Source organism: Paenibacillus xylanilyticus (genome assembly GCF_013359935.1).
GTDB classification, from domain to species: Bacteria; Bacillota; Bacilli; order Paenibacillales; family Paenibacillaceae; genus Paenibacillus; species Paenibacillus xylanilyticus.
This window is the reverse complement of sequence record NZ_JABMCB010000164.1, coordinates 1-44,115: the sequence shown is the minus strand read 5'-3', so window position 1 is coordinate 44,115 and position 44,115 is coordinate 1. Positions and strand designations below refer to the sequence as shown.

40 protein-coding genes, 2 pseudogenes and 1 riboswitch are annotated in these 44,115 nt (G+C 48.5%); of the genes and pseudogenes, 33 read left to right on the top strand and 9 right to left on the bottom strand.

Annotation, left to right across the window (positions count from 1 at the left end; genetic code table 11):
• Nucleotides 1-317: 317 nt before the first annotated feature.
• From HP552_RS07325 to HP552_RS07310, 4 genes are all read left to right on the top strand, one after another.
• The gene (locus tag HP552_RS07325; protein ID WP_175394909.1) at nt 318-1,616 is read left to right on the top strand and encodes an ABC transporter substrate-binding protein; all 1,299 of its coding nucleotides are present in this window, start codon (nt 318-320) and stop codon (nt 1,614-1,616) included.
• 412 nt (nt 1,617-2,028) lie between these two features.
• A complete protein-coding gene (locus HP552_RS07320) occupies nt 2,029-2,649 on the top strand; it encodes a TetR/AcrR family transcriptional regulator (RefSeq protein WP_175394908.1) in 621 nt (206 codons plus the stop codon).
• Nucleotides 2,650-2,710: 61 nt separating this feature from the next.
• On the top strand, nt 2,711-4,675 hold the full coding sequence (locus HP552_RS07315; RefSeq protein WP_175394907.1) for an alpha/beta fold hydrolase: 1,965 nt from the start codon (nt 2,711-2,713) through the stop codon (nt 4,673-4,675).
• 116 nt (nt 4,676-4,791) lie between these two features.
• Complete coding sequence (locus tag HP552_RS07310; protein ID WP_175394906.1) at nt 4,792-5,739, top strand: aminopeptidase; 948 nt, start codon at nt 4,792-4,794, stop codon at nt 5,737-5,739.
• A gap of 345 nt (nt 5,740-6,084) precedes the next feature.
• On the opposite strand, the gene HP552_RS07305 is transcribed toward HP552_RS07310, so the two are convergent.
• Nucleotides 6,085-8,064, bottom strand: a complete 1,980-nt coding sequence (locus HP552_RS07305; RefSeq protein ID WP_175394905.1) for a methyl-accepting chemotaxis protein — start codon at nt 8,062-8,064, stop codon at nt 6,085-6,087.
• A gap of 297 nt (nt 8,065-8,361) precedes the next feature.
• Here HP552_RS07305 and HP552_RS07300 point away from each other — a divergent pair, with 297 nt between their 5' ends.
• The 5 genes from HP552_RS07300 to HP552_RS07280 all read left to right on the top strand — a co-directional run bounded on the left by HP552_RS07300 (nt 8,362) and on the right by HP552_RS07280 (nt 14,926).
• Entirely contained in the window at nt 8,362-8,796 is a 435-nt protein-coding gene (locus HP552_RS07300) for a chemotaxis protein CheW (RefSeq protein ID WP_175394904.1), read from the top strand.
• 230 nt (nt 8,797-9,026) lie between these two features.
• The gene (locus HP552_RS07295; RefSeq protein WP_175394903.1) at nt 9,027-12,227 is read left to right on the top strand and encodes a DEAD/DEAH box helicase; all 3,201 of its coding nucleotides are present in this window, start codon (nt 9,027-9,029) and stop codon (nt 12,225-12,227) included.
• 46 nt (nt 12,228-12,273) lie between these two features.
• Nucleotides 12,274-13,038, top strand: a complete 765-nt coding sequence (locus tag HP552_RS07290) for a hypothetical protein (protein ID WP_175394902.1) — start codon at nt 12,274-12,276, stop codon at nt 13,036-13,038.
• A gap of 320 nt (nt 13,039-13,358) precedes the next feature.
• Nucleotides 13,359-14,321 (top strand): M15 family metallopeptidase, encoded by a 963-nt coding sequence (locus tag HP552_RS07285; protein WP_175394901.1) that lies wholly within the window; start codon nt 13,359-13,361, stop codon nt 14,319-14,321.
• Between the two features lie 203 nt (nt 14,322-14,524).
• A complete protein-coding gene (locus tag HP552_RS07280; protein ID WP_175394900.1) occupies nt 14,525-14,926 on the top strand; it encodes a RidA family protein in 402 nt (133 codons plus the stop codon).
• Nucleotides 14,927-15,040: 114 nt separating this feature from the next.
• Here the strand turns inward: HP552_RS07280 and HP552_RS07275 are convergent, their stop codons facing one another.
• Nucleotides 15,041-16,117 carry a copper amine oxidase N-terminal domain-containing protein gene (locus HP552_RS07275; RefSeq protein WP_175394899.1) on the bottom strand — a complete coding sequence of 359 codons (1,077 nt, stop codon included), beginning with the start codon at nt 16,115-16,117 and terminating at the stop codon, nt 15,041-15,043.
• Nucleotides 16,118-16,399: 282 nt separating this feature from the next.
• Between HP552_RS07275 and HP552_RS07270 the strand changes: the two genes are divergently transcribed.
• Nucleotides 16,400-16,876, top strand: coding sequence for a GNAT family N-acetyltransferase (locus HP552_RS07270; protein ID WP_175394898.1), 477 nt, complete (start codon nt 16,400-16,402; stop codon nt 16,874-16,876).
• A gap of 39 nt (nt 16,877-16,915) precedes the next feature.
• On the top strand, nt 16,916-17,986 hold the full coding sequence (locus HP552_RS07265; RefSeq protein WP_175394897.1) for a Gfo/Idh/MocA family protein: 1,071 nt from the start codon (nt 16,916-16,918) through the stop codon (nt 17,984-17,986).
• An 88-nt stretch (nt 17,987-18,074) separates the two neighbouring features.
• On the opposite strand, the gene HP552_RS07260 is transcribed toward HP552_RS07265, so the two are convergent.
• The 3 genes from HP552_RS07260 to HP552_RS07250 all read right to left on the bottom strand — a co-directional run bounded on the left by HP552_RS07260 (nt 18,075) and on the right by HP552_RS07250 (nt 21,631).
• Complete coding sequence (locus HP552_RS07260) at nt 18,075-18,443, bottom strand: hypothetical protein (RefSeq protein ID WP_175394896.1); 369 nt, start codon at nt 18,441-18,443, stop codon at nt 18,075-18,077.
• 94 nt (nt 18,444-18,537) lie between these two features.
• Nucleotides 18,538-18,855: a hypothetical protein gene (locus tag HP552_RS07255; RefSeq protein WP_175394895.1), complete on the bottom strand. Its 318-nt coding sequence runs from the start codon at nt 18,853-18,855 to the stop codon at nt 18,538-18,540.
• Between the two features lie 208 nt (nt 18,856-19,063).
• Nucleotides 19,064-21,631, bottom strand: a complete 2,568-nt coding sequence (locus HP552_RS07250) for a UvrD-helicase domain-containing protein (protein ID WP_175394894.1) — start codon at nt 21,629-21,631, stop codon at nt 19,064-19,066.
• A gap of 332 nt (nt 21,632-21,963) precedes the next feature.
• Between HP552_RS07250 and HP552_RS07245 the strand changes: the two genes are divergently transcribed.
• Together HP552_RS07245 and HP552_RS07240 are read left to right on the top strand one after the other, a co-directional pair.
• A complete protein-coding gene (locus HP552_RS07245; protein WP_175394893.1) occupies nt 21,964-22,755 on the top strand; it encodes a zinc ribbon domain-containing protein in 792 nt (263 codons plus the stop codon).
• Between the two features lie 67 nt (nt 22,756-22,822).
• Nucleotides 22,823-23,626: a TrmB family transcriptional regulator gene (locus HP552_RS07240; protein ID WP_175394892.1), complete on the top strand. Its 804-nt coding sequence runs from the start codon at nt 22,823-22,825 to the stop codon at nt 23,624-23,626.
• 256 nt (nt 23,627-23,882) lie between these two features.
• Here HP552_RS07240 and HP552_RS07235 read toward each other — a convergent pair whose 3' ends face one another.
• Nucleotides 23,883-24,578, bottom strand: a complete 696-nt coding sequence (locus tag HP552_RS07235; protein WP_175394891.1) for an NUDIX hydrolase — start codon at nt 24,576-24,578, stop codon at nt 23,883-23,885.
• Between the two features lie 79 nt (nt 24,579-24,657).
• On the opposite strand from HP552_RS07235, the gene HP552_RS07230 reads away from it, so the two are divergent.
• Nucleotides 24,658-24,960: a hypothetical protein gene (locus HP552_RS07230; RefSeq protein ID WP_175394890.1), complete on the top strand. Its 303-nt coding sequence runs from the start codon at nt 24,658-24,660 to the stop codon at nt 24,958-24,960.
• A 146-nt stretch (nt 24,961-25,106) separates the two neighbouring features.
• Here HP552_RS07230 and mscL read toward each other — a convergent pair whose 3' ends face one another.
• A complete protein-coding gene (gene mscL, locus HP552_RS07225) occupies nt 25,107-25,601 on the bottom strand; it encodes a large conductance mechanosensitive channel protein MscL (RefSeq protein WP_175394889.1) in 495 nt (164 codons plus the stop codon).
• A gap of 242 nt (nt 25,602-25,843) precedes the next feature.
• A riboswitch (purine riboswitch) is annotated at nt 25,844-25,943 on the top strand.
• A gap of 253 nt (nt 25,944-26,196) precedes the next feature.
• Between mscL and HP552_RS07220 the strand changes: the two genes are divergently transcribed.
• From HP552_RS07220 to HP552_RS35745, 3 genes and pseudogenes are all read left to right on the top strand, one after another.
• The gene (locus HP552_RS07220) at nt 26,197-26,784 is read left to right on the top strand and encodes a xanthine phosphoribosyltransferase (RefSeq protein ID WP_175394888.1); all 588 of its coding nucleotides are present in this window, start codon (nt 26,197-26,199) and stop codon (nt 26,782-26,784) included.
• Nucleotide 26,785: 1 nt separating this feature from the next.
• Complete coding sequence (locus tag HP552_RS07215; RefSeq protein ID WP_175394887.1) at nt 26,786-28,147, top strand: nucleobase:cation symporter-2 family protein; 1,362 nt, start codon at nt 26,786-26,788, stop codon at nt 28,145-28,147.
• A gap of 231 nt (nt 28,148-28,378) precedes the next feature.
• Nucleotides 28,379-28,456 (top strand): annotated as a pseudogene (locus HP552_RS35745) (hypothetical protein); the annotation flags it as partial.
• Nucleotides 28,457-28,545: 89 nt separating this feature from the next.
• Here HP552_RS35745 and HP552_RS07210 read toward each other — a convergent pair.
• Nucleotides 28,546-28,884: a DUF4870 domain-containing protein gene (locus HP552_RS07210; protein WP_095291885.1), complete on the bottom strand. Its 339-nt coding sequence runs from the start codon at nt 28,882-28,884 to the stop codon at nt 28,546-28,548.
• Between the two features lie 393 nt (nt 28,885-29,277).
• On the opposite strand from HP552_RS07210, the gene HP552_RS07205 reads away from it, so the two are divergent.
• Complete coding sequence (locus HP552_RS07205) at nt 29,278-30,513, top strand: M48 family metallopeptidase (RefSeq protein ID WP_175394886.1); 1,236 nt, start codon at nt 29,278-29,280, stop codon at nt 30,511-30,513.
• 113 nt (nt 30,514-30,626) lie between these two features.
• On the opposite strand, the gene HP552_RS07200 is transcribed toward HP552_RS07205, so the two are convergent.
• Nucleotides 30,627-30,908 carry a transposase gene (locus tag HP552_RS07200; protein ID WP_175394885.1) on the bottom strand — a complete coding sequence of 94 codons (282 nt, stop codon included), beginning with the start codon at nt 30,906-30,908 and terminating at the stop codon, nt 30,627-30,629.
• Between the two features lie 399 nt (nt 30,909-31,307).
• On the opposite strand from HP552_RS07200, the gene HP552_RS07195 reads away from it, so the two are divergent.
• The 15 genes and pseudogenes from HP552_RS07195 to HP552_RS07125 form a co-directional block, all read left to right on the top strand.
• A complete protein-coding gene (locus tag HP552_RS07195; protein ID WP_017690840.1) occupies nt 31,308-31,496 on the top strand; it encodes a hypothetical protein in 189 nt (62 codons plus the stop codon).
• Nucleotides 31,497-31,686: 190 nt separating this feature from the next.
• Nucleotides 31,687-32,448, top strand: a complete 762-nt coding sequence (gene map / locus HP552_RS07190; protein ID WP_175394884.1) for a type I methionyl aminopeptidase — start codon at nt 31,687-31,689, stop codon at nt 32,446-32,448.
• A gap of 583 nt (nt 32,449-33,031) precedes the next feature.
• Nucleotides 33,032-34,084 carry a cytochrome c oxidase subunit II gene (gene coxB / locus HP552_RS07185; protein ID WP_175394883.1) on the top strand — a complete coding sequence of 351 codons (1,053 nt, stop codon included), beginning with the start codon at nt 33,032-33,034 and terminating at the stop codon, nt 34,082-34,084.
• A gap of 71 nt (nt 34,085-34,155) precedes the next feature.
• Complete coding sequence (ctaD, locus tag HP552_RS07180) at nt 34,156-36,006, top strand: cytochrome c oxidase subunit I (protein ID WP_376768944.1); 1,851 nt, start codon at nt 34,156-34,158, stop codon at nt 36,004-36,006.
• Nucleotides 36,003-36,629: a cytochrome (ubi)quinol oxidase subunit III gene (locus HP552_RS07175; protein ID WP_175394881.1), complete on the top strand. Its 627-nt coding sequence runs from the start codon at nt 36,003-36,005 to the stop codon at nt 36,627-36,629. Before ctaD ends, HP552_RS07175 begins: the two co-directional genes overlap by 4 nt.
• A gap of 3 nt (nt 36,630-36,632) precedes the next feature.
• Nucleotides 36,633-36,953, top strand: a complete 321-nt coding sequence (locus HP552_RS07170; RefSeq protein WP_175394880.1) for a cytochrome C oxidase subunit IV family protein — start codon at nt 36,633-36,635, stop codon at nt 36,951-36,953.
• Nucleotides 36,954-37,062: 109 nt separating this feature from the next.
• Nucleotides 37,063-37,983 carry a cytochrome c oxidase assembly factor CtaG gene (gene ctaG / locus HP552_RS07165; RefSeq protein ID WP_175394879.1) on the top strand — a complete coding sequence of 307 codons (921 nt, stop codon included), beginning with the start codon at nt 37,063-37,065 and terminating at the stop codon, nt 37,981-37,983.
• Nucleotides 37,984-38,021: 38 nt separating this feature from the next.
• Nucleotides 38,022-38,486, top strand: a complete 465-nt coding sequence (locus tag HP552_RS07160) for a DUF420 domain-containing protein (RefSeq protein WP_175394910.1) — start codon at nt 38,022-38,024, stop codon at nt 38,484-38,486.
• A 110-nt stretch (nt 38,487-38,596) separates the two neighbouring features.
• On the top strand, nt 38,597-38,968 hold the full coding sequence (locus HP552_RS07155) for a hypothetical protein (protein ID WP_175394878.1): 372 nt from the start codon (nt 38,597-38,599) through the stop codon (nt 38,966-38,968).
• A gap of 461 nt (nt 38,969-39,429) precedes the next feature.
• A complete protein-coding gene (locus tag HP552_RS07150) occupies nt 39,430-40,143 on the top strand; it encodes a hypothetical protein (protein ID WP_175394877.1) in 714 nt (237 codons plus the stop codon).
• Nucleotides 40,144-40,229: 86 nt separating this feature from the next.
• Complete coding sequence (locus HP552_RS07145) at nt 40,230-40,619, top strand: GntR family transcriptional regulator (RefSeq protein ID WP_175394876.1); 390 nt, start codon at nt 40,230-40,232, stop codon at nt 40,617-40,619.
• A gap of 12 nt (nt 40,620-40,631) precedes the next feature.
• Nucleotides 40,632-41,525, top strand: coding sequence for an ATP-binding cassette domain-containing protein (locus tag HP552_RS07140; protein ID WP_175394875.1), 894 nt, complete (start codon nt 40,632-40,634; stop codon nt 41,523-41,525).
• A gap of 20 nt (nt 41,526-41,545) precedes the next feature.
• Nucleotides 41,546-42,448: an ABC transporter ATP-binding protein gene (locus HP552_RS07135; RefSeq protein ID WP_175394874.1), complete on the top strand. Its 903-nt coding sequence runs from the start codon at nt 41,546-41,548 to the stop codon at nt 42,446-42,448.
• Nucleotides 42,441-43,739: an ABC transporter permease gene (locus HP552_RS07130; protein WP_175394873.1), complete on the top strand. Its 1,299-nt coding sequence runs from the start codon at nt 42,441-42,443 to the stop codon at nt 43,737-43,739. Before HP552_RS07135 ends, HP552_RS07130 begins: the two co-directional genes overlap by 8 nt.
• A gap of 184 nt (nt 43,740-43,923) precedes the next feature.
• Nucleotides 43,924-44,115 (top strand): annotated as a pseudogene (locus HP552_RS07125) (TraB/GumN family protein); the annotation flags it as partial.

The window sequence follows — 44,115 nt, the reverse complement described above, 5'->3', positions numbered from 1 at the left end:
TGGCCTGAATAATTGGAGTAGAGGAAGCCACCGGGTATCAAAGGCGAGCGCTTCGCTTCTCCAGTGCAACATGATCCCTCCGCTCCCACCTCGCATAGAGGGTGGAAAGGGAGTCATGCCCTCATGATCTGGGCCTGACTCCTGGAGAAAAATACCAAAACTAAAAGATGTAAATCCAGAATCTGTAAGAGAAAGAGGTATGCAAGGGCGGGCGCACCGGGGCAGGATCGGTTGTGAATCAATCGCCGCCTGCACCCCAGTGGCTGAATATAGCCAACAAGCTGTTATACTGAAACTACTATAGGGAGAGTGTATGTATGAAAAGAATGACAAAGTTGACGTTGCTTATGCTGATTGCTTTTTCGGTAATGCTCGCAGGTTGTGGCAACGGGGACAAAAGCGGCAGTCCGGTCAATACGGATGCTCAAACTGGCGGAGAGGCTGCTGCAGGGGACAAAACCATTAAGATCTTTCAATTCAAAGTCGAAATTGCGGAAGCGCTTAACCGCCTCAAAGCGGAATATGAATCGTCCCATCCAGGCATCAAGCTGGACATTCAAACTGTTGGCGGCGGCAGTGACTACGGCGCTGCATTGAAAGCCAAGTTCGCGGCTGGCGAACAACCGGATATTTTCAACGTTGGTGGTTATCGTGAACTGGATACCTGGCTTGAATATCTGGAAGATCTGTCGGGTGAAGCTTGGACGAAGGACGTGCTTGAAGTAGCCAAAGAGCCGATGACCAAAGACGGAAAGCTGTACGGACAGCCTTTGGCACTGGAAGGCTATGGTTTCATTTATAACAAGGACCTTTTCGAAAAAGCAGGCATCACCGAAATTCCAACAACACTGGAACAATTGGATCAGGCTGCACAGAAACTTGAGGCTGCAGGCATTACGCCATTTTCGAACGGATATCAGGAATGGTGGGTGCTCGGCAATCATAATGTAAACGTGGCGTTTGCGAATCAGGCAGACCCGGTGAAGTTCATTCAGGGTCTTAACGAAGGTACAGAGAAAATCCCGGGCAATCAAGTGTTTACGGACTGGATGAACCTGCTTGACCTAACGCTGAAATACAGCAACAAAAACCCGCTTACAACGGACTACAATACGCAGGTAACCCTGTTTGCCAGTGGGGAAGCAGCAATGATGCAGCAAGGGAACTGGACACAGGTGCAGATTGATGGAATTAACCCGGATCTGAATCTTGGTATGTTGCCAATGCCAATCACGAATGAACCAAATGACAAATTGTTTGTCGGCGTACCGAACTACTGGGTTGTGAACAAAAATTCGCAAGTGAAGCCGGAAGCGAAGGAATTCCTGGAATGGCTCGTGACATCGGACATCGGGAAACAGTACATGACCAAAGAATTCAAGTTTATCCCGGCGTTCAGCTCGATCCAGGCATCGGAAGAGGATCTGGGAGATCTGGCAACAGAGATCATGAAGTACAGTCAGGAAAATAAAACATTGAGCTGGAACTTCAACCGCTTCCCGGAAGGTGTCCCACAGGAATACGGCAGCACGATTCAGGCATATGTGGCAGGCAAATCGGATAAAGCCGGATTGCTTGATGCCTTGCAGCAAAACTGGGATAGTCTGAAAAAGTAAACCCATCAACAATTCACCACATTCGTAAAATAGGAACATTCTTTCTCACCCTTGAGAGGTTATCCACATAAAAGGGGTATCCACAGGAACTGCAGCCCTTCGGAAAAGTTTAAATCTATTGTCAGCTCAAATAGGTCAGCCAGAATTGCGTTCTGGTTGGCCTATTTTTGTGTGTTGACTCAATTATTGCACTTTGAAGCCAATAAAACGAAAAGCCGCTCCTGAAATGTGGATAACCCGGGAGTATTAGATGGCTCATTGACATGTTTAACACCAGGCTAACACTATATGTGGATATCCTGTGTGTATACGGTTCTAAATGTGGACAAGTGCGAGGATTTCATGTGGAAATTATCTTCTTTGTTAACCGAAAAACTTGTATATGTATATTTAGTACTGTATAGTTCTATTTATGACAAAACCAACATCAAGCTCTAATTCAGCTAAATCCAGAAGTTCCAATCCTGTTAACCGGACCAAGGCAGTCGAAGTAGCTGCACAGTTATTTTTGCGTCAGGGATACAGCTATGTCAGCATGGATGAAGTCGTGCGGGCGAGCGGGGTGTCCAAGTCCAATATTTATTATCATTTCAAAAATAAGGAGGAACTGCTTCAAGCGGTTGTGCAATACTGGATCGCCCAGTATGAGTCACAGGTATACCTGTTGCTCAGTCAGCGAGAAAGAAGTGTTGAAGAACGCATTAACACGTTTATATCGTCGTTGTCTGCTGGAATTGAGGATCGTAATTATGAAGGAAGCTGTCCTTTTATAACTCTTTATATGCAGACACCCGCCAGTGCGCCCGAGGTGAAGGCCAGCATATCCCGATTTTTCCGTGAGCTGCAGCCAATGATCGAGAAGTTGTTTCAGCAGGGACTGGATCGTGCCGAATTCCGTCAAACTATTGATCCAGGAGCTGCTGCTTCGCTCTTTGTAGCCGCACTGGAAGGTTCATTGGTTTTGGCGGAGACCGCTAAGGATACCAGGATTATCGAACAGTCCGCACGTACGTTTTGCCAGATGCTTCGTTAAAGCGAAGCTCTTTTTTTAAATATGTTTAGTACTAAATGGTACTAATTAGGGGAGTGGAGTCATGAACGTAAATTCTACATACATAGCAGCAAACGACTCGAAAAATACAAACAAGGTGGACTCAGAGGCATCAGCCGTGGTCTTTATGACAGGCAGTACTGGATTTATCGGAAAGGAGGCCGTAAAGCAATTGGTGGAAGAAAACGTACGATTAGTACTGCTTGTCCGTTCTGAATCCAAAGCCAGGAGTGCCTTGGATTCTTATGGCATAACAGATTTTAGCAAAATCACATTTATACAAGGAGACTTGTCGGTGAAGGGACTTGGACTCACGACAGCGGATCGGGAACGTGCTCTGGGAGCGGATGTCATCATTCATGCGGGCGGGACAATGGACGTAACTCTGGAGCGCAAAGTTGCGGAGCAGATATTTATGAATGGGGCAAAGGAAGTAGCCGTGTTGGCTGAGGAGATTCAGCATGTACATGGTCTGAGACATGTTATCCATGTGGTTGGATTCATGAGTCCTTATTGGCTGCGTAACGAAAAGGGTGAGGTCATACCAATCGACAAAATGGCTTCGAATGAAAGCGCATATGAAGAAATGAAGTTTCATGCCGATTTATACCTCCGTGAGCATGCAGAAAAGCATCAATATCCATTGTCTGTTGTGAACCCGAGCACAGTGGTTGGACCGCGTCCAACGGGTGAGACCGAGCAAACAGGTGGTATCGGCCTGCTCATTCAGGCGATGCAAAAACGGCTCATGCCGGTTGTGCCCGGAGGATCATCTTATTGGTTGCCGTTAGTTGAGAATGATGTGGTTGCGCGGACGCTGGTTTTCCTGACCAAAGAATCAACTCCGTCAGGCGGAACCTATCCGCTCCTGGCACGCAAAGAAAACAGTCCCAACATGAAGGAGTTGCTCCAACTTCTTGCGCAACAGCTGGATGTGCCGAAGCCCAACGGGGCTGTTCCGTTATCATGGATGCAGTTTGCAATGAGATCAGGCGGGGCACGGGTCAGCGGTGTGCCGGCCGAATCCGTTTCTTTTATTACAGACAGAATATTTCATGTGGATGAGACGGAAGATTTATTTAAACGCATGGGACAATCATGGCCGGATATCCGGGAGCAGCTTCCGTTTGTGACAGCCGATCTGGATTATCGCCTAATCCATAAACCTTATGAAAAAAGGCCTTCCGGTTGGACCAGAACCCGCATTGGGAACTTGGCGGCGCTTGGCTGGGAAGGGAAAGGAGAACCATGGCTGATCGTGCATGGTCTGCTGAATTGTGCTGATGAAATGTTACCTCTGGGAGAGCAGCTGCATGTGCTGACAGGTAACCCGGTTTGGCTTGTGGATCTGGCAGGGTTCGGACGTTCCCCTGTACATCAGGGGGATGAAACTTTTGAAGGTCAGGTTGATACGTTGCTTACGGCCATAGCAGAGTTTGAAGGTCCGATGAAGCTGGTAGGTCACTCCATAGGTGCTGCGATTGCATCTGCGGCGATGCTGCGCAGTGGGAGGAAGGATATCCGGCTTGGTTTGCTTCAGCCGGTCGCTGACAATACAGATCCCAATATGCTTCTGTGGGTTTCCCGTTTGCCAAGAGGCATTATGCGCAAACTTCTTAGTCGAAGGTCGGAGAAGAGTTGGCGGCATATGTTAAGTACATCCAGCGTCCGAGAAGAAGGCAGTCTTACGGAGGCTGTACTGGCTAAGAGAATCCAGTCCAGTCTGCAATCCCCGCGGATAGCGGGAGCGCATACCGACTTGTTGCGGTGGATTCACTCCGGCAAAATAAAGGGTACTACATCATCATGGGGGAGAATGTGGAACCGAGTCGATCAAGCTAACAATACATTAGTAGTATGGGCCAAGGAAGACCTGGAATATCACTACCCAGAGGATTTGAATCCACAGTTTAACCGGATAGATGTGCCTTATGGTCATTACTTTCCAGTCTTTCAATACCGGAAAGCGGCTGCAATTCTCGCAGAATGGTCCGCTACGATGAGATGAGTTCAAATTCCTGTCCAAGTTGGGGCGTGCAGGAATTCCATCCGGATTGTCGAAAGGGTCAAGTCGAGGGTTAAGGAGTCCAACTGAGTTCAACCAAAGACAGGAGAGATAGTGAAATGAATCAGCAACGTGTGGAAATCAGTAAAAATGTACTAACTGAATGTCTGGGGCTGCGTGAGGGAGAGAATCTCGTCGTCGTGGCGGATGATGCCAAACGGGAATTGGCTGAATCCATTTATGAGGCGGGTAAAGCACTTGGTGCAGAATCTGTACTGATGATCATGGAGGAACGGAGCAGATCCGGAGAAGAACCGCCAGCAGCGGTTGCACAAGCCATGATGCAAGCCGATGTTGCCGTATGTGTGACGAGATATTCATTAACCCATACACAGGCCCGGAAACAAGCGGCTGGATCAGGAACACGAGTGGCCACCATGCCCGGCATGACGGAAGATATGTTCATGAATGGTGCCATCACAGCCGAATACCCACAGGTGAAGGCGTTGACCGAGAAGGTGACAGCTTTACTAACTGCCGGCAGCCAGGTTCGGATCGAAAAGGACGGACACAGCCTGGCGTTCTCCATCAAGGATCGAAGTGGAGTGCCCAGTACGGGAATGTATTTGAATCCTGGCGAATCGGGAAATTTGCCTTCGGGTGAAGCGTACATTGCTCCGGTTGAAGGCCAAGGTGAAGGCAGCATTGTTGTAGATGGATCTGTAGCCGGAATCGGTGCACTCCGGGAACCGATGACTCTAACTGTACAAGAAGGACGGCTGGTTTCAGCAGAAGGCCCGAACGGACAGCAATTGCTGGCGATGCTGGGCGAAGAGGATGGTCGTTACCTCGGTGAATTCGGCATTGGGACCAACAATAAGGCTCGAATTACGGGAGTTGTTCTGGAAGATGAGAAGGTGTATGGAACCATTCATGTTGCCTTCGGCAGCAATAACACGTTCGGTGGAACGATTGCGGCGGGGGTACATATTGATGCGGTTGTGCAAAAGCCGGATGTTTATATCGATGACAGGCTGATTATGCGCAGAGGCGAGTTGGTTGAATAACGGGACTGATGGAAACGATGGATTCTGCAATCCACAGTATGTCCACAGTGAGGGATAATTGGAGTGGGCATTTAAGATTTTACGTGAGATTTGCAAACAAATACACAACATGTCCACATTAAATTATTGTATATCCACATAGAAATACGTATTTATCCACAAACTGTGTGCAATATGTGCACAACTTATCCACAAAAGGGGTATAACTTGTACTTTCACTGTGGAAATTCACTCTAATTATTGAAATATAAAAGTTATCCACAGATATTAGGATGAAAAAGGACCAAAGATTTGGCATACTGCCAACCCTTTGGTCTTTTTTCATATGGGGTGTATGAGTTTAGTTTATTTGTTTTTCGTATTAAAACGGCTGACTTCACGCAGCAGCTGATCTGCATGATCGGATAAAGCTTTGGCTGCTTCCGAGATGTTGCGAATGGACAGGGATTGTTCCATCGTGGAAGATGCAGCTTCCTCGGTTGAAGCAGCGCTCTCCTCTGCCACAGCTGCGAGCCCTGTGATCACGTCAGATACTTGGGCTGCACCTGTTTTGATCTCCGTCATGCCCGAAGTAATGGAGCTGATTTTGTGTATAATCTCATCTACAGACTGACGGATCAGGTCAAAGGATGCCGATGTCTCGACCATGGACTCTGACTGAGCTGAGCTATTCAGGCGGAATTGCTCCAGTTCTGCTGCGCTTTGTTGACCTGCTGCATTCAAATCGTTCAACAACTGATCGATTTCAGCCACGGAATGCGAAGATTGTTCTGCAAGCTTACGCACCTCTCCTGCCACAACGGCAAATCCTCTGCCATGCTCTCCGGCGCGTGCAGCTTCGATTGATGCATTAAGGGCCAACAGGTTGGTTTGTGCTGCAATGTTCTGAATACTGCCTGTAATGGCGGATATTTCGCCAATTTTGCTGAGCAGCAGCTCATTGGATGTTTCAACCCGACTGGTGGATTCCTGTCCTGCCTGGGAAAGATCTGTCTGACGGGCAATGGCGTCTTTGCCGCTCTCCATCGCGTGATTAACGTCCAATATCGTTTCGGAAGCCTGCCGGGCTTCGTCTGTAATCTGATCAATGATTCCGTTAATTCCGGACACCAATTCAGCTCCGGCTTGAATCGATTCGGCTTGTTCTCCCGCACCTTTAGCAATTTCCTCAATTACCGTCGAGATCTGCCCAGCAATTTCGTTACTGCTGGAGGCATCTTTGAACATGGTCTGGGACGAAGATTGGACCTGCTGTGCCGATTGGTCGACTTGTCGAATCAAACTGCGTAGTGAGGAAGACATTTCATTAAATGATGAGCCCAGCTGTGCAATTTCGTCTTTGCCCTTTACAGCCACATGCACGGTAAGATCCCCGGCCGCCAGCTGCTTGGCACTATTTTTCATGTCAAGCAAAGGCTTGATTGTTCTTATGGCAAAGAAATAAGCAAGAGCCGCCAGGATCACTGTGAACACCACGATAAATGCAAGATACAACTGTCTTGTCTTCGTAAATTCAGCCAGGGCTGCTGCCTTGGAGATAGATGTAGCAACAATCCAGTTCGTGTTTGGAATTTTCTCATAATAGATTAACTGACGATCGTTATTGTACGTATATTCGGATAATCCACTTGGTTCCGTAAGCATCGTGCCCACGATATCAGTGTAGTCACTCTGATCGGCAAGCGGGGTATTCAGCAACTCCTGATTGGGGTGGGATAGCACGACCCCGGTCTGATCCAGCAAAAAGGTAAAACCGTTGTCGGTTTGGATGGAGTTAATTTCATCCTTGATGGAATCCAGCGAGATATTTTCGGCGATGACTCCTTGGAAGTTTCCGTCTGTGTCATGCAGAGGCACGCCAATAAAAATGGACTGGATACCTGCCTTCGTTACGTAAGCATCACTAAATGTAAGCTGATTGGAGGCTTTGGTCTCCACGTACCAGGGCCGTTCGCGAGCATCGAAGGTCGCATCGGGCATAAAGCCTGCTCCATCCATATAGGTTCCGTCTTCAAGGCCGAAATATATGGTGGCGATATCTTCTTTGTTGGACGGCATTTGAAATGCCTGCAGATGGTCCATCCCGATCTCATTCAGAGGTACCGTGTCTTCAATGATCTTCCCGAGAGTTTCAATAACTTTGGCTTGGGCAGTGGCCCACCCGTTTACTTCAGAAACTGCGAGCTGAACTGTGCTCTGCAGCTCGTTGTCCACGGACTCCGTAGCTTGCTTCTCAATCACGAGGAGAGCGATATAACTTAATGGAGCTGCGAGCAAAATACAAATGGTGGTGACGATGACGATGACTTTGGTTTTAAGTGTCATGTTTTTCCTCATTTCTTAATAGGTTCGTTACAGAAGGTGTTGATTCGAAAAGAATGTATAGTGTATATCGACATTTTTCGCGTTTTTTATAGAGTGATTATAGGAAAATTGAACTATAAAAAAGAAAGACTGTCCTTTCTAATCGAATCGACCTCGATATGAATTTTCTATCAAGTTTTTTTAGAGTACTGAAATCATTGCTGCAGCTTGCCAAAATGGACGAAGCTCTAAATATTTCATGGAAAATAGCCGATACACCAAGTAACACTTTAAAAGTGAGAGGGTATGGAGACAACTATGAATGAGGAAGCTCAAGTTCAATACATTAATTTTACGGTCGGAGATCAGTTTTTCGCGCTTCGCATTGAGGAAGTTCATGAAATTATCAGGATGATTCCCGTAACCACCGTCCCGTTCGGCAGCCCGGAAATCAGAGGTTTTGGATCTTTATACGGCAAGGTGGTTTCCGTCGTTAGTCTGCGGGTTTTGCTGGGAATGCCCGATCGGGAAGATGATGCTTCTACGCGTATCATTGTCGTACCATACAAAGGAGGTTTTGTGCCTCTGATTGTGGATACGGTAGATTCTGTGGTGACGTACGACCGATTCGAAGAACCTGCGGAAGAGCATAAACGTTTTATGACAGGCGTATTTAGGGAGATTGGACATGCCGAAGATCATACTGCGGGTATTTTGAATCTGGATGTACTGTTGGGCATGTTGACGAGCTGAGGCGAATAAACAATTTCATTTTTAATGCAATGGCAGAGGACACCCTGCCTAAAATCTTAATGTTCCTAATCCCTTATAGGGGAGAAGGGACATTTTTTTTATGCGGATTCCTCCTGTAAGGAGAGTATCAGGAGAAGGTTAAAGCAATTTTTGTGCGTAAAGGTTTTTAAATCCGGGCATTTTCGTATATGATGGAGAGTAACAATGCGAAGGGATGACGGGAGACTGTAATGATGCAATCGCTGTATGGAGTATGGCTTGGTGACGTATTTTTTTGTTTTTCCGGTGAAACATCGGAACCACGTGTAGATGCTTGGACCCACGTGGTAAGGAGGCTGAATTTTGGCGACGGGGGTCGTCTGTTTCAGCCTGCCGCTCTGCGTCTTGCGGAGCTGCGCTGGCCCAATCCGATGCGTAATGCTGCGGAAGCCAAGGGTACGAAGCGGCGCCAATTGCTTGGACGGACGCTGGAAGGATTGGCGATCTCACCCAAAGATACATTTAAACTGCTGCTCCATTGGGATGACAGCATACTGAAGGCCGCAGGGATTCAGGCAGGGGAGGAGATCCGCTACTGGATAAAAGCAGCACAGTTCACACAGGAACTGCTGCTGCGCGGGGAGATTGCTCCTTCTGCTGAGTTCGCGGCCAAAACCGGTGCGCGGCGGCGTACGGGTCAAGAGACGCTTACAGGAACTTGGCGCCCTCGTCTATCGCAGGAAGCCGATGTAGAGCGTTTTCGCGAGCTGGCGGAAGCGATGCCGCCGATCGGTTTGTCTGCCCCTGGTGCGTATGCTTCCTCTGAGCCGGAATCGCGGGAGGAGGCTGGCGCTGCTGTCTTATTTTCATTCATGAGTGGCATGATTCACGCTGTTGTAACAGGGGAACTTGAAAGTATGGATAGCGACTTGTCCCGGTACCGTACTCAATTTCGGCGTGGATCTTCTCCTGTAGCCGAGTTGTGGTGGAATAGTCTGATTTCCATGTTCCGTCCCGTGACTGTGCAGGGCCCAACGGAGGAAATGGCAGAACTTATCGAAACATTGCAAGAAGCAGGGGGCACGAAGATGCCGGTCGTGGGCAGTGAGGAGACAGCTCCCACGGAAGGCGAGCTGAAACTGGTGCTGCGGCTTGAGCCCCCTCTTGGTGAACACGAATCATTATGGGGAATAACCTTCTGGGCAGATAGTGCGCAGGAGTCTGGACTGAGATTGCCTGCACGCACCATCTGGGCCCACCCCGAACGTGACCTGGATCGGGGAAAGGTACGGTACGTATCTGCGGCGGAGCAGCTGTTGATGGCACTGGGTCAAGCCAGTGAATTGGCACCTGAACTGGAAATCGCCCTGCTTCAACCACGCCCGGAAGGAATGAAGCTGGAGCAGCAGCCGTTTTTTGAATTTTTGACACATGCGGTGCCTCGGTTGCAGAAGGCAGGGATAACTGTGCTGATGCCATCCCGCTGGAGTCGTGCCGGAAAACGGCGTGCCGGGCTGCGGTTGCAAATGCTGAATCGTGGGACTGAACGGGCGCCTGGTGCTCCGAATGCATTGGGGATGGAACAGCTGGTAGCCTTTAAGGCAGAGCCGATGCTGGACGGTAAACCCGTTACAGCAGAGGAACTTGCTGCGTTGGCAGAAGCGACCGTACCTTATGTCATGTTCCGCGGCGAATGGATCGAAGTGGATACCAAAGAGATTCGCCAGGTTCTGCGTTATATGAAAAAAGAAGAAGAACAATATATGCCGCTATCCGAATGGCTGCATCTGGCTGCAGAGGAAGGTGAAGATGCAGCCTGGAAAGGGCTGTCTGTTTTTGGGGCGGAATCCGAAGGCTTGCTGTCCTTCCTGCTGGACGGACAGGTGCTTCGCAGTATCGAGCCCCGGCAGGTGCCCGCAGAGCTGCACGGGGAGCTCCGGCCATATCAGGAGCGGGGTTATCAATGGTTGTCTGCAATGCGCGAGCTTGGATTCGGCGTATGTCTTGCAGATGATATGGGTCTCGGGAAGACGATTCAGGTGATTACTTGCCTGCTGGACCTGAAACATGAGGAGCAGCAGGCGGCGGCTGAAGAGGCGCGAGAAAATGAGAGGTATGGGGCAGACCATCCATTGGAGATTGGCGAGGATATCCCTTCACAGGATGTACACCTGCCTGCACTTATTGTTTGCCCGACTTCTCTGCTCGGAAACTGGCAGCGCGAGCTGAAAAGATTCGCCCCGAATCTGTCGCTGTACATCCATCATGGGGGACAACGACTGCATGGGAGCGCATTTCAAGACGAGGCACAGGCCCATGATATCGTACTGACGACGTATCATCTGGCTGGCCGGGACGGACCGGATCTTGCATCATTGCATTGGTCTACCGTGGTCCTTGATGAAGCGCAATATATTAAAAATTATCGCACCAAGCAGGCGCAAAGTGTAATGCGCTTATCGGCTCCTCATCGGATTGCCATGACCGGTACGCCGGTTGAGAACCGCCTGAGTGAGCTGTGGTCGATTTTCCAATTCCTCAATCCGGGGTATCTCGGAACAGCTTCATCGTTCCGTCAGCGTTATACAGGAATGGGGACATCCGAAGAAAACAGCGCGTCACTGCGGGAGCTTCACCGACTAGTCTCGCCATTTATGCTGCGGAGGCTCAAAAGTGATCCGGACATCCGCAAGGATTTGCCAGAGAAGCTGGAGCTGAAATCGTACTGCTCGTTAACACCCGAGCAAACCATTCTATACCAACGTGTGGTCGATGATCTGATGGGTGGACTTGACGGCAGAAACGGCATTGCCCGCAAAGGCATTGTATTATCGTCGCTCACCAAACTGAAGCAAATCTGCGATCATCCGGTACTGGCTGACAGCAGCCGCAAGGATCATGCGAAGGTGGAGGCATCCGGCAAAATGGAGCGCCTGCTGGAGCTGGTTGATGCCATCCGGGACAACGGGGAATCGGCACTCATTTTCACTCAGTATGTAGCGATGGGGGAGTTGTTGGTATCACGTCTTAAACAGCGTTATGAGGAAGAGCCCTATTTCCTCCATGGCGGCGTGTCCAAGACCCAGAGGGACGAGATGGTGGAGACGTTCCAAAAGGGCGAGGGTCCATCTTTGTTCGTTTTATCACTCCGGGCTGGCGGTGTGGGTCTGAATCTGACTCGTGCCAGTCATGTCATTCACTATGATCGCTGGTGGAATCCGGCGGTGGAGAATCAGGCAACGGACCGGGTGTTCCGAATTGGACAGAACCGCAATGTGCAGGTGCACAAACTGATCTGTCAGGGTACGCTGGAAGAACGCATAGATGAATTAATTGAGAGCAAAAAGGCACTCTCCGAGCAGGTGGTTGGTTCCGGTGAAAACTGGCTGACCGAAATGTCGGATGACGAACTGCGCGGACTTATTTCACTTCAGGGTGAGACGTGGTTATAGGTTTGATGTATACATTGGTAGGCGATAAACGGGAAGGGGGAAGGTTATGAGCGAAAAATGGAATGTAGAGCTGCATATGTCCCCCGATGGATGGACAGCAGAGGTAAGTGAGTCTGCTGAAGCACGTCAACATGTGTCAGCAGACGTGGATCAGGCCGGAACAGCAGCTAGCCTGTTCACGGTAACAGGTACGCTGCCGCAGCTTAGCGAAACCGCACGCGAGGCCGTGCTGGCCCAGCTGCGCAAGCGGCCGCTGGCGCTGTACGCGCTGCTGCGCGGTGGCCCCGCACCGGCTGAGCTTGCGGGGCTGCTGCCTGCGGCTGCGACCGCTGCGGCGTGCACTTGCGGCCGCGAGGACTGCGCGCATGCTGCGGCCGCGGAGCAGGCCATCGCTGCGCGCTTCGCGGCCGAGCCGCTGCTGCAGTTGGCGCACGCCGGCCTGCCGCGCGAAGCGCTGCTCGCCGGCGTGCTTGGATCATGGGCAGAGGAGCTGGCCCATGATCCAAGCGGCGCGGGCCGCGCAGCGGAGACAGCCGGCCGCCCGCAGGCGCGGGGCGGCGAAGGCGGCGCAGCCGTCGGCGAATGGATCGCCGAGGCGGCCGCAGACGGCGCGATGCACCAGCCGGGGCCTGGCTTCGGCGCCGTGAAAGTGCGTTTGGCGCAGCCGGGCAAGCCCCCGGCAACGCCGGAACTGGCCGCGCTACTGCCGGGAGTACCCGTAGCAGCCGGGCTGACAATGATCCGCGAGCGTGTAGCCGCGCGGATCTGGCAGGCTGTCCAGAAGAAGAAGGACAGCCCGGCAACCAAATGATGCACGCATCGAAGCGGGGGAGATCTTAGATCACCCTCGCTTGTTTGTGGTGTGGCATCTGCATAAGCATGTTTTGAAAAGGATATCTATCCAAAATGTTATTCTGGATCTGTTGATTAAAGATGGGGATGAAGCTCTAATCGTCCGAAAAACGGACGTATAGCCCGCACACCCTCCTTCACGCGAGGGTCATTCCCTGCCAGTGAGGTCTGTAGAGGTGGAGCTTCAATGCAATTTGATGTTATACTGTCGCAGGGGAAGAAATGCCCCAGAGCGTACTCAATTTTTGTCATGATTATTTTGCGATAGGAGTTTTTTATATGAAATCACGAACAGGAAGACAGCGCCACATTGCGGTATTGCTGTCCTCACTGATGATATGCGGAGCATTGCTGTCCGCTTGCCAGGATGGCTCGGGTTCAGAGGAGAATCAGAATCTGAATGCGGCAGGCGGTACACAACAGGAGGCGGACGGGACGACCGTTCATTTAACCGAGGACACTGGAGATGATGGTGCCAAGACAGACGGTGAAGCTGACAGTTCACCATCTGGTGACAGCGAGGATTCCGGCAGTGCTTCAACGGATGATGAGCAAGGTTCTGCGGATGCTGGCAATGAAACGGCAACGGACGACTCCCTGATGGAGCAGCGCAGCGTCAGCGCTATGCAAAATACGATTGACAGCCAATCCGTCGTAACCAATGCAGAAGCGATGACTGTCATTGTGAACAAGCAGCGCAGCCTGCCTGAAGGCTATGAACCAAGTGATCTGGTAGAGCCGAATGTGCCGTTTTCCTTCGACGGTCCTCATGAGAAGCGCCATATGCGGAAGGAAGCCGCAGAAGCGCTGGAGAAGCTGTTTGCCGGGGCCGAGGCGGACGGCATTGAACTGCGCGCCGTATCCGGTTACCGTTCATACGAGCGTCAGGTTTCCATCTACAACAACAATGTCAAAACGAAAGGTCAAGAATACACGGACCGTGTGAGTTCTAAGCCGGGCAGAAGCGAACATCAGACCGGTCTGGCGATCGATGTATCCAGTCCGAGTGTAGGTAACGCGCTGGAAGAAGTATTCGGAACCTCGAAAGAAGGCCAGTGGCTGGCAGAACACGCTGCAGAGTACGGCTTCGTCATCCGTTATCTCAAAGGTGAGGAGGATATAACGGGTTACGTCTATGAGCCTTGGCACATTCGGTATGTCGGAACCGATCTGGCACCGGACATTGTGAAGAGCGGATTGACACTTGAGGAATACTTTGATGAGGCTAATATTAAACTGTAGGCAGAGCGTTTCATGTGTTGACGCCTGCATCTGCGTGATAAGTCCCGTGCATGTTACCACTTGCTGAGCAGTTGGTTTATGCACGGGGCTTTTTTTGTCTACATAACGATCGATAACCCAATTTTTGGTATGCGAAATACTCCCTGCTTGTTATAATGCAGAGATTATCCACGAAAATGACAAGTAGAGAAAGGGTGGCCTCAATGAGCAAACAGCAGGTATTTACCGGTTCTCCGTGGGAACCACTTGTAGGTTACTGTCGTGCCATCCGGATCGGGAACCGGATCGAGGTGGCAGGGACAACAGCCATGCAGGATGGTGTTGTTGTCGGTGCGGGAGATCCTTATGCCCAGACAAGATTTGTTTTGCAAACGATTGAAAAGGCATTAAATGAACTCGGCGCAGATTTGTCACATGTGATAAGAACCCGCATGTTTGTGACCGACATCTCCCGTTGGGAGGAAGTAGGCAGGGCTCATGGCGAATTTTTTGGCCAGATCCAGCCTGTGGCCACTATGGTTGAGGTGAGTGCACTTATTGATCCTTTGCTAATGGTCGAGATTGAGGTAGAAGCCATGATTGAAACGGATTCTGAAGGAGAATGAAGAACGGAAAAAATAACCTGATCCACTGCCTGCACTAGAACAGACTGGATCAGGTTATTTTTGCATGATGAACTGTATAATGAACCGTTCATTTAACTACTTATGTTGCTTAGCTTATTGAAATGGTACAACCTCTGCATCGGAAGTTTGCAAAACGACTTTCCAGGCATTTCCGATTGGAGGCAGACTGCGAGTCAGCATAGGACTATAGAATCCGATGACTTTTGCATCTTTCGTCAGTTCCTCTGCTTTGATGGCCTTACCATTCTGATTTACCAGCTTGGTATCTTCCGAAATATTGAGGATGACGTGGTCAGGTGCTGTTTCGGTTAAACGAGTGCCAGAAATCTCGATTTGGGTCACCTGATCTTCTGTTGTTCTTACATTTTCAATCGTACCGGAAGTACCGAGGACTTCTTTGGGTTGTGCCTCAGCATCTGCAGAAACGGTATCCAGAACAGTAACTTGGTAGGTTGGTGTTTGCGGTGGGAGGCTCATCGTCATGATTGGTGCATGTACGGCTTCCACAGTCATGCCAATGGTCAGATCGGCAAGTGCGATCTCCTTGCCATCTGCAGACTTGATGACCGTATCCTCGCCAAGGTTAAGTACCAGACCCTCGGTGCCTGTACCCCCGATATGAATGGATGGATACTTCGGATCCGGGTTGATTCCAGTAATGACACCACGCTCCGTAACGTTTTTCACGTCCTCTTCATTTGTAATCGTGACTTGGTTACCCGTTGTGTTTACTTGGGTATGTAGTACCTTTTCTGCAAAAGAAGCGGGTACGAACAGTTTGCCATCGGTGATTTGAGGGGCAGTTCCCAGGGTAAGCAGCATTTTATTGATGGAATACTGATCCTTGTCTGTTGTGACGAGTGTCCATAGGGTGCCTTTTGTCAGCTCGGCCGACTTGTTTTCTTTGTTCCATTTCAACTCAATGCCAAGTGCATCCGTAAGATCACGCAGTGCGATCATGGCTTCCTTGCCATCTTTATTCCAATAGCCATCAGCTATCGATGTGCCGTTCACGGACACTTTTACAGCTGCGGATAATGAACTATCCGTTGTTACGGAAGTTTGGTTACCAGACTGTGTCGTGTCGAGAGTTGCTGCGTATGCTGCTCCTCCGCTCAGGGCCAAGGACAGGACCATTAGGGCACTTACTTTTTTCATGTTGTTGTTCATTGTTGATCATCCCTTCTAATCTTGGTTATATCGCGGTAAACTCCTAATTAGGGCTGCGCTCATTCTTACAGACGGGACAACTTGGTAAATTGTTGCACCTGAACGCTTGGTCATGTGAGTGGCGTGTCAGCTCATTATTTGCAACATGTGGCAATTTGCAGGTTACAGGCAGTGGGATACGGTTAAGTTTCAGGTGAGTGGTACAACCTGTGGTCCGTTTCCTGCCGCTTAGTTGTTTGAAAAAAAGCATCATTACATTCAATGAGGAGAGGAATGGATCAGATGAGTGATATGTTGGTAGCACTCTACGATTTACCGGAGCAAGAGAGTGGTTTGAAGAAACTGGAGCAATCCTCCATCGTCATCCGAAGAGCCATCGCCCCGGAGAAGCAGCTTGTGCTGGATTGGGTTAAATCGCATTTTAGCCAGCCCTGGGTGGATGAGTGTGATGTATCCTTTGCACGTCAGCCGGTATCCTGTTATATTGCCCTCGAACATGGAAAAATGATTGGCTTTGCCTGTTACGAAGCGACATGCCGCAACTTTTTCGGCCCAACAGGGGTGAATCAGGATGCACGGGGCAAAGGTGTGGGTACAGCGCTTTTGCTGGCTTGCATGCACGCGATGAAGGCAGATGGTTATGCCTATGCGATCATCGGATCGGCAGGACCAGTAGATTTTTATGCCCGGACGCTCGGTGCCGTGAAGATCGAAAATTCAACACCTGGTATTTACAAAGGCATGCTGCGGGCAGACTAGACGAGAATGATGTTCCGGAAAAAGGAAGGGAGGACGACAATGAGTACGAGCAAAATGCTGCACATCGGAATGATCGGCACCGGATCCATCTCGGATCTGCATATGAGGTGCTACGCCAAAAACGAGAATGCTGTCATCTATGCCATCTGTGATCTGAACGAACAGCGCGCAGCAGCAGCAGCGCAGAAATATGATGCACAGTCCGTCTATACGGATTATCGGGAAATGCTGAAGGACCCGCATGTGGATGCAGTCAGCATCTGTACCTGGAACAACACGCATGCCGAATTCGCCATAGCCGCATTGGAGGCGGGCAAGCATGTGCTGCTGGAGAAGCCGGTGGCTACAAATGTGGAAGATGCGCTGAGAATCGAGGAAGCCGTGAAGAAAAGCGGCTGTACCTTTATCGTTGGATTTGTGCGGCGCTACGATAACAATATGCAGATGCTGCGCAGGTTTATCGATGCAGGGGAATTTGGTCAGTTGTATTATGCCAAGGCATCCATTCTGCGGCGTCTGGGCAATCCCGGAGGCTGGTTCGCGGATAAAAACCGTTCCGGCGGAGGTCCACTTATTGATCTGGGCGTACATATCATTGACCAATGCTGGTATCTCATGGGCAGGCCGAAACCCGTCTCGGTAAGTGGCAATACGTATCGGAAGCTCGGCAATCGTGCTCATATCGAAGAACTTTCTTTCTACAAGGCGGCGGATTACAGTTCAGCCGTGAATAACGTCGAAGATATGGCGAATGCGTTGATCCGCTTTGAGAACGGGGCTTCGCTTGCGGTGGATGTAAGCTTTACGCTGCATGCACGCGGAGATGAATCTTCAGTGAAACTGTATGGAGAACGCGGCGGATTCGAACTGGAGCCAGAGACACTGATTGTAACGGAAAAACACAACACCATATTGAATATCGAGCCGCAAACAGATAACACGGGGCTGCATATTCATAGTGCATTTCAGAATCAGATCGATCACTTTGTGGATTGCTGCTTGAACGGGACTGGACCGATCAGCCCGATTGCGGATGGTGTTGCCTCGACAAGGATGTTATGCGGAATTTACGAGTCGGCGGAAAAAGGTCAGGAGATTCGTCTGGACTGATCGTATCGCAGGTTTTGCAAGGATTCTAATAATATAACAAAAGCATGCGGTTCCGCTTGATATGCGGCCTCGCATGCTTTTGACTGTTTCATTTATTCATCGGTGAGTTTTCATACCCAGGGTCATCGTAATCGGTATCCTGCAGCCGGGGCAGCACGTTCATGTTCTCAATGGCCTGCCGGGTATCAGGGGTCCCATGGTCGTACAGAAAACTGTACAGCAATGTCATGCCATCCGAAAATTGTTCGGCTGCTTCATCGTGGTCTGCCGATTTGTAGGGTACAGGGGCGCGCTGCAGCGTATAGGCATCGTCACCCTCCAGTACTTTCATCAGGTCTTTAAGCTGATTTAACTCTTCGTCATCCACCATGACTTCAAATGGCGTCGATTCGTTCTTGGTCTGTTCAATGAGGTTATGGGTTACGGATACATAAAAATGCGTTTTACCATCTTGCATAATCCAACCTCCATTCTAAAATGGAAAAAAAGACGCTTCTACTGTTAATAAACAGCAGTAAGCGCCCTGAAACGAAGGATACCGTTACTTATGCCTATTCATCCGAGTATTCAGTCGCAACGGACCATCCATTGCCTTTGCCAGCCAATCGGCCTTGTTCGAAAAAATCAATTCCGTCTACGGTGATACAGACTGCCACCAGTTCAGGTTCATTCTCTACGGGATTGGCAGCGATAAACCCTTTGTTCAACAAATAAGTAATGGCTCTGTGTTTCTCAATATGTGCTTGCTGATAGAATCTTTCCATAGGAGCAATTAAAGCTGGATTTTCCGTAAACCAGATATCATAAAGCTCATGTAATATATCAAATCGCTCTTGTATCCTCTCTTTGATTGCACTCTCCAATTCCATTGAGGCACCTCCTCGTTTCAACTGATCCAATGCAAGACAAGATATCTTAAATATATATTGTAAAATAGCACTGGATACAATAATATCCAATAAAATATTATATTTACATACCCTTACATGAAAAAAGCCTATCCATCAATAATCAATTGTGGATAGGCTGTACTGCCAATTTAAGATTCCAAAGAGATTTTATATCATGTAGTGCTTGTTATCGGCCAGCCCGCCCAGTCACAGGCACCTCGCGTGTTCCGGCTACCATGGATCCTGAACACAGGGGACAGGCAGGTGGCCCGGATGCTGCTCGTTTACTTGCTTTTGCCGAAGGAACGGCTGGCTTCTGACGGAGCCATGCCTTGCAGCTGGAAGAGCTGCATTTCCAGATTGCAACGGTCTCAGTCTGTTCAGCATGGCCTGAACCTGAAGATCGCGAGCGGGAGGAAGTTGTGGGTGTTTGACTCACACCTGCCGTGCTGAACGCCTTATGTTTGCGAATTTCTCCGCTGCCACGCCGTTCACTGAGGCGATCCTCATCACGTTCGCTGTGTACCTCGAAGTCACGATCACTGTGGCTGATGGAACGGCGATGTACCACATCCCGACCTTCGGACCGGGCAGCTGATCGGGAACGTTGCCCTGATCCCTTGCTGTATGACGTATGAATGCTGGTTCGGCTTTCATCACGGTCTTTGCGTTTGTCTGGAACTTCCATGCCAAAGGCTTCAAGCAGAAAACGGGATACATCTGCTGGCTTGCCGTGATGACTCGCTGGCGATGTAACATATAAGTACTGTTTGGCTCGCGTGATGGCAACATAAGCGAGCCGCCGCTCCTCTTCCAGAGCCATATCCAGTTCCGTATCGGTCTGTTGTACCGCCAGAGCAGCCTTCTGATCTTCAGGGATATCCTGCCGCAGAGCTGTGCTGTGAGGTACGATTCCCTCGCTGGCACCAATCCAGTAGACACATGGGAATTCCAGTCCCTTGGCCCGGTGGATGGTCATCAGCTGTACTGCATCGCTGTCCTGGGCACGCCGCAGGGACTCCATCTCACGGTGCCTGCGGGAGAGCTCGTCAGCGAATTGGATAAACTCTTCCACGGTTTCGAACTTTTTGGCGGCCGCTTCGAATTCGTCCAGTGTCTCCAGCATCGTTTCCTTGTAGTGGGTGAAAATGCTGGGATCGCCGCTCTCCATATATTTGTCGTAAAACTGGCGTCGCATCTCCTGAATGGCGATGACCGGTTTCATTTTGTGCAGCGACTTAATCAGCTTGATGCGTTCCTTGACCTGTTCCTGCTGAAAGGGCTTCAGCTTGTCCCATTTGGCCAGATGGATCAGCGGATATTTTTTGGCCTGCTGCTGTTCGTTCCGCTGAATCCACTCCAGACCAGCATCACGGGAGACGTAAAGTGGTCCAAGTGCGCTGGGGAGAGCATCTACAGCGCGTGGATTCAGGGAGAGGCGCATATGATCCATCAGGGGTCTGATAAGTGACTGATCGTAAAATACAGGAGAAGCCCCGTGCTGTACAAACGGCACATCTTTAAGAACCAACTGTTCAAACACTGCCCGGCTGCTGCTGGCTGTTCGGTGCAGGATTGCAATATCTCGATATGTGTGCAATCCTTCCTCAACCTGCTGGCAGAGCTGGTTCACGACCCAAGCAGCTTCCTCCTCTGCATTCGAAGGTGTGGCGAAGCGGGGTGCGTCTCCGCGATGGCCGGCTGCACGAAGCCGCTTGTCACGTCTTCGCTTGTTGCGGGCGACCAGTTCACTGCCAAGTCCAAGGATGCGTGCATCACTGCGATAATTGATATCCAGCGTCACGATCCGTGCACCAGGGTAAACTTTATCGAATTCAAGGATCGATTCCTGACGCGCTCCATTAAAGGTATAGATGGTCTGGTCATCATCCCCCACAACCATCAGGTTGCGATGGGCCGAAGCCAGCTTCTGGACAATTTCATATTGCAGATTATTCGTATCCTGGAACTCATCGACCATAATATACTGAAAACGCTGCTGCAGCGGCTTCAGCACAGCCGGATCACGAAGCAGGGCTGCTGCCTTCAGTAAAATATCATCGAAATCCATCTTGTTTCGTTCTCGCTTCCAGTTCTCGTAACCAAGTAGAACCCGCTTGGCATCACGTTCCTCCTGCGACTTTGCCGGAAGGTCCGTTGTCTCGGAGCCTTGCATCTTCCATGCAGACAGCATGGACAGCAGACTCTCGGGTTGAAATGCTTCACTCATGCCATATTGGCGCAGAAGCATTTTGATTACGGTATGCTGGGCACGGGGTTCTCCAAAAATCTCTTCCTGTACACCGTAATGACGCAGCAGCGTCAAGGCGAAAGAATGAAATGTACGGGCCTGCACCGCTCGCGCAGCTGCAGGACGTATGCCTGGCAGTGATGCAATGCGGTCTTTCATCTCGGCAGCAGCCTTATTCGTAAAGGTCACCAGCAGAATGCTGCCTGCATGAACACCGCTGACCTCCATGAGGTAGCCGGCTCGGGCAGCCAGTACGGTTGTTTTGCCGCAGCCAGCTCCGGCCAGCGTGAGCAGGGGCCCTTTGCCGTGACGGACGGCCGAGATTTGTGGCCCATTCAGACGGATGCCTGCCTCTTCCAGTGAACGGAAGTAGAATGCATCCTTTTGATCATCGCCCACGAGCTGCCGACTGGTCTCCAGTGGAGCAGACGGGGACTGGGGCAAGGATGCCGCCGGAGTGACCCCGAGCGGACGGGCGTAGAACGTTGAGTTCGGGCTTAACATGTTTCATCCACCTCTGTATGCATTCAGGGATAGGACTATCCCGGTTAAAAGTAAACCATTTGCCCTTTTCACAATCACATTGTAAATTGGTATGATAGAGTTAGTCGCCTAAGCAGGCGGTTATGGCAGGGCCAAAGCTTCATTATACCCGAACGTATGGTCCTGACGAAAGCCCCCGATTTCATCCATCATCGGCAGAAAACGGGCACTCGCGCGCGAATGCGCAACTTTTTGGCATGATATCGTATAAGTTATATACTATGAAAATTTAAAGAACAAATTGCAGTTGAATCGAGAGATTCAACGTCTGACGGGACAGAGGAGGAGATGTCATGAAATTGCTTCAACGAATCAAGAACGGAGCGAACAAGGCAACAGAGCGTGCCCAGCACGCTGTTGAGATTGGGAAATTGAACAATCAAATTGTGGGCTTGCAGCAGGAACAGGAAGTCCATTTTACAGATATGGGTCGCATCTTTTATGAGGGTTACCGTGCACAAGATATGACTCGTGCCGAAAAAGAGATGGTTGATCTGTCGCATTTGTGCGACGAATTGCAGGATGAGATTGACAGTCTCCGCAGCAAAATTGCGGAACTCAAAAATGAGCGGTTGTGCGAATGTGGCCACGTTGCTTCACTGGATGCCAATTTCTGTCCGGAATGCGGACGCAAGCTGGGGGGATTCAAGGCTGCAACAGCAGCATCCGCAGGTCCGGCTACAGCCAGACAGGAAGCAGCAGTAGCTCAAAGTACGGAACGGCCATTTTATGATGAAACGATTGAAGAAGAAACGGATGAAGCCGAGCCATATCACACGGTAATTCCGTCCATTGCCGATCTGGAGACCGAATCCGAATTCAACAGTGCTGAATTTACCCAGGAAGAGAAGGAAGCGTTCGATGCAGAGTGGGAACGCCGCCGGGAAGAAGAAATGCTGCGTGAACGGGAACGGCAGCAGGAACTTGATGAGCGCATCCGTTATTGGAAAGAGAATAACCCGATCGTGAACACGGTTGACGTACAGACTGAAGTGCCTCGTGAAATGGTCAAATGCCAGATTTGTGCTGCTGAGCTACCGAAAGGCTCAAAGTGGTGCCCACGTTGTGGTGCAGAACAGATCTGATGCAGTAGAACCACTGCCACAGTAAGGTAAGGCAGTGTGGTTGCTGACAGCATGGGGGGACGGGAATATGGACCAACTGCTGCATCATCTGAATCATCTCGGCTTTACCGAGATGGAATCCAAAATTATGGTGGAACTCGCACGCCAAGGCTCTGCCTCAGGCTATGAGGTTGCGAAGAGGCTGGGCGTGTCCCGTTCCAATGTATATTCCACCTTGCAAAGACTCTCTCAGCGCGGGTTTCTGCGCTGTAGTGCCGGAGAGCCTGCGAAGTACAGTGTGCTGAAACCGGAGGAGATGACCCGAATGATCTCCGGGCAGATGCGTGCATCTCTTGATTATGTACAGAGCAGCATGCCACAGCATGAACCCGAGAAACCGGTCTTCTACAATATTGAAGGTGACAAGAATGTGTTCGATAACCTGAGCCGCGAGCTGGCAGATGCCAAACACGAGATTGTCGTGGATATTTGGCGTGAGGAAGCCGAACTGCTGCAGGATCATCTGAAACGGGCCGAGGATCGCGGTGTCAGGCTGTTATGGTCATGTGATGGAGGCGAAGGTATGTTGGATCAGCCAGCCCCATGGCCGGGTCTGCCTTTATACGGTAACGGCAGCGGGAGAAAATTCTCCATTGTCGTTGATCGACGCTGGTGCATGCTGGGGATGCGTGGGGAATCCTGCGCAACTCAGGCTGTCGTGACAGAGCATCCGGTCATGACAGGTTTGCTGCTGAATCATTTTGCACAGGAATTGGTACTATACGAATTAGAACAGGATATGGGGGAAGAGCTGGAGTCTCGTTACGGACGTCGGTTTGGGCAGCTATCCGCACGTTACTGGTCTGTTTCTGCCGGAGGAGATCAAGGCTAAGGCTAAGCCAACGGTTCTGAGGCACTGGCCCCCGGTTAAAGCCGGAACAGAGCCATATCTTGAGAACTTCAATATGTGTAAAAAAAACGAGCAGGTGCTGTCAAGAGACAGACGCCTGCTTTTTTGCGATTTGAAGCAAAGCAGTGATGTTCATCACAGCACGTGTGCCCTGCTGAGTTAGAGTAAGGTATGAAGTCATGCTAATTTTGAGAAACTGAACTATGAGCCCGGAAGTCCACTATAAACAACGTTTGAATCAGCCTTTGGGCACGTGATATAGAGCTTCGAGTACACTGATATAATACTCCGTCCCATGAGGCACGAATTCGGAAGCTTGAATAAAACGATCCTGACGTTCCGGAATGGGAGATGAACATTCGCGCTTATGAGCCTGATTTACTTGATTCACGGAATCTGGCAACGGTGTCTGCTGCGCATTCACCCCACTGGCCTGGATTGAATCCATTTCACCACGGAACAAGGCAAGCAGATCATGTAGAGGCACTTCATACAGGCTGTCCACTTCACTGGCCTGCAAGGTGTAAGCCTCAAGTGGCTGGTTCAGGCATAAACCATATACCGAGCTGATCTCCCGATCCATAAATGGTACGCCGCGAACCTCGCCTTGCAGCTGCTGCTTGGCAGTCATCAGATAAGTCAGGGCTTCAAAAGGGACATGTACTCCCAGCTCTTCTTCCAGTTCGCGACTTGCATCCTCAAGCTGCTCACCCGCACTAAGGTGTCCAGCTGCTGTAATGTCATAACAACCGGGGAAGGTATCCTTGATCTCGCGGCGACGTTGAAAAAGAACCATCCGCTGATCGTGATCGTCACGCACGATCCAGCAGTGGAATGAACGGTGCCAATATCCTTTGGCATGCACCTCACTGCGAAGCTCCGTGCCTAACCATTGCTGCTGATCGTCATAAATGTCGAAACGTTCTTGGGTCATAATACGTATCTCCTTATATAGCAAGTTTTAAAGTTCAAAATTTCACAAAGTGCGTTTTAAAAGAAAGGGGAACGAACGTATGGAATGCATTGTACACTTTCAGGTCATTTATCCGCAACCACAGGAGCGTAAAAGTCTTAGAGGGCTTATCTTTGTCGGGCAAGGACAGGAACCGGCAAACCATCAGTTAACGACCATGTTTAAGGATATGGGCTTCAACGTACGTCTTGAGGATGAGGCACAATTGCTGTTTAAACCGGTAGATGCTTCGGCTAACTTTGAATATATTCGGGTAACCGAACTCGATACCGGGGAAGAAGTTTATAAGGAAGATAAGGATCTGAAGTCGATTTTGGAGCATCTGCTGCCACGCCGATTCTAGACCATGATGATGTTTTAAAATAGTTTAAGTTACAGCAGCATTCATCTGCTCATGGCCATAATGAAAAAGGCCCCACCTTTAGGGTGAGACCTTTCATGCTGGAGCGGTTTCCTTTACATAAACAGTGACAGTAGTAACCCTGCTGATTATGCCGGGGCGCTGCTGCCTTCTGCCTCCAGCACTGAAGTACAGTGCGAGCAGCGGGTAGCTGCAGCCGGTATTTCGGACAGGCAATACTTGCAAGCCTTGGTTGTTTTTTTCGGCTCAGGCTTTTTGTGCTCTTTGCTTTTAATATAATTGACGCCCTTGACGAGCATAAAAATGCAAAATGCAACAATCAGGAAATCAATAAGTATGTTGATGAATTGTCCGTAGGCGATAACTGTAGCGCCTGCCTCATTGGCTTGAGCCAATGTCGTTATTTCCTCTCCGCTGGCGGTTCTCATTTCCCCATCCAGATTAATGATTTTCTGACTGAAATCAATGCCTCCTAGCAGCTTCCCGACAGGGGGCATGATGATATCATTCACGAGGGACGTGACGATTTTGCCAAAAGCAGCCCCGATGATGACACCAACCGCCAGGTCAATCACGTTGCCGCGTACGGCGAATTCCTTGAATTCCTTAAGTATGCCTTTCATCTCTGCAATCTCCTTTGACCGATAAATTCATAGTTCAGGCCATGCTTCGGTTATCATATTGTACAAAAAAAACACGCACCAATCACCCCCCTGGTTACAAATTAAGACATGTTTTCACAATTTCCATGAAAATACTTCTTTATTTCATGCCGCCGATTCGGTATACTTCTAACATTGTCAGTTACGTTTACACTTTTATATTTCAGGTTCGCAATCATATATTGTAACGAATCTTGGAGCCAAAAATTAAATATGCCGTTACTCGTATATGTGCAGGAATAGGCCTGCATGTCTCTACCCGATCACCGGAATGATCGGACTACGGGAAAGATCTGCATGATCGCTATGATTGGGCGCCCTCTCTAGGTAATGACGAAGTTATATGCCGAGAGTGGTTCTCGTGTATTGATGTCCAATCTATTCATGTGTACATGCAGCATCCGACACGGCTTGTTCTGATAAGTACAAGTCCGTCTTTTCCCGTCTCCGGTTTTTCCGCAGCGTGTGAAAAGGCGGGCTTTTTGCTTTTTTACCTTGGGAAGAGGATATGCAGGCTGGTTGGCTGTATAGAGGGCGCACAGGGGGAAGAATCACCATGCAATTGTTAAAAGACAAAGTAAGACATGAAGGAATTGTCCTGTCGGAGCAGGTACTCAAAGTGGATTCATTCCTGAATCATCAGATGGACCCGGTTCTCATGAAGGAAGTGGGCAAGGAGTTTATCCGCCGTTTTGAAGGAGAGAACATTACACGGGTGCTTACGATTGAATCGTCCGGGATTGCACCGGGCATCATGACTGCGCTGGAACTGAATGTGCCGCTGATTTTTGCACGGAAGCAGAAGTCGCTGACACTCACGGAAGACATTTTGGTAGAGAAGGTGTACTCCTTCACCAAGCAGGAAACGAATGAAATTACAGTAGCCAAGAAGTTTATGCAGCCGGGCGACCGTGTGCTGATCATTGATGATTTTCTGGCGAATGGCGAGGCGGCTTTTGGTCTGGCACGCATTGTGGAGCAGGTTGGCGCTGAAGTGGTTGGCATCGGGATCGTCATTGAAAAAGCATTCCAACCGGGAGGCCGATTGCTAAAAGAAGCAGGATATCGCGTGGAATCATTGGTTCGGATCGGAGCCCTGTCGGATGGACAGGTTACATTTGCGGATGAGGAGGGCACGAACTAATATGGCACGCGAGCGCATTTTCCAGCGGCACCGGCATCCCATCAAAACGTTCTCGCTTGGTCTGCAGCATGTCCTTGCGATGTATGCGGGAGCGGTAGTCGTACCACTTATCGTTAGTAACGCACTCGGCTTTACCCAGGAACAACTGACATATTTGATTGCCATTGACCTGCTCGCCTGTGGTGTGGCCACGCTGCTGCAGGTATGGGGTAATCGTTATTTCGGAGTTGGACTGCCGGTTATGCTTGGCTGTGCATTCCAAGCAGTATCTCCAATGATCTTGATTGGTCTGAACAGCGGGGTGTCTGCCATTTACGGGGCAGTCATCGCGTCGGGGATTTTTGTAGTATTGTTCTCGGGGCTGTTCGGCAAACTGATCCGTCTGTTTCCGCCCGTTGTGACAGGTTCAGTCGTGACCATTATTGGTCTGACACTGATTCCTGTAGCGTTTAGAGATCTGGGGGGCGGTCAGGGGGCGGAAGACTTCGGCAGTGGGACGAATCTACTGTTAGGCTTCGGCGTACTGCTGTTTATTATTCTAATGACCCGTTTCACGACAGGATTCATCCGTTCGATTGCCGTGCTGGTTGGTCTTCTTGCAGGTACGGTAGCGGCAGGATTTATGGGCGAGGTTAATTTTGCTCCGATTCGTGAAGCAAGCTGGTTCCATGTGGTGAAGCCATTTTACTTCGGTACACCAACGTTTGAGATTGTTCCTATTCTGACGATGATCCTGGTGGCGATTGTGAGCGTGGCTGAATCTACTGGTGTATTTATGGCTCTCGGCAAAATATTGGACAAAGACTTGTCCTCCAAGGATCTGGCCCGTGGTTACCGTGCGGAAGGACTCGCGATTGTGCTTGGCGGGATATTCAACTCATTCCCATATACCACCTATTCGCAAAATGTGGGGCTTGTACAGATGACCCGTGTTAAAACACGCGATGTTATCGTGGTAGCAGGTGGACTACTCGTTGTGATCGGATTCGTACCGAAAATTGCAGCACTCGCACAGCTTGTACCCGGTTCTGTATTGGGCGGGGCGATGGTTGCGCTGTTCGGAATGGTTGTTTCATCCGGAATTCGCATCATCGGCAGCCAGGTTGATCTGAACCGGCATGAGAACCTGTTCATCATTGCCTGTTCCGTAGGGATGGGATTGGGAGTTACGGTCGTGCCTGAGTTGTTTGCGGGTGCACCGGACTGGGCACAGATTATGCTGGGTAACGGAATCATTGCCGGAAGCTTCACCGCCATCTTTATGAATTTGCTGTTCAATGGTCTGGGGACTAAGGCAACAGCTGCCAAGATGGCTGAACAGCAGGCTGATGTGATTCTTGGAGAGTCAGGAAAATCAGCTTAAAGCTTGAATATAGGTACGGAATGGTAGCTATGTTAACTCACAGGATGAATCAGTCACGATATGAATGAATACAGTTAATGGCATGATTGATTCACGGAATAAATGATATACCACCTAAACATCCGGATGACTGCGTGGAAGAGCAGTCATCCGGATGTTTTTTTGTCTTCAGAGGAACAGCAAGGGAACATAACTTTTTATCTGAGCACCCTATTACTATAGAGCCAGCGAAAACAGTTTGCCAGACTGCTTGATCCCCTGCATGCCTTTGGACGGATGGCATTGACCAATTATGGTGGCAGCAATTGAATAGAAAAAGGGCGATTCAAACCTCAGTCAGGTTCGGATCGCCTTTTGTTATTGAACGAATTAAGGACTGAACTTGCATATTAAGAAAGCTACAGATGGCGCATCTGTTTCTCGGCAAAGTCACCAACCCAAGGCAGCTTCAGCCATTTTCCCTGTAAACTGGTGACGACCATGATAATCCAAACGACTACACCCAGCAGTGACAACAAGGATGCCACCAGGGGGCCGAAAAGAGGAAGAAATGCGGATAATACATGGCCAATCATGATAATGCCAAAGACCGTAACGGATTGAAGCGCGTGAAACAGCACAAACCGGCTGCGCTTTTCAACGGCCAGGAAGACGATTCCGCCTACAAAAGTAAACAGGTAACAAAGCATGCCGGCAATATTTTCATCCAGACCGCTTGACGATTTCATCGGGGACATCCGGTCCAGCCTCCTTTGTCCTTTTTCTCTAAGGTATGAAGAAGGTGGACAGAACTGAACCGGGTTTAGTAACGAATGTTACCAGTAAACACATAAGACACGGAAACATAGAGCGGGCGTAGGAAGTAAAATTCTAATTGAGGATGAAGTGCGTAGTTGCACATTGCAGTTTGATACTTTCTTCATATTCATAATATTCCATATTATTCCGAATTATATAGTAGACTTACAAGCACCCTAGACCTTTAAGGAGGATCAGGCTGAATGAGTATCATAACGGAATACTCAAGGGAGGAGGTTAACGTCCATAGGAGACTAAGAGTAGGAAGCCAGAGATGATAGCACCAAATGCAACAAGATATTAGCCGTACATAGTGAAGCGGAGGAGTGGAAGTGATTTTGGATCAAACCGAATATGAGAAGTGTCTGGAATGTGGACACCAGATGAAAGTAAATCCAGGGTATATCACATGGTGTGAGAAGTGTAACTGGAATATTGACGGGGAAGAAAGGAAGCCGGTTGAGGAACCTTTACATAAAGGACTAAACAAAAAGTCCACTGACCGATTATTCGAAGAATTCAAATATAGCGTTGATCGAAGGCTTCCCTTCAGCAAACAGAGGATATATACCTATCTGTTGGCAATTATCGTTCATGGATCAACTTTTGCCATTCTGGGTATGGCCATCTTTTTCTATTCAACCCATTCCTCATGGTTATTTATATTAGCGAATGTTCTGGTGCTATTATGGATCACGATTATCTTACCTTATCGCAAGCGTCTGCCAGGCAGGGCAATTCGAAGAGATGAGTTTCCCGAATTATACGGCATGGTTGACGAAATTGGAGATCGTATGAATGTACCGCCTGTGGATATGATTATCCTTAATGAAGAATACGATGCATACATACTGCATCTGAAAAGAAACAAGAGAGCCATTGTGTTCGGTGTTCCCTTTCTTGCAGCGTTAACAATGCAGGAGAAAATAGCGGTGATCAGTCAACAAATGAGCCATTTTGCTCACCCAAACATTTCAAACAGCTTATTGGTTGAGCGAGCCAGGCATGTGCTGAATTCATGGTATGACACTGTAGATCCTCAAGGAAGTGGACTTTTATACTGGGTTGTATTTCCGCTCATCATACTTCGTCTACTGTTATTTGCTATAATCAGCAGTATTTATGCATTACTGATCAAAAGCATGCGGCAAGAGATGCACCGATTATTCTATATTGCAGATCATGAGGCTTCAGAAACAGCTGGGAGTGAAGCGGTGCTGTCCCTCTTTCTAAAGTTTGAAATGGAAGGGCTTTTTTTCCTTACTGCTGAACAGGTTGCGGAATATCAATATAACAAGGAACTGTATGACGAGTTCAGAAATCGGATTGCTGCTGTTCCCAGTCAGGAGATCCTTCGGCTTCAGCGTCTTCAAGAAATGCGCTATGCTGAAAATCGTTCTTACCATCCTCCGATGAAAAATCGAATTGATTTGATTCGAGAGCACTGGGCGATAGTTCCTGCTTACAGACCTGATCCGGCCAGAGAACGCAGGTTTAACAAAGAGTTTCGTGATCTGGAACAACGTTCTCAGCGAATTTTGTTAAATGATCTGAGAGGCGCAGGCTAGCAAGTTTACTTCGGTGTAAGGGAGCTATATAAAAAACAAGGGCGCACCTGCCATAGGAATGGCTTGGATGTGCCCCAGTTAGTTTGCTAGATAATCAATGCACTTCAATGAATTTAAAGATCTTTTCGTTGAAAGTTTCTGCGTGGATGAGTAACTTTGCCGATTTTATCGGTATCGTTCTCTTTGGGTACAAGTCGTTCGTCAGTGCGGCCTTCGTGATGGTTGTCAAACATATACTCGGTGAGTTTCCACTCCGATTTGCCCAGAACCGGATCGGCCGGGAAATGTTGACCTCGGTGCAGATGTTCCTCGCGTCCCGCTTCGTTGATGTAGATTCCGTCGACTTCCACCTTTTCATGCGAAAGGGGCAGCATATCCTGTTCTTCGCGGTCCATGAAACGGCGCCTCCTTTGGATACCAGTAATTTAACTGTATGGGTTGTCCGTGATAATATCCCCCGAATAGTTCCGTGTTATGCTGGATAGAATTAATTCCGTACAGAAAGGCCATATTCATAAAATATGATTCGGGATTAAACTTTTTGGGCTTAAAAACCGTTATAAATAATAAGGAAAATCGTCAAGTCGTAACATACTCCCGAATATGCTACAATAAGATTATGATTCAAACTGAATCATATCGGGTATTTATAGTGTCAGGTACTTGCTTTTAGCGAGGTTCCCGACCTAAAGCTTGCTTTAAGCCGCGCACACAACTTCATGGATGGCATTTAAGACTTATTCGGCGTTCTCTAAACGGAGCATTCACTTTCAACGTTTTGGGAGGGAATTACAATGGCAACGAAAGGTCACAATGAGGTCAAAGAAAGTTTGAGGGAAATGACTCGGATTTTCCGTCCTAAGGATCCAAAAAAATTCGTGAAGGAGTACGTGAGGAAATACCGGATTACGGGTGGATATGAGGAAGAATTGACTTCTGTGGTCGAGCATGAGCTTGTCAAGATGGATTCTTCCGTGTCCTGAAACACCACACCACTGAATTATACTGTTCCGATATGAATAGAACCGTCTCCCGGGCGTCATGCTCCGGCAGACGGTTTTTTTTGTTGTTCTGTAATTCACTCGGAGAGGGAACAGAGCTTTGCATCACTTTTGGGCTTTGTTGCATTCTTGCTGCATATACATGGAAGTACACATATGGCAGGAAGGATGAATGCATGTGGACCCTATTTTGAAAACGAGAGAAGAGATTGACTACATGCGGGAAGCAGGCCGGATTCTGCGAAGCTGCCACGAGCAAATTGAACAATGGCTCACTCCTGGTATAACCACAGCTGAAATTGACAGACGGGTTGAGGCATTTCTAACCGAAAGAGGAGCAACGCCGGAGCAAAAGGGATATAAGGGATATCCTTATGCAACCTGTGCTTCGGTCAACGAAGTTGTCTGTCACGGCTTCCCGGACGATCGGGAATTGGCCGCAGGGGATGTTGTGACCATTGATATGGTAGTAAACAAGGACGGCTGGCTTGCCGACTCGGCATGGACTTACGGGATCGGTGAACAACACAGGTCCATCCGCAAGCTGATGAAACGAACGGAGAGGGCTCTCCATCGGGCTATAGCCCAAGCGGTCCCAGGAAACACGCTCGGGGATATCGGCAACGCTATTGAGCGTACCGCAAGGCTGTATCGATATGGCATTGTGAAGCCGCTAATTGGTCATGGTATTGGTCAATATATTCATGAACCACCCAATGTACTTCCTTACGGCAAACGCAGAACGGGCATGATGCTCACCGAAGGCATGGTCATTACGATTGAGCCGATATTTACAAGGGGTAGTTCTGGAGCGGTATTTTGGGATGAAGATGGATGGACGGTCAGGACAGTGGATGGAAGCTGGGGAGTTCAATATGAACACACAATAGCGATAACCCGGGATGGGCCTCTTATCCTGACAGATGGATCATAACTCCACTAAGGGACAGAAATGATCAGTTCCAGTGTTAATTTAAAATGTAGCTATATTGCAGGGGTGGCGCTTCGTGCCGGTTCATCGTTGAAAATGAGAGCTGAATGAGCGCCCCCTTCCCAGTAGAACTGGAAAAAAGCAATTGAAGATAAAACAGCAATCCCTTTGCATAATACTGCATGTTTTTCAGGTGAAAAAAATCACCAAAAAAACACATTAAATCACCGAAATATGGCAAATATTTTCAAATTAAGAGGTTTACATTTATAACTGAAATCGTTTGCAAACTAAGTTGTGGTGCGGAATTTTACATAAAGTGAACAATTTGTGAACATGTGTCCAAAGATTGACAAAATCATACCCTCAACTTATATTTAATAAGTGATTGAACCATATAGAATGAATTGGAAGAATGCGCAGACATGCCCTGTGGAGGAAATGATGGGGGTTCCGGAAGCGTTATTTTTGTAAGCGTTCTGTATGACGGACAGGATTATGCGTATCGGGTTGAAACAGGTTGATTGAGTTAGGCCTTCGAACGACGACGGTAATCTACGAAAATGTAAAAAAGTGGGGTAGATCAATGATGAAACAGTGGCAGGTTGCAAAGCGAATTCTCCCCTTGCTGGCGGTGTTCTCTTTGCTGCTATCCGCATGCGGGCGGGAAGACTTGTCGGTAATGAAACCTCAGGGTCCTGTGGCGCAAGGCCAATATGATCTGATGAAGCTGTCCATTGCAATTATGATCGTGGTGCTCATCATTGTATTTGCCATAGCTGCGTATGTGCTGATCCGGTTTCGCAGGCGGGCCGGGCAGAATGAAGTGCCCGAACAGGTTGAAGGCAATTTCAAGCTGGAAGTTATTTGGACAGCCATCCCGTTATTGCTTGTTATTGTATTGGCCGTACCGACGGTTCAGACGATTTTTGCCCAAGGCGAAGATCTGTCCAAGGACAAAAATGCAATTCAGGTCAAAGTTACCTCGCATCAGTATTGGTGGGAATTCACTTATCCTCAATATGATGTTACCACCTCTCAAGATCTAATCATCCCGACCGGCAAGAAAATCGCATTCGAATTAAAAACCGCTGACGTGCTTCATTCCTTCTGGGTGCCGTCACTTGCGGGTAAAATGGACACAAACCCGGATGGAACAGTGAACAAATTTAGTTTTTCGGCTCCGAATGAAGGCGTTTACCGCGGGAAATGTGCAGAGCTCTGCGGAAGGTCTCATGCCTATATGGAGTTCAAGGTAAAAGCAGTCAGCCAGGAATCCTTCGACAGATGGGTCAATGAAATGAAAGCTCCAGCGGTATTGCCGGAAGATACACAGCTTGCTGAGAAATTCAAAACAAACTGTCTCTCTTGCCACGCTGTAGGAGATCAGGGCGGACCGGTTGCGCCGAATCTCACAGGAATCGGTGGTAAGGAATCCGTTGCTGGCATTCTGCTAAACCAGCGTGAGGGACAAGAAGAAGGAAATCCGGTACTGGATAACATGAAACAATGGCTCCATGATCCGCAATCCGTGAAGCCAGGCAATACGATGCCGAATCCAAAAGATCTTGGACTTACGGATGAAGAAATCGACGGAATTGCCGAATATCTAGCCAACTACAAATTGGACTATGAATAGAACAGCAAGGACGAAGAAGGGGGTACACAACCTTGGCTCATGCTCATAGCGTCAAGCGGTACAGGGGCTTGATGGATTGGATCACCACCGTCGATCACAAAAAGATCGCCATTCTTTATTTAATTGCAGGCGGATTTTTCTTCGGAATTGGCGGGATTGAAGCCATTTTAATCCGGATTCAGCTGATGAAGCCGATGAATAATTTTGTATCGGCACAGGTGTTCAACGAATTGATTACCATGCACGGAACAACAATGATATTTCTCGGAGTCATGCCAATCATATTTGCGATTATGAATGCTGTTGTTCCGTTGCAGATTGGTGCCCGGGACGTCGCATTTCCATTTGTCAATGCGCTTGGTTTCTGGACGTTTCTGTTTGGTGGACTGCTGCTCAACCTGAGCTGGATTATGGGCGGGGCACCTGATGCAGGCTGGACCTCCTACACCCCACTCTCTAGTAGTGAGTATAGCGGGACGCACGGTGTGGATTTCTACACCATTGGTCTCCAGATTGCCGGTCTGGGAACACTCATCGGGGGCATTAACTTTCTTGCGACCATCATCACGATGCGTGCGCCAGGCATGTCCTACATGCGGATGCCGATGTTTACCTGGACGACATTTATTACATCAGCCATTATCCTTTTTGCATTCCCTGCCATTACAGTGGGTTTGGTACTGCTAACATTTGACCGTATTCTGGGAGCCAACTTCTTCGATGTTGCGAATGGTGGTAACCCGGTACTCTGGCAGCACATTTTCTGGATCTTCGGGCATCCTGAAGTGTATATACTCATCTTGCCAGCCTTTGGTATTATTTCGGAAGTTATTCCGACCTTTGCACGTAAAAGATTGTTTGGTTACAGCTCCATGGTGTTTGCAACCATCCTGATTGCCTTCCTGGGATTCATGGTATGGGCGCATCACATGTTTACAACAGGTTTGGGTAATGTCGCAAACGCGCTCTTCTCAATATCAACCATGTTAATTGCTGTACCAACAGGAATCAAAATCTTTAACTGGCTCTTTACGATGTGGGGTGGGCAGATCCGCTTTACAGCAGCGAACCTGTTTGCTGTTGGATTCGTTCCAACCTTCGTCATGGGTGGTGTTACGGGTGTCATGCTGGCATCTGCACCGGCCGATTTCCAGTTTCATGATACGTACTTTGTCGTGGCCCACTTCCACTACGTTATCGTTGGCGGATTGGTGCTTGGCCTGTTCTCGGGATTGCATTACTGGTGGCCAAAAATGTTTGGTCGCATCCTAAGCGAAACACTTGGAAAATGGACATTCTGGACGTTCATGATCGGTTTCCAATTGACGTTCTTCGTACAGCATTTCCTGGGCCTTATGGGAATGCAGCGCAGGATCGTTACATACTTGCCGAATCAGGATTTCGACCTGCTTAACCTGGTCAGCTCCATTGGAGCATTCCTGATGGGAGTTGGGGTAATCTTGTTCCTTGTGAACATCGTAATCACAACGAGAAAACCGGTCGACGCACCAAATGATCCGTGGGAGGATGGCCGTACGTTGGAATGGTCTATTCCATCTCCGCCGCCAGAATATAACTTCAAGCAGACTCCGCTTGTTCGCGGAATCGATGCATATTGGAAGGAAAAGATGGCAGGTCATACCGAAATGACTCCGGCTGAACCGGTAGGTTCGATTCACATGCCATCTGCCACTCCACTGCCATTTGTCATGTCTGTCGGTATTTTTATTGCCGGGCTGGGTCTGATGTTCAGTAAAGACGATTTTGGCAATGCTTTTATGAATGGACTATTCAATAACTATATTGTGGTCATTGTCGGCCTTCTGATTACATTCGGAGCGATGGCACTGCGTTCACTCTATGATGACCATGGCTGGCATATCGAACCGGAAGATCAGGATGAGAAGGGGGTTAGAACATGACAACTTCACATGCCGAACCGGTAAACGGCCAATTGCCGCATGAACCGGAGAAAGCGACGCTGGAGGGACGCAACAAGCTTATTGGCTTCTGGTTGTTCCTTGGCGGGGAGACGGTATTGTTCGGTACACTCTTCGCAACCTTTCTGGCACTGCGAGGCCAAACGAATGAGGGCCCATCAGCCAATGAATTGTTTCATTTGCCTCTCGTGGCAGCAGCTACCTTTATTCTACTCGTCAGCAGTCTGACAAGTGTTTTTGCGATCCAGGCCATGCATCGGGGCAACCGCAATGCGTTGGCGCTTTGGCTCGGAATAACGGTGGTGTTGGGCCTTGGATTCCTTGGTATCGAAATTTATGAATTCTATGAATATGTGGTGCACAAAGAGTTCGGGATGACAACCAGTGCATTCAGCTCGGCTTTTTACACCCTGGTTGGCTTCCACGGCGCCCACGTTGCATTCGGTATTCTGTGGATCGGACTTATTATCGGGCAGCTGTTCAGAAAAGGATTAACGGTCGTAACTGCACCAAAGGTGTACGTCTCCGCAATGTACTGGCACTTTATTGACGTGGTCTGGGTGTTTATCTTTACGGTCGTTTACCTGCTCGGAAAGGTGGGGTAACACATGTCGGTACAGGATAAAAGTGATCAACAACCTGTGAAGCATCGTCACCGAACAGAAGGACCACAGAAACACGTTGTTGTGTTTATATTCTCAATCATCCTGACACTCATTGCGTTTGCAGCCGTGAAGGCAGGAGGCGTAAATACGTCCTTTACCATTATCCTTTTGGTAGTCATGGCAATCCTTCAGGTTTTTGTTCAGCTAGGATATTGGATGCACATGAAGGATAAAGGGCATTTGATGCCAATCCTGTTTATGGCGTTCGGATTTTTCGTAGCATCCACGTGCATCATTATGGCACTTTATTGGGTTTGGTGGTAAATGAGATGGCGGCGGCGCAGTGCCGCCGTCTTTTCCCCTTTTTGGCGATCCAAACCCATATAACGAATTCCAGAAAACAACCATATTAGATCACCGGGAGGTTTCCCGTATGCTCGGGTTGCAATATTTTAGTTTCAACGATTTATGGAGTCCGCTAATTCTTGCCTTTTTTCTGCTTATCGCAGCTGCGTATCTGGTTGTCGTAGGTCCATTAAGTGAGAGAATCAAGGATGCAGAGCCGGCAACGGTAGCTCAAAAAAACATGTTTATCATTGGTCTTGCTGTATTCTATCTCGCCCAAGCCGGGCCATTTAATCTGCTGGGGCATGTCATGTTCAGTTTCCACATGGTGAGTATGGCCTTGTCTTATCTGGTAGCGCCACCGTTATTAATGAAGGGTCTGCCTGCGTGGGTATGGCGCAAAATCCTTCGGTGGCTGCCGACACGACAGCTCTCCTTCCTGGCTCATCCAATCGTGGCGGCCCTGCTTTTCAATGGACTATTCTCCTTATATCATCTGCCTGTTGTGCATGATTATGTGATGCTCCATTTTACGGTCCACCGATTGTATTACATGGTTCTCTTTATAACCTCGATGCTCATGTGGTGGACATTGCTTAATCCGCTGCCAGAAGGAAGACAGGCATCAGGACTGTCGAAGATCGGATTTATCTTTCTCAACATGGTGCTGCTGACACCCGCTTGTGGTCTGATTATCTTTGCGTCCGAGCCGTTATATGCGACGTATAGCAACCCAGCTGTATGGGCTGAAGCGATGCGGTATTGTGTATCCGGGGATTCCTCGGCTTTGCTGCGCACTTTCGGAGGACCTGCCTTCTTCAACTTTCTGTCTTCTGCCAAGGAGGATCAGCAGGTGGGTGGGATTGTGATGAAATTCATTCAGGAGGGTATCTTCGTTTCCATGCTGGCTTATGTCTTTTTCCAATGGTACCGCAAGGAAAAACGCGAAGATGATGATGACCCATATCCTGTAGAAGGTTCTGGGGGGCCGCTTAATCCTGCGAAATAAGCCAAGTCATGTTCAGACAAGAGGGGGAATACACGATGATGGATATACATTTTCTGCTGCCTACGATCAGTACTTCTTTCATTGTAATTAGTGCTGTGCTGGTGGGAATTGGGTGGGTGTTGATTATTCGTGGAAAACGTGAGGCGCACCAAACCGCGATGGTTGCAGGAGCCGTTGCAGCCTTGCTGTTCTTTGTAATTTATATGTCTCGTACGATCTTTGTTGGAAATACCGCCTGGGGCGGTGATCCTGAGATGGAGATTTTCTACCGGATCTTTTTGATCTTTCATATTATTCTCGCTACTGCAGCAGCAGTCTTTGGAATCTCCACATTGGTACTGGGCTTCAAAAAGAAATTTGCAACTCATCGCCGCTGGGGACGATTTACTTCCATGGTCTGGTTCAGTAGTGCACTGACTGGGGTCATTGTGTATGTATTGTTATACCTCCTATATCCTGGCGGGCATACACGTCCTGTATGGGAAGTCATTCTTGGGGTGTAGAATTTGAGCAATTTCCTATGAAAATATGAAAATGGATGAATCGATCCGTTGATTCGTCCATACCTCCTCTCACATCCATTCATAGAATGAGATTGAGAGGGGGGGAACAAATGAAAAAAACAGTTCAAGTTAGTCAAACGTATCCACGTCTTACGGTGTATTCAGAGGAGAACTATAACGGAAGAAGCCGGATTTACCGTGGCAACACGGGTCTTCGCAATCTGGACAACATTCTGGGTGGGGTAGAGAGCCTGCGCTTTTTCTCGACAAGTTCGAATGCAACGCTGGTTGTGTTTACGAGACCAAACTTTCAAGGTGGATTCCGTGTCTATCGTGGAAACACCAACTTGAGAGATTTGGATGATTTGATCCGTGGGAATGATGTGGAATCCCTGATATCCACCAATCAACGGCTGACCCTAGCCGAAATTCGTGCCATCCGTAATAATAGCCGTTTGCCAAGCGGCTACGATCTGGTGTAAAAGTTAGACCTCTTCTGCATATAGGTGCCGTGAAAATGAAAGAGTTGTCTCCAATTTGTGTTCGCACAATATCGGAGTCAGCTCTCTTTTTTTGCGCCTGCGAATTTGCAGCTCAACGCAGTCATTGAATGATCATAGTGGTATCTGCTGCGCTATCTGCCCGAAGGCTGTCGCATGCTCAGTAGTTCAGCAACCTTCAGGGAGATAGCTTCAAGTCGAAGCGAAAACAGGAAGCTCTCTTATCAGATCATCTAATATCATAGCTCTATTTAAAAGACATCTTTCATATTGCATCATCTCAATGCAAAAGGTAATGATTTCCTAAAATAATTCCTGATTCAGGAAAATAAGGGTTGACGGATCGGAGGTGAGGTCTATATACTGTGTATATTGATATATACAGTAAACACAGTGAACACAGCTTGCACAGTAAAGCGTGAGATGGAAAGGCAGGCAATGTTATGAATGATTGGAAGCAGGCTTGGTGGCTAACCCGCAGCGAATGGAGCAAGGATCGTCTTCAATGGTTATGGTCTGCGATGTTTATGATCTACGTTGGAGCTATGGGTGGTGTCATGTTATATGGACAAAGGGAGGAAAGTGTGCTTAACACGGTTTCCGATTCCTACTTCATGCTTATGGTTCCATTTCAGGGATTTATCTTCTCCAGACGCTCTTTCCGCTACATACATGAAGATTCGTATACACAGATGCTGACCTACTATCGCAGACTACCCATCTCTGCAGAGACCGTCATGTGGGGACGAATTCAGCAGGCATTGCTGGCCTTTATTTATAATGGCATATTCTACTATGGTGCATTGTATGTCTCCGTGATGCATCTGGAAGGATTCCGATGGGATCAATATCTAGCCTTTGCCCTAACATGTACAGGGTATGGGGTTCTGATTACAGGGTTCTATATCTTCGGAGAATTTTTACACACAGGCAAAAAGTATTTGTTAATCAGCATGCTGTTTATACCCGTTATTTTGCTTATTGCGATTATAATTCGACTCATGGGCATGAACGGAATGCATTATACCGTAGAGATCAGCAAAACCTGGGGCTTGTTATCACCTTTTATGTGGGGTTCGTTACTCTTGGGCTTTGCAGTGTTGTGGTTGCTTAGCCGCTTAACGCTTAGGAAGTTGTCGAAACGGGATTTAAGTTAATGTAAGCGAAATATAGAACGACATCGAAGATGACCGGCACTATCGTGCAAGTGAACTGAAGTGTACGCGAGGGTGAGGTGCAGGGCTTGAATATACCGATTCAAATTAATGAAAACAGTGCTGAACCTTTATATCACCAAATTGAAAACCAGCTAAGGTCTTTAATAATAACGGGTCAATTGGGGGAGGGAACGCATTTGCCATCCATTCGCGAATTCGCAGGATCGTTGAATTGCAGTGTTATTACTGTTCGCCGGGTCTATCAGGATTTGGAGAATGAAGGCTTGCTTCGAACGAAGCAGGGCACGGGGACGTTCGTAGCCAAAGTTGAGGCAGGAGACCGGGAAACGTACAAATTGACAGCAGCAAGAGAAGCACTGCAGGCAGCAGTGCAGTCAGGTAAATCTGTTGGATGCAGTGAGGAAGAAATGGCGAGATTGTTCCAAGAGATTCTTCAGATCTACTATCCGAAGTGAGGAGGACCAAACATGGAACCAATAGCGGTTCAGTTAAACGGTGTATCCAAGATGCGCAAGCGTAGAATTATTGGACCTATTGATCTCGCAATTCCCGAAGGATACGTCGTCGCCATATTGGGACATAACGGTTCGGGGAAGAGCACCCTGCTGAATATGCTTCAGCGTGTCGTGCTACCGGATTCCGGTCAGATCATGTGGTTCGGACAGCATTACGAAGGAGAACTTCCTACAGAGCTGAGAGAGCATATTGCCTTTGTTGCAGACGGTGGAGGTTCGGAAGAAGACAATATAACCGCTGTTGAAGCTGCCAGGTTCCGGGCACATTGGTATACCCGTTGGGATGCGAAGTTTTTCAAACAGCTCATGGATGATATGGATGTTCCCTACGACGTGAAACTGAAGAAATTGTCAAAAGGAGAACGGCGCAAATTCGAAATAGCGGCAGCGCTTGCTGCACGGCCGAGATTGCTTCTGCTGGATGAGCCTTCTTCAGGGCTTGATCCCTTTGCCTGGAAGGTCATGGTAGAGCAGTTCCGCAATTTCATGGCGGATGGGGATACCACCATTTTGATAGCTACACATATTGCAGATGAAGTGAAGCGTCTGGCTGATTACATCGTACTGATGCACCGGGGACAATCACTTGGAATGGCGGAGAAAGATGTAGTGCTCGATCAATGGAGGGAAATCTGGTACGAAGGTGATCTTAGGCCTGAGAGTATTCCAGGGGCTGTTGAGTCGAAACAGGAGGCTGGAGCCATTCGGGTGATTACGACCCGGGTCGTTGAAGCGCAGGAGAGACTGGAGCTTGCGGGTAATCGCATTATGAAAATCCGAAACCTGGAGCTGGACGAAGTGCTGCAATATTGGATTGCAGGGTATGCTCCGACACTGTGGAGATAATCGAAGGGGGACGATAGTTGATGAACAGATTGGAACTGAAGCAGGTAGTGAAGCAATATGCGGATAAGACTGCTGTTAATGGCGTTACGCTCAATGTGGGAGAAGGCGAAATCTATGGACTGCTGGGCGCCAACGGTGCTGGTAAAACAACAACGATGCGTATGGTCCTTGGACTGATTCATCCGGATGGTGGAGACATACGCTATAACGGCAAGCCGTATAGTACCGAGTTACAGAAGATCATGGGTTATCTTCCGGAAGAACGTGGATTATATCCGAAGGTTAAGGTCAGCGACCAGATCAATTACTTGGCACGCCTTCGCGGCATGAATGGCAAAGATGCAGACAAAAGCTTGAGGTATTGGCTCGATCGATTCGAAGTCCCCGAGTATTACGACAAAAAGATTGAGGAACTGTCAAAGGGTAATCAGCAAAAGATGGGCTTTATTGCAGCGGTAGTACATCGTCCTCAAATTCTTATTTTGGATGAAGCGTTTAGTGGTCTGGATCCAGTGAACGTGGAATTGCTCAAATCCACCGTCAAGGAATTGCGTGACGAGGGAACGGCCATTCTGTTCTCGACACATCGCATGGAGCATGTTGAAGAACTCTGTCGTCAGATAACAATTCTGCATCGCTCCAACACTGTAGTTCAGGGGGAGATCAAAGAGATCAAGAACCGCTATCCACGTGAGCAGGTGTACCTGAACACTACTGGCAACGTCGATGGCTTGGAGCAGCTGGCTGGTGTGAAAAAGGTAGAACGGAACGAGCGTGGATATCTCATCCATATCGCTCAGGTGGAAGCGGCGCAGGAGATTTTGAAACACGCAATGACGCAGACTACCGTAGAGCATTTTGAGATCAAAGAACCAACGCTTAACCAAATCTTTATTCGTGAGGTGGGTGAGTCGAATGAATAAAATGGGAACAATCACCGGATTTACGTTCAAAAACAAGGTCAAAACGAAATCATTTGTAGTTACAACCATTGTACTCGCACTCTTAATTTCGATTGGACTTAATGTACCCTATTTCATTACCTTGTTTAATGGTGGCTCAGGTGGCGGTGGAACTGCAGGAAGCAACCCTGTAAACATTGGACTTCTGAGTTCTGGACAGCCAGAAGTGTCGGAGAAGCTGGAGAAGTTCTCGTCTGCACAAGGAGATCAGGCGTATCGATTCATTGCTGCTGGTGATAAAGATGAAGCCGCACTGAAGGCGGATGCGGAATCCGGGCTTACCGATGGGTATCTGAAGTTTGAGGTGGCCCAAGGACAGGAGTTCCCGCAACCGATCCTGTATTCAACGGAAGAGGTGTCCCCTCAGATTATTGCTTCTATAGAAGCGGCGCTCCAAAGCGTGAAACTTGATGTAGTCGTAAAGGACGTACTCACCGCTGAGCAAAAGGAATTGATTAATACCCCGGTAAAGGTAAGTGAGCAAAGCTTGAGCGTGGATGAGGGGGGATCTGAGGCAGCGTCCGAGAATGGAATGAGCCCGATCAACTACATTGTAGTCTACCTGATGATCATCCTTCTGTTCACATCCACAATGATGACCGGTAACATGATTGCATCCGAAATTACAGCGGAGAAGAGCTCGCGCATTATGGAAATTTTGATTACGAGCGTGTCTCCACTTAGTCAGATGTTTGGCAAAATCATCGGTATATTCATGGTCGGTCTGCTTCAAATCGGTATTTTCGGTGCAGTGGTTGCCGGGAATGTGCTGCTTCCTCATAACCGTGATGTATTGAGTGAATTCAGTTTGAATCTGAGTGATGTGAATTTAGCTGTGATTGCATATGGACTTATCTTTTACATTCTTGGTTACTTCCTATACGCTGTGATGTTTGCTGCGATTGGTTCAATGGTTAGCCGTACAGAAGAACTGGGTCAAGCGGTTCTGCCGATTACGATGCTGTCACTGGTTTCTTTCTACATTGCAATCTTCAGTATTTCAACGCCGAACATCTTGCTCTTAAAAGTTGCCAGCTTCATTCCGTTCACTTCGCCTACGGCCATACTGGTTCGGATCGGAGCGGGGGTTGCACCAACGTGGGAGATTATCGTGTCTCTGGCCATACTGGCCGTATCGATATTAATCTTCGGCTGGCTGGCTGCCAAAATCTATCGCACAGGTGTGCTGATGTACGGTAAGCGTCCAACCTTCAAGGAGTTATTTAAGGCGATGCGGGCTTATAAAATTTAAGAGTAAGACATTGGTAGATATGTATATGGTGGTGTGCAGCAAAAAGTAATCTCATAGGGGAGAAGGTGCCGCGAGGAAAAAGGTGGCACCCATCCCAAACTTTATGCGTGGTATTTTGGTGTATGTTCAATTCTATTAACTATTAAATTTAAACTACTATTTTTTAAAAAGGAGAATACATAATATGAAAAACTGGAAACGTATGCTCTTGTCTCTCACCATCTCGGTTGGTTTGCTCGCTTCTGCTGCGCCGGCCATGGCTGCACCTCAAGGGACTTCCGTTAAAGTCAACGACCAGGCAGTGGAGTACACTGTAGGAGCACCAATTAATAATAAGGGAACTACATTGGTTCCGCTTCGCTCCACACTTGAAGCC

Excerpts from the sequence above, each read along its gene's own strand:
- HP552_RS07325 (WP_175394909.1), top strand. The coding sequence starts at position 318 with ATGAAAAGAATGACAAAGTTGACGTTGCTTATGCTGATTGCTTTTTCG.
- HP552_RS07320 (WP_175394908.1), top strand. The coding sequence starts at position 2,029 with ATGACAAAACCAACATCAAGCTCTAATTCAGCTAAATCCAGAAGTTCC.
- HP552_RS07315 (WP_175394907.1), top strand. The coding sequence starts at position 2,711 with ATGAACGTAAATTCTACATACATAGCAGCAAACGACTCGAAAAATACA.
- HP552_RS07310 (WP_175394906.1), top strand. The coding sequence starts at position 4,792 with ATGAATCAGCAACGTGTGGAAATCAGTAAAAATGTACTAACTGAATGT.
- HP552_RS07305 (WP_175394905.1), bottom strand. The coding sequence starts at position 8,064 with ATGACACTTAAAACCAAAGTCATCGTCATCGTCACCACCATTTGTATT.
- HP552_RS07300 (WP_175394904.1), top strand. The coding sequence starts at position 8,362 with ATGAATGAGGAAGCTCAAGTTCAATACATTAATTTTACGGTCGGAGAT.
- HP552_RS07295 (WP_175394903.1), top strand. The coding sequence starts at position 9,027 with ATGATGCAATCGCTGTATGGAGTATGGCTTGGTGACGTATTTTTTTGT.
- HP552_RS07290 (WP_175394902.1), top strand. The coding sequence starts at position 12,274 with ATGAGCGAAAAATGGAATGTAGAGCTGCATATGTCCCCCGATGGATGG.
- HP552_RS07285 (WP_175394901.1), top strand. The coding sequence starts at position 13,359 with ATGAAATCACGAACAGGAAGACAGCGCCACATTGCGGTATTGCTGTCC.
- HP552_RS07280 (WP_175394900.1), top strand. The coding sequence starts at position 14,525 with ATGAGCAAACAGCAGGTATTTACCGGTTCTCCGTGGGAACCACTTGTA.
- HP552_RS07275 (WP_175394899.1), bottom strand. The coding sequence starts at position 16,117 with ATGAACAACAACATGAAAAAAGTAAGTGCCCTAATGGTCCTGTCCTTG.
- HP552_RS07270 (WP_175394898.1), top strand. The coding sequence starts at position 16,400 with ATGAGTGATATGTTGGTAGCACTCTACGATTTACCGGAGCAAGAGAGT.
- HP552_RS07265 (WP_175394897.1), top strand. The coding sequence starts at position 16,916 with ATGAGTACGAGCAAAATGCTGCACATCGGAATGATCGGCACCGGATCC.
- HP552_RS07260 (WP_175394896.1), bottom strand. The coding sequence starts at position 18,443 with ATGCAAGATGGTAAAACGCATTTTTATGTATCCGTAACCCATAACCTC.
- HP552_RS07255 (WP_175394895.1), bottom strand. The coding sequence starts at position 18,855 with ATGGAATTGGAGAGTGCAATCAAAGAGAGGATACAAGAGCGATTTGAT.
- HP552_RS07250 (WP_175394894.1), bottom strand. The coding sequence starts at position 21,631 with ATGTTAAGCCCGAACTCAACGTTCTACGCCCGTCCGCTCGGGGTCACT.
- HP552_RS07245 (WP_175394893.1), top strand. The coding sequence starts at position 21,964 with ATGAAATTGCTTCAACGAATCAAGAACGGAGCGAACAAGGCAACAGAG.
- HP552_RS07240 (WP_175394892.1), top strand. The coding sequence starts at position 22,823 with ATGGACCAACTGCTGCATCATCTGAATCATCTCGGCTTTACCGAGATG.
- HP552_RS07235 (WP_175394891.1), bottom strand. The coding sequence starts at position 24,578 with ATGACCCAAGAACGTTTCGACATTTATGACGATCAGCAGCAATGGTTA.
- HP552_RS07230 (WP_175394890.1), top strand. The coding sequence starts at position 24,658 with ATGGAATGCATTGTACACTTTCAGGTCATTTATCCGCAACCACAGGAG.
- mscL (WP_175394889.1), bottom strand. The coding sequence starts at position 25,601 with ATGAAAGGCATACTTAAGGAATTCAAGGAATTCGCCGTACGCGGCAAC.
- HP552_RS07220 (WP_175394888.1), top strand. The coding sequence starts at position 26,197 with ATGCAATTGTTAAAAGACAAAGTAAGACATGAAGGAATTGTCCTGTCG.
- HP552_RS07215 (WP_175394887.1), top strand. The coding sequence starts at position 26,786 with ATGGCACGCGAGCGCATTTTCCAGCGGCACCGGCATCCCATCAAAACG.
- HP552_RS07210 (WP_095291885.1), bottom strand. The coding sequence starts at position 28,884 with ATGTCCCCGATGAAATCGTCAAGCGGTCTGGATGAAAATATTGCCGGC.
- HP552_RS07200 (WP_175394885.1), bottom strand. The coding sequence starts at position 30,908 with ATGGACCGCGAAGAACAGGATATGCTGCCCCTTTCGCATGAAAAGGTG.
- HP552_RS07195 (WP_017690840.1), top strand. The coding sequence starts at position 31,308 with ATGGCAACGAAAGGTCACAATGAGGTCAAAGAAAGTTTGAGGGAAATG.
- map (WP_175394884.1), top strand. The coding sequence starts at position 31,687 with ATGCATGTGGACCCTATTTTGAAAACGAGAGAAGAGATTGACTACATG.
- coxB (WP_175394883.1), top strand. The coding sequence starts at position 33,032 with ATGATGAAACAGTGGCAGGTTGCAAAGCGAATTCTCCCCTTGCTGGCG.
- ctaD (WP_376768944.1), top strand. The coding sequence starts at position 34,156 with ATGGATTGGATCACCACCGTCGATCACAAAAAGATCGCCATTCTTTAT.
- HP552_RS07175 (WP_175394881.1), top strand. The coding sequence starts at position 36,003 with ATGACAACTTCACATGCCGAACCGGTAAACGGCCAATTGCCGCATGAA.
- HP552_RS07170 (WP_175394880.1), top strand. The coding sequence starts at position 36,633 with ATGTCGGTACAGGATAAAAGTGATCAACAACCTGTGAAGCATCGTCAC.
- ctaG (WP_175394879.1), top strand. The coding sequence starts at position 37,063 with ATGCTCGGGTTGCAATATTTTAGTTTCAACGATTTATGGAGTCCGCTA.
- HP552_RS07160 (WP_175394910.1), top strand. The coding sequence starts at position 38,022 with ATGGATATACATTTTCTGCTGCCTACGATCAGTACTTCTTTCATTGTA.
- HP552_RS07155 (WP_175394878.1), top strand. The coding sequence starts at position 38,597 with ATGAAAAAAACAGTTCAAGTTAGTCAAACGTATCCACGTCTTACGGTG.
- HP552_RS07150 (WP_175394877.1), top strand. The coding sequence starts at position 39,430 with ATGAATGATTGGAAGCAGGCTTGGTGGCTAACCCGCAGCGAATGGAGC.
- HP552_RS07140 (WP_175394875.1), top strand. The coding sequence starts at position 40,632 with ATGGAACCAATAGCGGTTCAGTTAAACGGTGTATCCAAGATGCGCAAG.
- HP552_RS07135 (WP_175394874.1), top strand. The coding sequence starts at position 41,546 with ATGAACAGATTGGAACTGAAGCAGGTAGTGAAGCAATATGCGGATAAG.
- HP552_RS07130 (WP_175394873.1), top strand. The coding sequence starts at position 42,441 with ATGAATAAAATGGGAACAATCACCGGATTTACGTTCAAAAACAAGGTC.